The organism is Serratia sp. TSA_198.1, from assembly GCF_052686505.1.
Genome location: NZ_JBQZFP010000007.1, coordinates 1 through 56,097, shown reverse-complemented (window position 1 = coordinate 56,097; position 56,097 = coordinate 1). Strand labels below are relative to the sequence as shown.

Annotated in this window: 57 protein-coding genes; 39 read left to right on the top strand and 18 right to left on the bottom strand. The window is 57.3% G+C overall.

Annotation, left to right across the window (positions count from 1 at the left end):
- Positions 1-147 precede the first annotated feature (147 nt).
- On the top strand, positions 148-702 hold the full coding sequence (gene nudE, locus ACUTSW_RS21835; RefSeq protein ID WP_004951335.1) for an ADP compounds hydrolase NudE: 555 nt from the start codon (positions 148-150) through the stop codon (positions 700-702).
- A 58-nt stretch (positions 703-760) separates the two neighbouring features.
- Here the strand turns inward: nudE and mrcA are convergent, their stop codons facing one another.
- A complete protein-coding gene (gene mrcA / locus ACUTSW_RS21830; RefSeq protein ID WP_445585342.1) occupies positions 761-3,319 on the bottom strand; it encodes a peptidoglycan glycosyltransferase/peptidoglycan DD-transpeptidase MrcA in 2,559 nt (852 codons plus the stop codon).
- A 122-nt stretch (positions 3,320-3,441) separates the two neighbouring features.
- Here mrcA and pilM point away from each other — a divergent pair, with 122 nt between their 5' ends.
- The 12 genes from pilM to trpS all read left to right on the top strand — a co-directional run bounded on the left by pilM (position 3,442) and on the right by trpS (position 13,827).
- Positions 3,442-4,275 carry a pilus assembly protein PilM gene (gene pilM, locus ACUTSW_RS21825; RefSeq protein ID WP_445585341.1) on the top strand — a complete coding sequence of 278 codons (834 nt, stop codon included), beginning with the start codon at positions 3,442-3,444 and terminating at the stop codon, positions 4,273-4,275.
- Complete coding sequence (locus ACUTSW_RS21820) at positions 4,275-4,811, top strand: PilN domain-containing protein (protein ID WP_445585340.1); 537 nt, start codon at positions 4,275-4,277, stop codon at positions 4,809-4,811. Before pilM ends, ACUTSW_RS21820 begins: the two co-directional genes overlap by 1 nt.
- Positions 4,804-5,325 (top strand): hypothetical protein, encoded by a 522-nt coding sequence (locus ACUTSW_RS21815; protein WP_445585339.1) that lies wholly within the window; start codon positions 4,804-4,806, stop codon positions 5,323-5,325. The genes ACUTSW_RS21820 and ACUTSW_RS21815 overlap by 8 nt, the downstream gene beginning before the upstream one ends.
- Positions 5,318-5,677 carry a hypothetical protein gene (locus tag ACUTSW_RS21810; RefSeq protein WP_445585338.1) on the top strand — a complete coding sequence of 120 codons (360 nt, stop codon included), beginning with the start codon at positions 5,318-5,320 and terminating at the stop codon, positions 5,675-5,677. The genes ACUTSW_RS21815 and ACUTSW_RS21810 overlap by 8 nt, the downstream gene beginning before the upstream one ends.
- Positions 5,674-6,918 (top strand): DNA uptake porin HofQ, encoded by a 1,245-nt coding sequence (gene hofQ / locus ACUTSW_RS21805; RefSeq protein WP_445585337.1) that lies wholly within the window; start codon positions 5,674-5,676, stop codon positions 6,916-6,918. Before ACUTSW_RS21810 ends, hofQ begins: the two co-directional genes overlap by 4 nt.
- 348 nt (positions 6,919-7,266) lie before the next feature.
- Positions 7,267-7,788 (top strand): shikimate kinase AroK, encoded by a 522-nt coding sequence (gene aroK / locus ACUTSW_RS21800; protein ID WP_004391482.1) that lies wholly within the window; start codon positions 7,267-7,269, stop codon positions 7,786-7,788.
- 95 nt (positions 7,789-7,883) lie between these two features.
- Complete coding sequence (gene aroB / locus ACUTSW_RS21795) at positions 7,884-8,981, top strand: 3-dehydroquinate synthase (protein ID WP_004951314.1); 1,098 nt, start codon at positions 7,884-7,886, stop codon at positions 8,979-8,981.
- A 157-nt stretch (positions 8,982-9,138) separates the two neighbouring features.
- Positions 9,139-10,209 (top strand): SPOR domain-containing protein, encoded by a 1,071-nt coding sequence (locus tag ACUTSW_RS21790; protein WP_445585336.1) that lies wholly within the window; start codon positions 9,139-9,141, stop codon positions 10,207-10,209.
- A 317-nt stretch (positions 10,210-10,526) separates the two neighbouring features.
- Entirely contained in the window at positions 10,527-11,339 is an 813-nt protein-coding gene (dam, locus tag ACUTSW_RS21785) for an adenine-specific DNA-methyltransferase (protein ID WP_004951307.1), read from the top strand.
- A 112-nt stretch (positions 11,340-11,451) separates the two neighbouring features.
- Entirely contained in the window at positions 11,452-12,129 is a 678-nt protein-coding gene (gene rpe / locus ACUTSW_RS21780) for a ribulose-phosphate 3-epimerase (RefSeq protein WP_004951304.1), read from the top strand.
- Complete coding sequence (locus tag ACUTSW_RS21775) at positions 12,122-12,820, top strand: phosphoglycolate phosphatase (RefSeq protein WP_004951303.1); 699 nt, start codon at positions 12,122-12,124, stop codon at positions 12,818-12,820. Before rpe ends, ACUTSW_RS21775 begins: the two co-directional genes overlap by 8 nt.
- A gap of 2 nt (positions 12,821-12,822) precedes the next feature.
- On the top strand, positions 12,823-13,827 hold the full coding sequence (trpS, locus tag ACUTSW_RS21770) for a tryptophan--tRNA ligase (protein WP_445585335.1): 1,005 nt from the start codon (positions 12,823-12,825) through the stop codon (positions 13,825-13,827).
- A 51-nt stretch (positions 13,828-13,878) separates the two neighbouring features.
- Here the strand turns inward: trpS and cysG are convergent, their stop codons facing one another.
- The 4 genes from cysG to nirB are packed head-to-tail and all read right to left on the bottom strand — an operon-like array spanning position 13,879 to position 19,035.
- Positions 13,879-15,282: a siroheme synthase CysG gene (gene cysG, locus ACUTSW_RS21765; RefSeq protein WP_445585334.1), complete on the bottom strand. Its 1,404-nt coding sequence runs from the start codon at positions 15,280-15,282 to the stop codon at positions 13,879-13,881.
- Between the two features lie 49 nt (positions 15,283-15,331).
- Positions 15,332-16,132 (bottom strand): nitrite transporter NirC, encoded by an 801-nt coding sequence (nirC, locus tag ACUTSW_RS21760; RefSeq protein WP_004951298.1) that lies wholly within the window; start codon positions 16,130-16,132, stop codon positions 15,332-15,334.
- Positions 16,133-16,162: 30 nt separating this feature from the next.
- Positions 16,163-16,489: a nitrite reductase small subunit NirD gene (nirD, locus tag ACUTSW_RS21755; RefSeq protein WP_063200596.1), complete on the bottom strand. Its 327-nt coding sequence runs from the start codon at positions 16,487-16,489 to the stop codon at positions 16,163-16,165.
- On the bottom strand, positions 16,486-19,035 hold the full coding sequence (gene nirB, locus ACUTSW_RS21750) for a nitrite reductase large subunit NirB (RefSeq protein ID WP_445585333.1): 2,550 nt from the start codon (positions 19,033-19,035) through the stop codon (positions 16,486-16,488). The genes nirD and nirB overlap by 4 nt, the downstream gene beginning before the upstream one ends.
- 303 nt (positions 19,036-19,338) lie before the next feature.
- Between nirB and ACUTSW_RS21745 the strand changes: the two genes are divergently transcribed.
- Positions 19,339-20,607 (top strand): cytosine deaminase, encoded by a 1,269-nt coding sequence (locus ACUTSW_RS21745; protein ID WP_445585423.1) that lies wholly within the window; start codon positions 19,339-19,341, stop codon positions 20,605-20,607.
- Between the two features lie 63 nt (positions 20,608-20,670).
- Here ACUTSW_RS21745 and tsgA read toward each other — a convergent pair whose 3' ends face one another.
- The 4 genes from tsgA to ACUTSW_RS21725 all read right to left on the bottom strand — a co-directional run bounded on the left by tsgA (position 20,671) and on the right by ACUTSW_RS21725 (position 24,824).
- The gene (gene tsgA / locus ACUTSW_RS21740) at positions 20,671-21,855 is read right to left on the bottom strand and encodes an MFS transporter TsgA (protein WP_062868921.1); all 1,185 of its coding nucleotides are present in this window, start codon (positions 21,853-21,855) and stop codon (positions 20,671-20,673) included.
- Positions 21,856-22,103: 248 nt separating this feature from the next.
- Positions 22,104-23,084 (bottom strand): LacI family DNA-binding transcriptional regulator, encoded by a 981-nt coding sequence (locus ACUTSW_RS21735; RefSeq protein WP_445585422.1) that lies wholly within the window; start codon positions 23,082-23,084, stop codon positions 22,104-22,106.
- A 97-nt stretch (positions 23,085-23,181) separates the two neighbouring features.
- Positions 23,182-24,489, bottom strand: a complete 1,308-nt coding sequence (locus ACUTSW_RS21730; RefSeq protein ID WP_445585332.1) for a 6-phospho-beta-glucosidase — start codon at positions 24,487-24,489, stop codon at positions 23,182-23,184.
- Positions 24,486-24,824, bottom strand: coding sequence for a PTS lactose/cellobiose transporter subunit IIA (locus ACUTSW_RS21725; RefSeq protein WP_041416656.1), 339 nt, complete (start codon positions 24,822-24,824; stop codon positions 24,486-24,488). Before ACUTSW_RS21725 ends, ACUTSW_RS21730 begins: the two co-directional genes overlap by 4 nt.
- A gap of 357 nt (positions 24,825-25,181) precedes the next feature.
- On the opposite strand from ACUTSW_RS21725, the gene ppiA reads away from it, so the two are divergent.
- From ppiA to btsR, 3 genes are all read left to right on the top strand, one after another.
- Entirely contained in the window at positions 25,182-25,751 is a 570-nt protein-coding gene (gene ppiA, locus ACUTSW_RS21720; RefSeq protein WP_006328507.1) for a peptidylprolyl isomerase A, read from the top strand.
- 159 nt (positions 25,752-25,910) lie between these two features.
- Positions 25,911-27,596 carry a sensor histidine kinase gene (locus tag ACUTSW_RS21715; RefSeq protein WP_037433755.1) on the top strand — a complete coding sequence of 562 codons (1,686 nt, stop codon included), beginning with the start codon at positions 25,911-25,913 and terminating at the stop codon, positions 27,594-27,596.
- The gene (gene btsR / locus ACUTSW_RS21710) at positions 27,596-28,321 is read left to right on the top strand and encodes a two-component system response regulator BtsR (protein ID WP_063200586.1); all 726 of its coding nucleotides are present in this window, start codon (positions 27,596-27,598) and stop codon (positions 28,319-28,321) included. Before ACUTSW_RS21715 ends, btsR begins: the two co-directional genes overlap by 1 nt.
- Here the strand turns inward: btsR and ACUTSW_RS21705 are convergent, their stop codons facing one another.
- Positions 28,322-28,600, bottom strand: coding sequence for a type II toxin-antitoxin system RelE/ParE family toxin (locus tag ACUTSW_RS21705; protein WP_445585331.1), 279 nt, complete (start codon positions 28,598-28,600; stop codon positions 28,322-28,324).
- Positions 28,601-28,617: 17 nt separating this feature from the next.
- On the bottom strand, positions 28,618-28,887 hold the full coding sequence (locus tag ACUTSW_RS21700) for a hypothetical protein (protein ID WP_062868918.1): 270 nt from the start codon (positions 28,885-28,887) through the stop codon (positions 28,618-28,620).
- A gap of 229 nt (positions 28,888-29,116) precedes the next feature.
- On the opposite strand from ACUTSW_RS21700, the gene ACUTSW_RS21695 reads away from it, so the two are divergent.
- The 3 genes from ACUTSW_RS21695 (at position 29,117) to argD (ending at position 32,673) form a co-directional block, all read left to right on the top strand.
- Entirely contained in the window at positions 29,117-30,643 is a 1,527-nt protein-coding gene (locus ACUTSW_RS21695; protein WP_037433749.1) for a helicase HerA-like domain-containing protein, read from the top strand.
- A gap of 105 nt (positions 30,644-30,748) precedes the next feature.
- Positions 30,749-31,324: an aminodeoxychorismate synthase component II gene (locus ACUTSW_RS21690; RefSeq protein WP_445585330.1), complete on the top strand. Its 576-nt coding sequence runs from the start codon at positions 30,749-30,751 to the stop codon at positions 31,322-31,324.
- A gap of 131 nt (positions 31,325-31,455) precedes the next feature.
- Positions 31,456-32,673: a bifunctional acetylornithine/succinyldiaminopimelate transaminase gene (gene argD / locus ACUTSW_RS21685; protein ID WP_445585329.1), complete on the top strand. Its 1,218-nt coding sequence runs from the start codon at positions 31,456-31,458 to the stop codon at positions 32,671-32,673.
- Between the two features lie 38 nt (positions 32,674-32,711).
- Here the strand turns inward: argD and ACUTSW_RS21680 are convergent, their stop codons facing one another.
- Positions 32,712-34,787, bottom strand: coding sequence for a YccS/YhfK family putative transporter (locus ACUTSW_RS21680; protein ID WP_445585328.1), 2,076 nt, complete (start codon positions 34,785-34,787; stop codon positions 32,712-32,714).
- 54 nt (positions 34,788-34,841) lie between these two features.
- Positions 34,842-35,474 carry a cAMP-activated global transcriptional regulator CRP gene (crp, locus tag ACUTSW_RS21675; RefSeq protein ID WP_004090925.1) on the bottom strand — a complete coding sequence of 211 codons (633 nt, stop codon included), beginning with the start codon at positions 35,472-35,474 and terminating at the stop codon, positions 34,842-34,844.
- A 379-nt stretch (positions 35,475-35,853) separates the two neighbouring features.
- On the opposite strand from crp, the gene ACUTSW_RS21670 reads away from it, so the two are divergent.
- Positions 35,854-36,261, top strand: coding sequence for an OsmC family protein (locus ACUTSW_RS21670; protein WP_445585327.1), 408 nt, complete (start codon positions 35,854-35,856; stop codon positions 36,259-36,261).
- A gap of 45 nt (positions 36,262-36,306) precedes the next feature.
- Here ACUTSW_RS21670 and ACUTSW_RS21665 read toward each other — a convergent pair whose 3' ends face one another.
- The 3 genes from ACUTSW_RS21665 to ACUTSW_RS21655 all read right to left on the bottom strand — a co-directional run bounded on the left by ACUTSW_RS21665 (position 36,307) and on the right by ACUTSW_RS21655 (position 38,539).
- On the bottom strand, positions 36,307-37,176 hold the full coding sequence (locus ACUTSW_RS21665) for a phosphoribulokinase (protein WP_004951251.1): 870 nt from the start codon (positions 37,174-37,176) through the stop codon (positions 36,307-36,309).
- A gap of 152 nt (positions 37,177-37,328) precedes the next feature.
- On the bottom strand, positions 37,329-37,562 hold the full coding sequence (locus tag ACUTSW_RS21660) for a YheU family protein (RefSeq protein WP_006328487.1): 234 nt from the start codon (positions 37,560-37,562) through the stop codon (positions 37,329-37,331).
- Positions 37,559-38,539 (bottom strand): hydrolase, encoded by a 981-nt coding sequence (locus tag ACUTSW_RS21655; protein ID WP_062868914.1) that lies wholly within the window; start codon positions 38,537-38,539, stop codon positions 37,559-37,561. Before ACUTSW_RS21655 ends, ACUTSW_RS21660 begins: the two co-directional genes overlap by 4 nt.
- A 118-nt stretch (positions 38,540-38,657) precedes the next feature.
- Between ACUTSW_RS21655 and ACUTSW_RS21650 the strand changes: the two genes are divergently transcribed.
- From ACUTSW_RS21650 to tauD, 6 genes are all read left to right on the top strand, one after another.
- Positions 38,658-39,260: a LysE family translocator gene (locus ACUTSW_RS21650; protein WP_445585326.1), complete on the top strand. Its 603-nt coding sequence runs from the start codon at positions 38,658-38,660 to the stop codon at positions 39,258-39,260.
- A 10-nt stretch (positions 39,261-39,270) separates the two neighbouring features.
- Positions 39,271-40,053, top strand: coding sequence for a PhzF family phenazine biosynthesis protein (locus tag ACUTSW_RS21645; protein WP_445585325.1), 783 nt, complete (start codon positions 39,271-39,273; stop codon positions 40,051-40,053).
- Positions 40,054-40,168: 115 nt separating this feature from the next.
- Entirely contained in the window at positions 40,169-41,164 is a 996-nt protein-coding gene (gene tauA / locus ACUTSW_RS21640) for a taurine ABC transporter substrate-binding protein (RefSeq protein ID WP_004951241.1), read from the top strand.
- Positions 41,165-41,173: 9 nt separating this feature from the next.
- Positions 41,174-41,941, top strand: a complete 768-nt coding sequence (tauB, locus tag ACUTSW_RS21635; RefSeq protein ID WP_006328482.1) for a taurine ABC transporter ATP-binding subunit — start codon at positions 41,174-41,176, stop codon at positions 41,939-41,941.
- Positions 41,938-42,774: a taurine ABC transporter permease TauC gene (gene tauC / locus ACUTSW_RS21630; RefSeq protein ID WP_445585324.1), complete on the top strand. Its 837-nt coding sequence runs from the start codon at positions 41,938-41,940 to the stop codon at positions 42,772-42,774. Before tauB ends, tauC begins: the two co-directional genes overlap by 4 nt.
- Entirely contained in the window at positions 42,771-43,619 is an 849-nt protein-coding gene (gene tauD, locus ACUTSW_RS21625; RefSeq protein ID WP_445585323.1) for a taurine dioxygenase, read from the top strand. The genes tauC and tauD overlap by 4 nt, the downstream gene beginning before the upstream one ends.
- A gap of 26 nt (positions 43,620-43,645) precedes the next feature.
- On the opposite strand, the gene ACUTSW_RS21620 is transcribed toward tauD, so the two are convergent.
- Entirely contained in the window at positions 43,646-45,559 is a 1,914-nt protein-coding gene (locus ACUTSW_RS21620; RefSeq protein ID WP_445585322.1) for an ABC transporter ATP-binding protein, read from the bottom strand.
- A 133-nt stretch (positions 45,560-45,692) separates the two neighbouring features.
- Between ACUTSW_RS21620 and kefG the strand changes: the two genes are divergently transcribed.
- The 4 genes from kefG to slyD all read left to right on the top strand — a co-directional run bounded on the left by kefG (position 45,693) and on the right by slyD (position 48,995).
- Positions 45,693-46,244 carry a glutathione-regulated potassium-efflux system ancillary protein KefG gene (kefG, locus tag ACUTSW_RS21615; RefSeq protein WP_006328470.1) on the top strand — a complete coding sequence of 184 codons (552 nt, stop codon included), beginning with the start codon at positions 45,693-45,695 and terminating at the stop codon, positions 46,242-46,244.
- Between the two features lie 2 nt (positions 46,245-46,246).
- Positions 46,247-48,055, top strand: coding sequence for a glutathione-regulated potassium-efflux system protein KefB (kefB, locus tag ACUTSW_RS21610; protein ID WP_004951226.1), 1,809 nt, complete (start codon positions 46,247-46,249; stop codon positions 48,053-48,055).
- 15 nt (positions 48,056-48,070) lie between these two features.
- On the top strand, positions 48,071-48,274 hold the full coding sequence (locus ACUTSW_RS21605) for a YheV family putative zinc ribbon protein (protein WP_004951224.1): 204 nt from the start codon (positions 48,071-48,073) through the stop codon (positions 48,272-48,274).
- A 124-nt stretch (positions 48,275-48,398) separates the two neighbouring features.
- Positions 48,399-48,995, top strand: coding sequence for a peptidylprolyl isomerase (slyD, locus tag ACUTSW_RS21600; RefSeq protein ID WP_004951222.1), 597 nt, complete (start codon positions 48,399-48,401; stop codon positions 48,993-48,995).
- A gap of 58 nt (positions 48,996-49,053) precedes the next feature.
- Here the strand turns inward: slyD and ACUTSW_RS21595 are convergent, their stop codons facing one another.
- Positions 49,054-49,281: a SlyX family protein gene (locus ACUTSW_RS21595; protein ID WP_004951219.1), complete on the bottom strand. Its 228-nt coding sequence runs from the start codon at positions 49,279-49,281 to the stop codon at positions 49,054-49,056.
- A 370-nt stretch (positions 49,282-49,651) separates the two neighbouring features.
- Between ACUTSW_RS21595 and fkpA the strand changes: the two genes are divergently transcribed.
- The 8 genes from fkpA to fusA all read left to right on the top strand — a co-directional run bounded on the left by fkpA (position 49,652) and on the right by fusA (position 55,982).
- Positions 49,652-50,491 (top strand): FKBP-type peptidyl-prolyl cis-trans isomerase, encoded by an 840-nt coding sequence (gene fkpA / locus ACUTSW_RS21590; RefSeq protein ID WP_004951215.1) that lies wholly within the window; start codon positions 49,652-49,654, stop codon positions 50,489-50,491.
- 417 nt (positions 50,492-50,908) lie between these two features.
- Positions 50,909-51,631 (top strand): helix-turn-helix transcriptional regulator, encoded by a 723-nt coding sequence (locus ACUTSW_RS21585; protein ID WP_004951212.1) that lies wholly within the window; start codon positions 50,909-50,911, stop codon positions 51,629-51,631.
- The gene (gene tusD / locus ACUTSW_RS21580) at positions 51,631-52,020 is read left to right on the top strand and encodes a sulfurtransferase complex subunit TusD (RefSeq protein ID WP_445585321.1); all 390 of its coding nucleotides are present in this window, start codon (positions 51,631-51,633) and stop codon (positions 52,018-52,020) included. The genes ACUTSW_RS21585 and tusD overlap by 1 nt, the downstream gene beginning before the upstream one ends.
- Positions 52,021-52,028: 8 nt before the next feature.
- Positions 52,029-52,388 carry a sulfurtransferase complex subunit TusC gene (gene tusC / locus ACUTSW_RS21575; protein ID WP_445585320.1) on the top strand — a complete coding sequence of 120 codons (360 nt, stop codon included), beginning with the start codon at positions 52,029-52,031 and terminating at the stop codon, positions 52,386-52,388.
- Between the two features lie 9 nt (positions 52,389-52,397).
- A complete protein-coding gene (gene tusB, locus ACUTSW_RS21570; RefSeq protein ID WP_004951202.1) occupies positions 52,398-52,685 on the top strand; it encodes a sulfurtransferase complex subunit TusB in 288 nt (95 codons plus the stop codon).
- 143 nt (positions 52,686-52,828) lie between these two features.
- Complete coding sequence (gene rpsL, locus ACUTSW_RS21565; RefSeq protein ID WP_004930426.1) at positions 52,829-53,203, top strand: 30S ribosomal protein S12; 375 nt, start codon at positions 52,829-52,831, stop codon at positions 53,201-53,203.
- 96 nt (positions 53,204-53,299) lie between these two features.
- On the top strand, positions 53,300-53,770 hold the full coding sequence (gene rpsG, locus ACUTSW_RS21560; RefSeq protein ID WP_004951199.1) for a 30S ribosomal protein S7: 471 nt from the start codon (positions 53,300-53,302) through the stop codon (positions 53,768-53,770).
- A 97-nt stretch (positions 53,771-53,867) separates the two neighbouring features.
- On the top strand, positions 53,868-55,982 hold the full coding sequence (gene fusA, locus ACUTSW_RS21555; protein WP_004951196.1) for an elongation factor G: 2,115 nt from the start codon (positions 53,868-53,870) through the stop codon (positions 55,980-55,982).
- Positions 55,983-56,097: the final 115 nt, after the last annotated feature.

Sequence of the window (56,097 nt, the reverse complement as noted above, 5' to 3'; positions counted from 1 at the left end):
AAAGGTTCTCATTAACGCACAATGTGATCAAGATCGAATTTGGTCAGCGTTTGAGCGCATCTGCGCCACGCCAATCATTATTCTGGGTATCCGCGTCATCATCTCTGATGCTGTGGCGCACCGCCGGATAACTCATTTGAGGCAATCATGGATAAACACCTGCAAAAACCTAAAATTCTGAAAGTGGAAACGGTCGCACGTTCGCGTTTATTTAACGTTGAGTCGGTCGATCTGGAGTTCAGTAACGGTGTACGGCGGGTGTATGAGCGGATGCGGCCTTCGGAAAGGGAAGCCGTGATGATTGTCCCGGTGATTGGCGACGACCTGCTGCTGATCCGCGAATATGCGGTGGGCACCGAATCTTACGAGCTGGGTTTCCCCAAAGGGTTGATCGACCCGGGTGAAGGCGTGCTGGAGGCGGCCAACCGCGAACTGATGGAAGAGGTGGGGTTTGGCGCAAAACGCTTCGATTTCCTCAGCCAACTGACCATGGCGCCGTCCTATTTTTCCAGCAAAATGAATATCGTGTTGGCGAACGATCTCTATCTGCAGAGCCTGGAAGGCGACGAGCCTGAACCCTTGCCGCAGGTGCGTTGGCCGATAGCCGACATGATGTCATTGCTGGCGGAGCCGGATTTCCGCGAGGCGCGCAATGTCAGTGCACTGTTCCTCACCGAGGCATTTCTGCGCGGCTCGCGCTAGGCATCAATCCCCTATCTCCGCGATAAAAAAAGGGCCAGATTTCTCTGGCCCTTCTCTATTAGAACAGCTCGTGGCTTTCGCCGCCGGGGTCCGTCAACGTAGTGCCGGTATCCCGCGTCGGGTAGCTTGTCGGCTGAGTACCTTCGATAAAGTATTCAGAGCGACTGCCGCCGCCGCCGCCGGAAAGCTTGCCGCTGCTTTTGTCGATGGTGACGCTGATAATACCCGGCGGTGGGGTGACTTTTTGCTCCGGAATGCCTTCCAGCGCGATTTTCATAAAATCATCCCATGCCGGTTGCGCGCTCTTCGCACCGCCTTCACCGCCGGAGATTTGATCTTCGATGGCACCGGAAGCCGTTGCACGGCCGAGGTCACGGCGATGATCATCGAAACCAATCCATACCGACGTGACGGTATCGGGGCCATAGCCGGAGAACCAGGCGTCTTTTGAACTGTTGGTGGTCCCGGTTTTGCCGCCGATATCATGCCGCTTCAAATCGCGTCCGGCGCGCCAGGCGGTCCCCATCCAACCCGGTTCGCCAAAGATGTTGCTGTTCAGCGCATCGTGCATCAGGAACGCCAACTGGGTACTGATGACATGCGGCGCATATTGCTGATCGCCATCTTGCTGCACCTGAGCCGGCGTAACCTGTTCCAGTTGCGGCATAGGTACGTTACCGTTACCGCCTTCCTGCGATGTCGCGACGTTTTCGACGTTATCGTCGGAAAGCACGGCGGAACGGTGGGTATCGCCATAAATCACCGGCAGATTACAGCTGTCGCAGACCACTTTGGGTCTGGTTTCAAACACGGTATTGCCGGTTTCATCTTCGATTTTGGTGATGAAATAGGGGTCGACCAGATAACCGCCGTTCGCCAGTACCGCATAACCGCGCACCAGTTGCATCGGGGTGAACGAAGCCGAACCCAGCGCCAGCGATTCGGTGTGCACGATGTTTTGCGCCGGGAAACCGAAACGTTGCAGATATTCCGCCGCGTAGTCGACACCCATTGCACGCATGGCGCGCACCATCACTACGTTCTTCGACTGTCCCAACCCCTGACGCAGGCGAATAGGGCCGTCGTAGGTTGGCGGTGAGTTCTTCGGCCGCCAGTCAGTACCGGCACCGGCATCCCAGCGGGTGACCGGCAGATCGTTCAGGATAGTGGCCAGGGTCAGGCCTTTGTCCATCGCTGCGGTGTACAGGAACGGCTTGATGTTGGAGCCGACCTGACGCAGCGCCTGGGTAACGCGGTTGAATTTGCTCTGATTGAAGTCAAACCCGCCGACCAACGCTTTCACGGCGCCATCATTCGGGTTGATCGACACCAACGCCGAGTTGACGTCCGGCACCTGTGACAGCCACCAGCTTTCGTTCACCTTGCGTACCCACACCTGCTGGCCGGCCTGCACCACGTCGGTCACGCGTTTTGGCGTTGGGCCTTGCTGCGTATCGGACTTGAACGGCCGTGCCCAGCGCATGGTGGCCAGTGGCAAGGCAACATTGCTGCCATCGGCCAACATGGCCGTCGCTTCATCGGCGGTCGCTTTGGTAATCACCGCAGGCGCCAGCGGGCCATAATTCGGCAGGTTTTTCAGTGAATCGACGATCTGTTTTTGATCCCAGGCCGCCTCACCCACTTTCCACAGCACGTTGGACGGGCCGCGGTAGCCGTGACGCATGTCATACGCCAGCACGTTGTTACGTACCGACTCCTGTGCCGCCAACTGCAGCTTTTTGGTGACGGTGGTATAGACCTTGTAACCGTCGGTATAGGCGTTCTCACCGTAACGCTTGATCATCTCCTGACGCACCATCTCGGAGAGATAGGGTGCGGAGAAGTTGATTTCCGGCGCATGGTAGTTGGCCACCAGATCTTCGCTACGAGCCTGATCGTACTGAGCCTGGGTGATGTAATGCTCATCCAGCATGCGCGACAGCACCACATTGCGGCGAGCCACGGCGCGATCGTGCGAGTAAAGCGGGTTGAAGGTTGATGGCGCCTTAGGCAAACCGGCGATGGTCGCCATTTCGCTCAAGGTCAGTTGGCTGACGTCTTTGCCGAAGTAGACCTGCGCTGCAGCGCCCACGCCGTAAGCGCGGTAACCCAGGTAGATCTTGTTCAGATACAGCTCGAGGATTTCGTCTTTGGTCAGCATCTGTTCGATGCGTACCGCCAGGAAGGCTTCCTTGATCTTGCGCATCAGGGTGCGTTCCGGGCTTAAAAAGAAGTTTCTCGCCAACTGTTGGGTAATGGTACTCGCCCCCTGTGACGCATGGCCGGAGACCAGTGCAATAGAGGCGGCACGGAAGATACCGACCGGATCGACGCCGTGATGCTCATAGAAACGGCTGTCTTCGGTGGCGATAAACGCATGCACCATGACCGGCGGAATTTGGTTCAGCTTCAGCGGAATACGACGTTTTTCACCGTATTGGGCGATCAGTTCGCCATCGGCGCTGTAAACCTGCATCGGTATCTGCAGCCGTACGTCTTTCAGCGTTGCAACGTCAGGCAGCTGTGGCTCGACATATTTGTACAAGCCAAAAATCGAGGCTGCCCCCAACACGATGCAACACACTGCAAGGATTAGTAAATACTTTACGAACTTCACCTGAGATTTCCCATTTTCATGTCATTTGGGCAGTTTATAAACAACCGCGCGGTAGTATAAAGGCAAGCCTGCAACATGGATATGTTCTTTTATCATCTGACGATATGGAGGTCGGGCGAAATATGTTATCTCAAGCATGGCAGGTGGGGCTGGATATACAAAGTAACCGCATTTGCGCCCTGGCGGCACAGCGCCGCCGCAACGGTTGGCAACTACGTCACTGGTGGCAGCAAACGCTGCCGCAAGCGGTGCTGCGCGAGGGGTGTCTCGAACAACCCGAGGTGCTGACTCACGCACTGCGGCAATGGCGAGTCCAGTTGCCAAGACATATTTGCTTACGCATTGCTTTGCCTGCCCAGCGAGTTTTGCAGCATCTGATGCCGATGCCGGATGCCAGGCTGAAAGAGCCGGCGCGCGGTGATTATATTACCCGTCATGGCCTGAAGCAGTTCCCGCTGGATAGCCAGACATTGGCGCTGGACTACCGCCAATCTCCGCCTGACTCTGCCGCTTTGTTGCTCACCGCCGCGCGCCAGCAAGAGTTGCAGCAATGGTTGCATTGTTTGCGTCAGGCCAATTTACGGCCGCAGGTGGTCGACATCACTCCTTGTGCCTTGCACATGATGGCATTTGCCGCAGGCGTACCGGCTGAAGCCGGTTTGCTGCACCGCCTCGATCGGGAGTGGCTGTGGACCGCGCCGCGCCGCGCGGCCTTTGCCTATGGCATTTTGCCTGAGGGCGAGGCAAGCCAGGCGCTGGCGGCGATGCATGCAGCCTGCCCGTCAATCGGTGAGCAGCCGATTTATTACAGCAGCGTGGTGGACGAGCCGCCTCCTCAGGGGTGTTTGCCATGGTCACCGTTCAGCGCGTTCAACCAATTGCGGCCCCCGTTACCCCGATTGCCGGGGGCATTTGTGTTGGCAGGGGGGCTGGCGCTGCGCAGCGGGGACAGCTGATGTATCAGGTCAACCTTCTGCCCTGGCGCAGGCTGGCCCAGCGCCGCCGCTGTGCCTTCTGGTTACGAATTTTCGTCTTGCAACTGGCGTTGATGCTGGCGGCAATGGCGGTTGTTTTTGGCCTGATGAGTCATCAACAAACACAGCGGCATGAGGCTTTGTCGACGCTGTCCCGGCAACAGGCGGCGTTGGCGGAACGCTATCAGCAACTCCAGCAGGCGATGGCGCGTTTGGCTCGCTTAACCGCGCAGGCGGATCAGCAGGAGAAGAACCAGGCGCACAACCGGCGTTATCTGCAGCTGTTACAGCAGTTCGCGGTCATTCTTCCAGCGCCGATGTGGCTGACCTCGTTGGAAAGCAACGCACAACATATCACGCTGCGGGGCCTCAGCCGCCGATATGGGGCTGTCGTCCAGTTTGAGCGGCAACTGGCGGCACTGCCGCTATTGCAGAGCTGCCGGTTGGCGGACGTGGTACAGCGCCAGGATGGCCTGTTCTCATTCACTCTGATGGCGCAATGGGGGCTGAATGGATAAGCCGTTGCCACTCTGGACAAGGTACTGGCTGAACCTGCCGGGTTGGAAGCTGCTGGTTGCGCAGGGGGTGGTGTTGGGCTGCCTGGCTTTGCTGCTCGGCATGCTTTTTCTGCACGAGAAATGGCAGCAGCGGGAGCGCACATTGGCGGAGCAACAGCGTCTGATTGAGCAGATTGAGCCGTTAAGACAGCAGTTGGCCCAGATGCCAACGTTGGAGGAGATTAATCTTCGCCTGCAGCAGAACGCGCTCAAGCCCGTCGCCCAGGGTGATTTGACGCAAGTGCTGCCGTTGGCGGGCGCTGCATTGCAACGCTGGCAGCAGCAGGAGAAATCGCAGCGTCAAACCCTGAGCCTGAACATTCATTACGGCGGTTTATTGCGGCTGCTGGAGGCGTTGCCTCCCGCATTTCGCATCGATCAAATAACCCTTGAAGCACAGGCTGACGATCTGACGGTGCACTTCGTTTTACACGACGCGCCGGCAGACGCCGCTCCGGTAAATGCGGATGAATAAAGGTTATGGGGTTTGGTGGCTGTTGCTGCCGTGGGCGTTGATGGCGCAACCGCGCAATCCCTTTATGCCGCCACCCGTGTCTGACTGCCTGACGCAGAGAGAATCGCCGGCAAACTGGCTTTTGAAGGGGACCGTCGGGCAGGCAGCGTCGCGCCATGCCTGGGTGGTCACGCCCGCAGGGCAGTGGTTGCGTTTAGAGTCTCGGCAAAGCCTGCTGGGGGGGCGCTGGCGAGTGGAACAGGTGTTTGAGGGGCGGCTGGTGTTGAAAGCGGGTCCTGAAGATCCGGCTTGTCCGGCGGCTGACAATACCCTGGTGCTGACATTGGGAAATCATAAGGAAGGAAAAAAATGAAAGGAGGCATTTGGCTGGGCGCGGTGCTGTGGAGTATTGCTGCCTCCGGCATGGCGACACAGAACAAGGAACCGATATCGATGGCGTTTCAGGACGCGCCGGTAACCCTGGTATTGCAGGCGCTGGCGGATTATCAGCAACTCAATGTGGTCACCGCGACTGGCGTGGGCGGCAACCTGACGTTGCGGTTGGATAACGTGTCCTGGCAGCAAGCGCTGGCGGTGATCCTGCGTATGGGAAAACTGTCGATGACGCTGGAAGGCAACGTCATGATGGTGTTTCCCGAACCGGATGAACAGGAGAAACAACGGCAACAGTTGGCTTTGGCGCAAAAGCAGCCGCTGGAAAGCGTAACCCTGACGTTAAATCATGCCGATGCGGTTGAGATTGCCGAAAATCTGAATGCCCAGGGCAGTATTTTGCTGAGCGAGCGCGGCAGCGTGGTGGCGGATAAACGTACTAACGCGCTGCTGATCCGCGATACTGCCCCAATCGTGGCGTTATTAACCAAGCGCATTGCGGAAATGGATGCACCGTTGGCGCAGGTACAGCTGGCGGCGCATATTGTCACCATTAACAGTGAAAGTTTGCGCGAGCTCGGCGTGCGTTGGGGCTTGGCCCCGGATGAAGGTGCTGCAAAGCCATTGCGGATGGGGGATTTTAACGTGAGCTTGCCGCTGGAACGCAGCGCGGTCAACGCCGGTTTCCACCTGGCGCGCATCGGCGGACGGCTGCTGGATCTGGAGCTAATGGCACTGGAGCAGGAGAACCGGGTTGAAATCATCGCCAGCCCGCGCTTGCTGACCGCGCATCAGCAAACTGCCAGCATTAAACAGGGTACGGAAATCCCGTATGAGGTGAAGAGCGGCAGCAGCGGGGCGACATCGATGGAGTTCAAGGAGGCTGTATTGGGCATGGAGGTGACGCCGAAAATTTTGCCGAACGGTCGCATTACGCTGACGCTGCAAATCAGCCAGAACATGCCCGGGCGTTCCATCAGCCGGGCGGATGGCGAGGCGCTGGCGATCGATAAGCAGGAGATCAAAACCCAGGTGACGGTGAAAGACGGTGAAACCATTGTATTGGGCGGCGTATTTCAGCGCCAGAGCGCTCAGGGGGCGGATAAGGTGCCGGGGCTCGGGGATATTCCACTGCTGGGTTCCTTGTTTAAACAGAGCACCAAACAGCATAAACGACGCGAGCTGGTGATATTCATTACTCCGACATTGATTAAGGCATGAGCAGCAAGCTGTCAGGTTCGGTGGAAATCGCCTAAAGTTGATGAGCAGATGCACTTTTTTCTCACCTTGGGGGCATCTGCGTTTGACGCTGCGGCCGATTTAGCTTACAAGGGTTACCGAATTGAGCACCGAGGTTTTTTGTTAACGCCAAGACGCCGTTAAAAACGTATGGTTTCCCTCCTGCGGCGTGGATTGCGATTTATTCGGTTGCCAAACTACCAAGAGTGTTGAGATAATTTTCCGTCTGATCTCGCACTATCGCTCATGAGGTTTCAGTTTAGGTCCCGCCGCTGATTTGATTGGCGGGGCGGGTTAACATTAACGAATAGTCTTAGTAATACCAAAAACATGGCAGAGAAACGCAATATCTTTCTGGTTGGGCCTATGGGTGCCGGCAAAAGCACTATTGGCCGTCAGTTAGCTCAGCAACTCAATATGGAGTTCTTCGACTCCGATCAAGAAATTGAGCGACGTACCGGAGCTGACGTGGGCTGGGTATTCGACGTGGAAGGTGAAGAAGGTTTCCGCGATCGTGAAGAAAAAGTCATTAATGAACTGACGGAAAAGCAAGGGATTGTGCTGGCTACCGGCGGTGGTTCGGTTAAATCGCGTGAAACGCGTAACCGTCTGTCGGCGCGTGGTGTCGTGGTTTATTTGGAAACCACCATCGAGAAGCAGTTGGCCCGCACTCAGCGCGACAAAAAGCGTCCGTTGTTGCAGGTTGATTCTCCTCCGCGCGAAGTGCTGGAAGCGTTGGCGAAAGAGCGCAATCCGTTATACGAAGAAATTGCAGATGTCACCATCCGCACCGACGATCAAAGCGCCAAAGTGGTTGCCAACCAGATTATCAATATGCTGGAAAGCAACTGATTGCGGTTTCCGTGTTCGCCACGGCAAATGCGGAAAGACTGATTGTGTTCCCCGCAACAGCGGGGATAAACCACACATTGAGAACTGAGCGCGACATGGAGAGAATTACCGTAACGCTTGGGGAGCGCAGCTACCCGATTACCATAGCCGCCGGATTGTTTAACGATCCGGCTTCTTTTATGCCGCTAAAGGCGGGTGAACAGGTCATGCTGGTCACCAACCAAACCTTGGCGCCGCTCTATCTGGACCGGGTCCGGAAGGTGCTTGAGCAGGCGGGCGTAATGGTGGATCAGGTGATTTTGCCTGATGGCGAACAGTATAAATCCCTTGCCGTGCTTGAGCAGGTGTTCTCGGCGCTGCTGCAAAAGCCTCACGGTCGCGATACCACATTGATCGCGCTCGGTGGCGGCGTGGTGGGCGATCTTACCGGTTTTGCCGCGGCTTGCTATCAGCGCGGTGTCCGCTTTATTCAGGTTCCTACCACCTTGCTTTCGCAGGTGGACTCTTCCGTTGGCGGCAAAACCGCCGTCAATCATCCGCTCGGTAAAAACATGATCGGCGCATTCTATCAGCCTGCTTCAGTGGTGGTTGATCTGGACTGCCTGAAAACCTTACCGGCGCGTGAGCTCTCCTCTGGCCTGGCTGAAGTGATCAAGTACGGGATCATTCTCGACAGTGATTTCTTCGTCTGGCTGGAAAACAACATCGATGCGTTGGTTGCGCTGGATATGAATGCCCTGGGCTATTGTATCCGCCGTTGCTGTGAACTGAAGGCCGAGGTGGTTGCCGCTGATGAACGCGAAAGCGGTCTGCGCGCGCTGCTGAATCTGGGCCATACTTATGGCCATGCGATTGAAGCAGAAATGGGCTATGGTGTATGGCTGCACGGTGAAGCCGTTGCCGCCGGCATGATGATGGCGGCGGAAACCGCGCATCGTCTCGGCCAGTTCTCCGCCGAGGATATTGAACGCATTAAAACACTGTTGTTGCGCGCGGGTTTACCGGTGTGCGGGCCGCAGGAAATGGCGCCGGAATCTTATTTGCCGCACATGATGCGCGACAAGAAAGTGTTGGCCGGCGAACTGCGTCTGGTACTGCCGACGGCCATTGGTCAGGCGGAAGTTCGTGGCGGAGTCGGGCATGATGTGGTGCTTGCTTCTATCGCGGCTTGCTTGCCTGAACGGAACGCCTGAGTAAATCGGACGAAGTAACAGTGGCTTAGCCGCTGTTTACATCTATATTAATAATGTGCAAAGCATGACTGATGTCGCTTTGCCATCTCGGGTTAATCTGCTCGTACCACGGTAGGTCTACGGTGGTGGGCTTTTGCCTCTAGTTGGAGGGTTTCAGATGGATGAGTTTAAACCGGAAGACGATCTCAGACCTGATAGCAGCGATCGTCGTCCTGCACGTTCGCGTAAACCGGCTCCGGGACCACGCTTTGCCGTTTCGCGTCAGCACTTGATGATTGGCATCGGTATTCTGGTGCTGCTGTTGCTGATTGTCGGTATCGGCTCGGCGTTGAAGGCGCCTACCAAGCATGAAGCGGCACAGGAAGGTGCGCAAAACGGCGCGGCCAAAGACATCAACCTGTCCGGTTCTTCGTCGCTGACCACCGGCAATACCGGTGTTCCAGGCGGCACGACCGATACCAATGACAATAACGGCGTGAGCAGCACTTCCGCGCAACAGCCGCAAAACGTCAGCGTTCCACCGATCTCCAGCACTCCGACAGAAGCGCAACCGCAGCCGGTGCAGGATGGCGCGCAGCAGCGTGTCGATCTGCCGGGCAATATGTCGGATGCGTTATCCGCTCAGCAGGGCCAGGTTGATGCGGCGACGCAGGGCATGAGCGGCCCGGCTTCAACGCTGCCTACGGCTCCGGCCACCCTGATGAACGGCGCCGCCGCTACCGTGGCTAAAGAAGCAACTCGCCCGGTTCAGGGCTCTGCGCCACAGCAACATAAGACACCGGCAAAAACCGTCAGTAAACCGGCGACGACGCAGCAACATAAAGCGCCAACCACGGTGTATACCCCGGCTCCTTCCGCTAAACCGGGAGCGGCAAGCAGCAAAACAGGCACGACGAGCGCCAAAGCGGACACGACGAGTGCCAAGGTGGGCGTTGTTAGCGGCAGCGGCAGTTCGTTGCAGTCTGCCCCGGCCAGCCACTATACCCTGCAGTTGAGCAGCGCTTCGCGTTCCGATACGTTGAACGCCTACGCCAAGCAGCAGAAACTGCAGAATTATCAGGTGTACGCGACCCAGCGTGACGGTAAAGCATGGTACGTGCTGGTGAGCGGTAATTACGCTTCTGCGGCTGAAGCCAAGCGCGCAATCGCGACGCTGCCGGCGGATGTTCAGGCGAAAAAACCGTGGGCCAAGCCTGTACGTCAGGTTCAGCAGGACCTGAAAAAGTAACCCAATAGATTTCAAGCTGCAGTCAGGGCATGGATTTCATGCATTGTAGGGATGTAGATGCTGCGGCCGTAGTAAGCGGGGCGAAGATTTTTGCCCTTACGGTGATGGGGGGCAAGTGTGCCGTGAGCAGATTTGCCCGCCCCCTGCGGTGGCTCCGAGAGGGGTAGGCTCATGGACAGGCCAAATAACTGCACGCAGTCGGCATTGCTGCAGCTTGAAAGATGAAGGGTATAATCATTTAAATTTGTGCGCTGATGTGCTGTCTGAAACAGAGTACAATCCGCCGCTCTGAATTGTATAAGTAGCTAACTGACGGCATGAAGAAAAACCGCGCTTTTTTAAAATGGGCTGGTGGAAAATACCCGCTGGTTGACGAGATTCGTCGTCATCTGCCGGCGGGCGACTGCTTAATCGAACCCTTCGTGGGTGCGGGTTCAGTCTTCCTGAACACGGAGTACGACGCCTATATTCTCGCCGACATCAACAGCGATCTTATCAACCTGTATAACATCGTTAAGCTGCGTACGGATGATTTCGTGCGCGATGCCCGCCTTCTTTTCACCGATGAATTCAATCAATCGGATCGCTTTTACCTGCTGCGCGAAGAGTTTAATACCAGTGCCGATGCCTATCGCCGCGCGCTGCTGTTTCTCTATCTGAACCGCCACTGTTATAACGGCCTGTGCCGGTATAATCTGCGTGGAGAGTTCAACGTCCCGTTTGGACGTTACAAGAAACCGTACTTCCCGGAAGAAGAGCTGTACTGGTTCGCTGAAAAATCCCGCAACGCCACTTTTGTCTGCGAGCATTACCGCGATACCATGGCAAAAGCCGAGCGCGGGACGGTGATATATTGCGATCCGCCGTATGCGCCATTATCGGCGACGGCGAATTTTACCGCTTACCACACCAACAGCTTCAGCATTGCCGATCAGCAAAGCCTGGCGTTAATGGCGCATCAGCTTTCTGTGGAAAGCCAGGTGCCGGTATTGATTTCCAACCATGACACCGAGCTGACGCGTGACTGGTACCAGCATGCCGCGTTGTACGTGGTGAAAGCGCGCCGCACCATCAGCCGTAATATTCTTGGTCGCAGTAAAGTGAACGAGCTTTTGGCGCTCTATCGTTAAACCGGGGTACGCCCCGGCGTATATGCCCGGCGGATTTCAGGTGCAGCCAACCACGCTGTGGCTTGAAACGCGAAGGGTATAACAATTCGAACCCTACGTTTGGAGATTGCGGATGAAAAAGTTTTTAATTGCCCCGTCCATTCTGTCGGCAGATTTTGCCCGGTTAGGTGAAGATACCGCTAACGTGCTGGCCGCAGGCGGCGACGTGGTGCACTTCGACGTGATGGATAACCACTACGTTCCCAATCTGACCATCGGGCCGATGGTTTGCCAGGCGCTGCGCGACTATGGCATCACCGCGCCGATTGACGTGCATCTGATGGTGAAACCGGTCGATCGCATCGTCCCGGATTTCGCTGCGGCGGGCGCCAACTATATCTCTTTCCATCCGGAAGCCTCCGAACACGTCGATCGCACCATTCAACTGATTAAAGAGCACGGCTGCAAGGCCGGCCTGGTCTTCAACCCGGCGACGCCGTTGAGCTACCTGGATTACGTCATGGATAAAGTCGACGTGATCCTGCTGATGTCGGTCAACCCGGGCTTTGGCGGCCAGTCGTTTATCCACGGTACGCTGGATAAGCTGCGCCAGGTGCGCAAGCTGATTGACGACAGTGGCCGTGATATCCGTCTGGAAGTCGATGGCGGCGTGAAAGTAGACAATATCGCCGAGATTGCAGCGGCGGGCGCGGATATGTTTGTCGCCGGTTCAGCGATCTTCGGCAAGCCGGATTACCGCAAGGTGATCGACGAGATGCGCAGCGAACTGGCGAAAGTGACTCATGGCTGATTTCAGCGCGATCCGCGCTCTGGCCTTCGATCTCGACGGCACGCTGGTAGACAGCGCGCCGGGGTTGGCGGCAGCCATCGATCTGGCTCTGGCCGAAATGGGCCTGCCGCAGGCCGGCGAAGCCCGCGTGGGGACCTGGATTGGCAATGGCGCCGACGTGCTGGTGCAGCGTGCGCTGCGTTGGGCTGAAGTGGAAGCCACGCCGGAACACAACAGTCAGTTGCGTGAGCGCTTCGATCACTTCTACGCGCAAACCGTCGACAGCGGCAGCCGCCTGTTCCCACAGGTGAAAGAAACGTTGGCCCGCCTGGCCGCACAGGGTTATCCGATGGCGCTGGTGACCAACAAACCGACGCCGTTTGTTGCGCCGTTACTGACCGCGTTGGGCATTATCGATTATTTCTCGCTGATCATCGGCGGTGACGACGTGGTGGAAAAGAAACCGCATCCGGCGCCGCTGTATCTGGTGCTCGGCAAGCTTGGTCTGCGCGCCAATGAGCTGTTGTTCGTGGGCGATTCGCGCAACGATATTCAGGCGGCACAGGGGGCGGGTTGCCCAAGCGCTGCGCTGACCTACGGTTATAACTACGGCGAGGCTATTGCCCTGAGCCATCCCGACCGCGTGTTGGAGCGCTTTGCCGATTTGTTGCCCTCTCTTGGGCTGTCATCTTTAGAGAATCAGGAAATTTAAACATGAGTAAGCCCATCGTATTTAGCGGCGCGCAGCCGTCCGGTGAACTGAGCATTGGCAACTACATGGGTGCGCTGCGTCAGTGGGTTAAGCTGCAGGACGATTACGACTGCATCTACTGCATCGTCGATCTGCACGCCATCACCGTACGTCAGGACGCGGAAAAACTGCGCAAGGCTACGCTGGATACGCTGGCGCTGTATCTGGCCTGCGGCATCGATCCGCAAAAGAGCACCATCTTTGTGCAGTCGCACGTGCCGGAACACACTCAACTGAGCTGGGTGCTGAACTGCTACACCTATTTCGGCGAGCTGAGCCGCATGACCCAGTTCAAAGACAAATCCGCGCGCTATGCGGAAAACATCAATGCCGGCCTGTTCAGCTACCCGGTGCTGATGGCGGCGGACATTCTGCTGTATCAGACCAACCAGGTGCCGGTCGGCGAAGACCAGAAGCAGCATCTGGAATTGAGCCGTGACATCGGCCAGCGTTTCAACGCGCTGTATGGCGATGTGTTCAAGGTGCCTGAGCCGTTCATTCCCAAGTCTGGTGCGCGCGTGATGTCGTTGCAGGATCCGACCAAGAAGATGTCCAAGTCGGACGATAACCGCAATAACGTGATCGGCCTGTTGGAAGATCCGAAAGCGGTGGCCAAGAAAATCAAGCGCGCGATGACCGACTCCGAAGAGCCGCCGGTGATTCGTTACGACGTGGCGAACAAGCCGGGCGTATCCAACCTGCTGGATATTCTCGCGGGCGTGACCGGCAAAAGCATCGCTCAGCTGGAAGCCGAATTTGAAGGCCAGATGTACGGCCACCTGAAAGGTGCGGTTGCCGACGCAGTATCCGGTATGCTGGGTGAGTTGCAGGAGCGTTATCACAACTTCCGTAATGACGAGGCCTTGCTGCAGCAGATCATGCGTGACGGTGCGGCCAAGGCGCGTGCGCGCGCTCAGGAAACGCTGGCGAAGGTTTATCAGGCGGTAGGTTTCGTATCACAACCGTAATGTTTTGCGCTGAGAGAAAAGCGGCCATGAGCCGCTTTTTTTACGTCGGTATCAGGCCATTTGAGCCAGCTTTTGCGGCGTTTCCTGGCTGGAGAACCAGTTCAGCTTGCTGCGCAGGCTCACCACGCTGCCGACGATAATCAGGCTTGGGCTGGCGGCCTGTTGGGCCAGCGTTCCCAGTTGGTTCAGCTCGCCTTCGATCACCCGTTGACGGCATGAAGTGCCGTTTTCCACCAGCGCCACCGGCGTGGTCGCGGGCATGCCGTGGGCAATCAGCTGGCGCTGGATGTCCGCTGCCTGCGTCAGGCCCATGTAAAACACCAGCGTTTGCTGTCCGGCGGCCAGCGTCGCCCAGTCCAACCCGCCGTCGCTCTTGGCGTGGCCGGTCACCAGCCGCACGCTCTGCGCATGGTCGCGATGGGTGAGGGGAATGCCGCTGTAGGCAGAACAACCGGAAGCGGCGGTAATGCCCGGCACCACCGAGAACGGGATATTGGCATCGGCCAGCGTTTCCAGCTCTTCGCCGCCACGGCCGAAAATAAACGGGTCACCGCCTTTCAGCCGCACAACGCGTTTACCCTGTTGCGCCTGTTCCAGCAGGATGCGGTTGATCTGCTCCTGCGGCACGCAATGATGGCCCGCGCGTTTGCCGACGAAGATACGCTCGGCATCGCGGCGCACCAGCGTCATGATCTCGTCGGACACCAGCCGATCGTAAACCACCACGTCGGCTTGCTGGATCTGTTGCAAACCCTTGAGCGTCAGCAAGCCGGCGTCCCCCGGCCCTGCGCCCACCAGCACCACTTCGCCGGACTCCTCCGCAGGAGAGTCGAACAACTGTTCGATCTGCCGTTGCGCCAGCGCCTGGTCATCATTGGCCAGCGACTGCGCCAGCCGGTCATGGGCAAACAACTTCTCCCAAAAACGACGGCGGGCACCTGCACCGGTAAAGTGCCGTTTCACCCGTTGGCGCAATGAGCCGCCCAGTTGCGCCAGCTTGCCAAGATGCTGCGGCAACACGGCTTCCAGTTTTTCACGCAGCAACCGTGCCAGTACTGGCGCCTTGCCGCCGGAGGACACCGCGACCATGATCGGCGAGCGATCGATAATCGACGGCATGATAAAACTGGCGCGTTTGGGATCGTCGACAACGTTGCAGAATACCCGTTGCTGGTTGGCGCACTGATAGACCAGCGCGTTGACCTCGAGCCGATCGGTTGCGGCGATGACCAGCCATTTTTCCGCCAGCAATGCCGCGCTGAACTCCCCTTCCACCAACGTTACCCGGCCAAGGGCCGCCCACTCGTGGAACTGGGGGCTGAATGCGCAGGCGTTGACGGTCAGCAACGCGCCGGCGTCCAGCAGCAGGCGCGCCTTGCGTTCGGCGACCTCGCCGCCGCCGACCAGCAGGCAGGCTTTGTGTTGCAGTTGGCAGAAAATCGGCAGGTAATCCATCGGCAAACCTCGATCAATTGGCAACGGGGGCGCAGTGCGCCCCGAAATATTATGCAGCCTGGCGCGCTGCGGTTTTCTCGGCCTGCGGACGTTCGGCACGCGGAGTGGCGTACCAGTAACCCAGGCCCATCAGGACAGAGCCGGACAGGATATTGCCCAGCGTCACCCACAACAGGTTATGGCCGATCCCGCTCAGCGTGTAGGCTTCGCTGTGATGGCCGAACCAGGACAGGGCGAACAGCGTCATGTTGGCGACGGAGTGTTCGTAGCCGGAGGCGATAAAGGCCAGCAGGCACCACCATATGGCGATGAACTTGGCGGCGCCCTCGACGCGAATCGCCATCCAAATCGCCAGGCAAACCAGCCAGTTGCACAGTACACCTTTGAAGAACAGCACCTCGGCGGGGGCGGTGGTTTTCGCCAGCGCGGCAGTATGTATCAGGCTGGTGTCCACCGGCAGCAGGCTGCCGCCGCCGTAGTAATACATCAGCGCCACCAGCACCGACCCCAGCAAGTTGCCCAACCAGGTTTGCGGCAGGACTGCCCACATCTGGCTCTGGCGGATGGTACCGGCTTTGACGCCCAGCGTCAGGAACATGGTATGGCCGGTAAACAGCTCGGAACCGGCGATGATCACCAGCGTCAGCGCGATGCCGAAGGTGGCGCCCATCACTAATGGCCGAAGGGACGGATCGACCAGATTGCCAAGGGTGAAGATCAAAATGATGCCGAGGCCGACGTAAGCCCCGGCCATCGCCGAGCTGATCCAAAATCCCAGCGGGCTGTCTTTCGACAGCCTGACGATGCGCGCCGCGTTGGCGGCGCATTTGTTGATGGTATCGGTGAACATGCTGCTTCCCCTGAGGTTAAAGTGAAAATATCAGGCCGCGACCTGCACCATACCGTCGACTACCCGGCTGGTGAAATGCGCGACGGAGCGGCTGCCATCTTCCAGGCAGTAGCCGTCGTGCAGGCGGAAATGCTGTTTTTTCAGCGGGCTGGCGACCCACAGTTCACCCTGATGTTCGGCGATCAGGCCGCGCGACAGCACGCTGGCCTGGGCGAAGGGATCGATATTGCTGATAGCGAAGACCCGCTCATCGGCATGGGGGCGGAATACCGCCACCTGCTGTTCGCCGATCAGGGCACACACGCCGGTGCCGGGCAGGATATCAGTGACGGGGCAAAGGGTGATCCACTGGCTCATACGTTGTTCTCCTCAGTGTCCAGCAGGGTGACGGGAATGCGTTCATCCGGGCGCGCCGGCCGATGCTGTTCGCGCTCGGCGACGATCTGTACGTTAGGATCGCGCAGGCTGCTGTTGATAAAGTGGGCGAAACGGACCTGGGCCTGCGGATCTTCGACGGCTTCTTTCCACTCGCAGATAACCGCACCGCGCAGGCGGGCTATTTCGGTTTCCAACTGATCGTTGATGCCCAGTTTGTCGTCAATGATCACTTTGCGCAGATAATCGATGCCGCCTTCCAGGCTTTCCAGCCACACAGAGGTGCGTTGCAGCTTATCGGCGGTACGGATGTAGAACATCATGAAACGGTCCAGATAGCGTTCCAGCGTAGCGCTGTCGAGATCCGCCGCCAGCAGGTCGGCGTGGCGGGGCTTCATACCGCCGTTACCGCATACGTACAGGTTCCAGCCGTTCTCGGTGGCGATAATGCCGACGTCCTTGCCCTGCGCTTCAGCACATTCGCGGGTACAGCCGGAAACGCCGAACTTCATTTTGTGCGGCGTGCGGATGCCTTTGTAACGGTGTTCCAGTTTGACGCCAAACCCGACGCTGTCACCCACGCCAAAGCGGCACCAGGTGCTGCCGACACAGGTTTTCGACATGCGCAACGCCTTGGCGTAGGCATGGCCGGTTTCAAAACCGGCGGCAATCAGCTTGCTCCAGATAGCCGGCAGGTCGTCTTTCTGCGCACCGAACATGCCGATGCGCTGAGAACCGGTCATCTTGGTATACAGGTTGTATTCCTTGGCAATCTGGCCGACCGCCATCAGCCCGTCAGGCGTAATTTCACCGCCGGCGGAGCGTGGGATCACCGAATAAGTGCCGTCTTTCTGGATATTGCCGAGGAAGTTGTCGTTGGTGTCCTGCAGCGGTGTGTGCTGCGGTTTGAGCACGAATTCATTCCAGCAGGAAGCCAGGAGCGAGCCGACGGTCGGTTTACAGACTTCACAACCGTAACCTTTGCCGTATTTGGCCAGCAGTGCGTCGAAGGACTTAATGCCTTCAACGCGGATCAGGTGGTACAACTCCTGGCGTGAATAGGCGAAGTGTTCGCACAGATGGTGGTTAACCTCGATACCTTGTTTGCTCAGCTCGGCGTTCAGCACCTGGGTGATCAGCGGAATACAGCCGCCGCAGCCGGTACCGGCCTTGGTTTCTGATTTTATCGCCGCGACGGTGTGGCAGCCCATGCCGACCGCCTTGACGATGTCGCCCTTGGTGACGTCGAAGCAGGAACAGATTTGCGCGGTGTCCGGCAGGGAATCCACGCCGATGGCCGGTTTGCTGCCCGCGTGTGCCGGCAGGATCAGGCCGTCCGGGTTTTCCGGCAGTTCAATGGCGTTCAGCGCCAGTTGCAACAGATTGCCGTAGTCGCTGGTATCGCCCACCAGCACTGCGCCGAGCAGGGTTTTATTGTCGGCGCTGACGATGATGCGCTTATAGACTTCTTTGCTTTCATCCAGATAAACGTAGCTGCGCGCGCCTTCAGTGCGACCGTGGGCATCGCCAATGCCGCCAACGTCCACGCCCAGCAGCTTCAGCTTGGCGCTCATGTCGGCGCCCTGGAAGGCATTTTCACGGCCCAGCAGATGATCGGCCGTGACCTGCGCCATTTTATAGCCCGGCGCCACCAGGCCGAAGGTGCGCTCACGCCAGGAGGCGCACTCGCCAATAGCGTAAACGTCCGGATCGGAGGTTTGGCAATTGTCGTTAATCACGATGCCGCCACGGCGGGCGGTAGCCAGACCACACTGGTGAGCCAGCTTGTCCTGAGCGCGGATGCCGGTGGAAAATACGATAAAGTCCACTTCCAGCTCGGTGCCGTCGGCAAACTGCATGGTTTTGCGCGCCTGTTCCCCACCGTTGACGATCTCTTTCGTGTTTTTACCGGTATGCACTTTGACGCCCATGCGTTCGATCTTGCGGCGCAACTGATCGCCGCCCATAGGATCGAGCTGTTCGGCCATCAGCATTGGGGCGAATTCAATGACGTGGGTTTCGACGCCCAGGCTTTTCAGCGCCCCGGCGGCTTCCAGCCCCAGCAGGCCGCCGCCAACCACCGCACCGCGTTTGCTGCGGCGTGCGCAGGCTTCGATGGCGTTCAGATCTTCAATGGTGCGGTAGACGAAGCAATCCTGGCTTTCCGAGCCTTTAATCGGCGGGATCCACGGGTAGGAGCCGGTGGCCATAATCAGCTTGTCGTAGTAAAGGGTGCGGCCGGTATTGGAGTGAATGACCTTCTCACTGCGGTTGACGGTAATGGCACGCTCGCCAACCAATACCTTCACCCCCTGTTTTTCGTAAAAGCCTTCGCGTACCAGCGAAAGTTCTTCGGCAGTATGGTGGGCGAAATAAGAAGACAGGTGCACGCGGTCATAGGCGATGCGCGGTTCTTCACAAAACACGGTGATCTCAAACTGGTCTTTGTCCGCTTTTTCCAGCAGATCTTCGATAAACCGGTGGCCGACCATGCCATTCCCGATGACAGCAAGTTTGACTCTGCTCATTATTGCCTCAAAATTCTGATTTCCTAGGCTTACCTTATGCCTCCCCACAGGCAATTTATTGATGCAAATCAAGTGCACCTTCATATACCTCTAATGTGGTATATGGATGATTTTTCTAGATATTTGATAAGTTGCGGTTTTTATTCACCTTTAGCTGAAACGAGCCAGTTGCTGCGAACCTTACCCCTTCGGGAGTAGCGGAGGGAGTAATAAACTTTTTGCGGCTTTGTCAGCCGGATCCTCTGCCAGTATGATGAATAAAACGAGCCGTAACAGCAGAGGTGAAGGGTGGCCCAGAGTCCATTGAAGTTTATCGACAACCTGCGTTTGAGCGGGCATGAAGGGTTGTGGCAACTGGCCATTGAACAGGGGCGCATTGCCCATCTGGTGCCGCAGCCTGAGGGGCAGGAATGGCGCAGCGACGTGCTTGATGCGCAAGGTGGGCTGGCGCTGCCGGCGTTTGTCGAGCCGCATATCCATTTGGACACCACTCAGACCGCCGGACAGCCGGCCTGGAACCAGTCCGGCACCCTGTTTGAAGGCATTGAGCGCTGGGCGGAGCGCAAGGCATTGCTGACCCACGAGGACGTCAAACAACGCGCCTGGCAGACGCTGAAATGGCAGATCGCCAACGGCGTGCAGTACGTGCGTACCCATGTTGACGTCTCCGATCCGACCCTGACCGCACTGCGCGCCATGCTGGAGGTGAAGCAGGAGGTTGCGCCCTGGGTGACGCTGCAAATCGTCGCTTTCCCGCAGGAAGGCATTATGTCCTATCCCAACGGCGAGGCATTGCTGGAAGAGGCGCTGCGGCTGGGGGCCGACGTGGTGGGGGCCATTCCGCACTTCGAGTTCACGCGCGAATACGGCGTAGAATCGCTGCACAAGGCCTTTGCGCTGGCGCAAAAATACGATCGGCTGGTGGACGTACACTGCGATGAGATTGACGATGAGCAGTCGCGCTTTGTCGAAACCGTGGCGGCGCTGGCGCTGAAGCTGAATATGGGCGCCAGGGTGACCGCCAGCCATACCACCGCGATGCACTCCTATAACGGCGCTTACACGTCGCGGCTGTTCCGCCTGTTGAAAATGTCCGGCATCAACTTTGTCGCTAACCCGCTGGTCAATATTCACCTGCAGGGGCGCTTCGACAGCTACCCGAAACGGCGCGGCATCACGCGGGTGAAAGAAATGCTGGAAGCGGAGATTAACGTCTGCTTTGGCCACGACGATGTCTTCGATCCCTGGTATCCGCTGGGGACCGCCAATATGCTGCAAGTCCTGCACATGGGGCTGCACGTCTGCCAACTGATGGGATACGGCCAGATTGACGACGGGCTGAAACTGATCACCAGCCACAGCGCGCGCACCCTGCACCTGACCGATTATGGCCTGGCGGCGGGCAACAGCGCCAACCTGGTGATCCTGCCGGCGGAAAGCGGCTTTGACGCGGTGCGCCGTCAGACTCCGGTGCGCTATTCGATTCGTCAGGGGACGGTGATTGCCGAGACCCGGCCGGCGGAAACCACGCTGTATCTGGCACAGGATGAGAAGGTGGATTTCCGGCGCTAAGGCGTGGGCGACAACCATAAAAAAAGGCGCCTGAGGCGCCTTTTTGATGTCACTGACGGCAGATTAGTGCGTCACGTGACCGTGGCTGCGGTGCTTGGTAACGAAACCGAGCAGCAGACACATGACGAACACCGCCAGGTACAGGCCGTTGGCGGTGGTCAGCGCAGCGTGTGCGCCGCCTTTAGCCACGATCGGGCCGGTGACCACGAAGGTCAGCATGGTGCCGATGGTGCCGCAGGTCAGGATGAAGTTAACCAGTTTCGGTGAGGATACCTTGGTTTGCAGCGAGCCCAGGGTGATCAGCGTGGTGTAGATCGCGCTGGAAACGAAGCCCAAAGCCATAATGTAGTAGCCCAGGTGTTCCGGATTGTCGGTGCTGACGAACAGGTACATTGCGCCGGTCGCCAGAGCGGCCAGAACGGTGACGATACGTTGCAAGTCAAAGAAGCGCAGGATAAAGCTGAACACCCACATGCCAACCATGTACGAGGTCCAGAAATCGCTTACCAGCTTACCGGCCTGGCCGATGTCCATCCCGAAGGACTTGGTGGCGTATTCCGGCACCCATTGGATAAAGCCCAACTGACCGAGGATATAGCACAGAGCGGCGATCGACAGGAACAGCACGCCGACACCCCATTTCTCTTTCGCTACCGGCTGGCCGGCATTGGCGCCTTTGTTGCCCAGCACCGGGAACTCGGAGAACAGGGTCAGCACAAAGATGCCCACGTACAGCAGGCCGATGCAGGCATACACCCAGTACCAGCCGATATGACGCGCCAGCAGCATCGCGGCGACAATCGGGAAGATCATCCCGGCCATGCTGAAGAACGAGTCAGTGAACAGCAGGCGCGAACCGCGCTGGCGGCCGGCGTACATATGGGTGATCAGGAAGGTGCCTATCGACATGGTGATGCCGCTGACCACGCCAAGGATAAACATGCACAGGGAGAACATCGTCAGGCTCTTGGTCACCATCAGCCCGGCGACAGCCAGTACCATCAGGATAAAGCCAAACATCAGTTGACGCTTCAGCGGAATGATTTCCATCAACCAGGCGTTGAGGAAGATCGAAATCAAGATGCCGGCATTAAGGAAAGTAAAGGTGTTGCTCATGCTGGAAACCGGCAGATTAAAGTACTCTGCAATGTTCCCCATCACCATCCCTGTGACGATAACTAAAGCGCCGGTCAGCGCGTAAGAAAAATAGCTGATCCAGGTAAGCCGTAGACGGTTGCTGTCATTCATTATATAGGCCTGATTATGTCTGTTAGGATTATATCCGTCGCCTTTCAAACCGCAGTTGGGTGCCCAGCTGCAATTTGAAATTCATGGGGTATAACACTGGGTTAAGGCCGCTGGCTTTTCCTTGTAAAAGCAGAAAAGTCCCGATCAGGCCACCAGGGAGCGGATCCTAGCACAGACAACGGGAGTTTTTGTGATGGTTGTCGATTTTTTGATGCAATCAATGAAAGGTCGTGAAATTTTTTTGTGATCTATTTGCTTATCGTCACAATCGAGTCGCGGCTGACGATCGTCGGCGCGAAGCTGATGTGCGGGGTGGTCGGATCAATCAGCAGCCGCGTGGCGTATTGCGCCATCTCGGTAATCGGGAAATGTACGCTGGTCAGCGCCGGTCGCACGAAGGGCGCGCGTTCGCCGCTGTCGTAGCAGATCAACGAGATATCCTGCGGTACTCGCAAGCGGTGCTCGTTGAGCGCCAGCAGCGCGCCGATGGCCATTTCTTCGTTACAGCAGTAAATGGCGGTGGGCAGGGTTTCCAGTTGCAGCAGTCGGTCGGCACAACGGTAGCCGCTTTCCAGGTCGTAAACCCCTTCCACGCAGGCCAGCGGCTTGATATGCGCAGCCTGCATCGCCTGTTCGAAACCCTGCAGCCGCAGCCGGCTGGAAATCCGCTCGCTTGGGCCGCTGATGCAGGCGATACGCCGGTGACCGGCCTCGATCAACTGTTGCGTTGCCATGCGGCTGGCGAGCGGGTGATCAAAGGTGACGCAGCGGTCTTCCAGACCGGGCACCAGGCGATCGAGCAGCACAAAGCTGCGTTGCTCCGCCGCCAGTTGGCGCAGTTGGTCGTCGCTGAGGAAACGCACGTGCAGGATCACCCCGTCACAGCGCAGGTTGAACAGCCGCTGGATTGCCCGCCATTCGTTTTCCGCACTGCTGCGGCCTTGGGTCACCAGCAGCTGTTTACCCTGGGATTCGGCTTCGGTTTGCACAAAATCCATCAGCGCGCCGAAGAAACCGCCGCGATACGAGGTGGTGACCAGGCCCAGCGTATTGCTGTGGCTGGAGGCCAGCGCGCGGGCGGCGGGGTTGGGGGTATAACCGAGCTGGGCTACCGCCCGTTCAACCTTCTCGCGGGTCGGGGCTTTAACGTTGGTATCGCCATTCACTACGCGTGACACGGTGGCGCGAGACACGCCCGCCAATGCTGCGACATCTTCCAGTGTCACCATCATCCGACTCCTGATTACGGCTAAAACCGGGTTCGGCGAACCGAACCCCTGCATAGTAGGTATAACAATGTATCAGCAACCACGTCCCGCCAGGCGGTTATTTAAACTGCGGCAGATAAGGCGCATTCACCGCCAGCACTTCTTCCAGCAGCGGCTGCGCCACGTTGGCATTGGCCACCAGCGGATTGGTGACCAGCGCCAGCAGCCCGCTGCGACGATCGCCATGCACTGCGGCTTCGATGGTCAGACGCTCGTAGGCCTTCACCTGCTGGGTCAGCGCGTGCATGGAATCCGGCAGCGTGCCGAAGGTCAGCGGGTGCGCGCCCTGCGCATCGACGATGCAGTTGGTTTCTATCACGGCATCGTCCGGTAGGCCGCGAATGGCGCCCCGGTTTGCGGTATTGACGACTAATTGCGTACCGAGATTATTATGGATCGCACGAATTAGCTCCAGCGCCACTTCCGAATAGTATGATCCACCGCGAAAACTCAGCTGTTCAGGCTTGCTGTCGAGCTGAGGATCGGCATACAGCTCAAACAGTTCTTTCTCCACCTTCATCACTTGCTCGGCACGGGTGCCGCGCTTGGCTGCCGCAGCCACTTCTTCGGCCAGCATCTCTTTGGTCTGGTAGAAATAACGATGATACGGGCAGGGGATGGCACCTACGGCGCGCAGGAAGTCCGGCTGCCACGGCTCTTCCTTGATGTTGTTCATGGTCAGCGCCGCGCCGTCGCACAGCATGTCGATCACCTTGTCGGTCACGTCATGGCCGTTTTGCAGCACCTGATGCACCCACACCATGTGGTTCAACCCGGCGAACTGCAACTGCACGTCTTCATAGGCGCTTTTTAACATAGTGGCGATCATGTGGTGCATACTGATCGGCACGTTGCACAGGCCGATGATTTTCGCTTTGGTGTAGCGAGAGACCGCTTCGGTGACGATGCCGGCCGGGTTGGTGAAGTTAATGATCCAGGCGTCCGGCGCCAGCTTTTCCACTCTGCGCGCAATATCCAGCATGACCGGGATGGTGCGCAGCGCTTTGGCGAAGCCGCCCACGCCGGTCGTTTCCTGGCCGATCAAATCGTATTTCAGGCCGAGACGCTCGTCGGCGGCGCGTGCCGGCAACTGGCCGACGCGGAACTGGGTCAGGACGAAGTGGGCACCGCGAATGGCGTCATCCAGCTCGAAATGCACGCTGACTTTCACCTGCTCCAGCCCATTGCGCGCCAGCATGCGCCGGGTCAGCGCGGCGATGATCTCTACCTTTTCGCGGCCCGGTTCAACGTCCACCAGCGCCAATTCGGTCACCGGCAGTTCTTCGATGCGCTGGATTAGTCCATCGACCAACTCTGGCGTGTAGCTGCTGCCGCCGCCGATAACGGCGATTTTCAACGAATTCATGCGCGAGTCTCCAACAGTGCCTGACGGCGGTAAAGTTCAATCATGTCGTCTGCCAGATCCTGGATCACCATGGCGTTCATCAGGTGGTCCTGCGCATGAACGGTAATCAGGTTGATGGTCAGTTTGCCGCAGCCTTCATCCAGGCCGATCAACTGGGTCTGGATAAGGTGCGCCTTTTTCACCGACTGTTTCGATTCGGCCATGTGTTTGGCTGACGCAGTAAAGTCCCCGGCACGCGCCTGTTGCAGCGCCATCAGGGCACTGCTGCGGGCACCACCGGAGAACACCAGCAGTTCCATGATGGTGCTTTCAAAATCGGGGCTGATTTCAGTCATCAATTCACTCACGTTATTTCTCCTGTTATCGCGCGACAGCGGTGCCGGCGGGCATGCGTTAATCTCGGTCTCTCAAAAAAATGAGAGCGCTCTCATTTGTGTAGAGTAACGGGAATCGAGAACTAAACCGGGAGTTGCGTCGCAAAAAGCGACGAAGGTGTGAAAAGGGCAAAAAATGCGTGATGCAGTTGGCAAAAGGGGCCGCGGCGATCATACTTTCGGCAGTAAAAACGGCGACCGGCCAAGATATGCCCCTTCAATTGCGTAAATATAGGTAAATGGCTGGCACTCGCAGGTACAGCTCTTTAGAATCAAAGCGCTTTTCCGTTGTTTGTCTCTCAGAGAAAGGACCCGTTAATGTTCAAACGTACTTTAGTGACCTTCGTTGCGCTGTGTTCCCTGACAGCAATGACACCCGCAGCGTTTGCCGCCGGTGAAACTCATGTCATGCTGACCACCTCGGCAGGGAATATCGAATTGGCGCTCGACAGTCAGAAGGCTCCGGTTTCCGCCAAGAACTTCGTCGACTACGTGAACAGCGGCTATTACAACAACACCATTTTCCACCGCGTGATCCCGGGCTTTATGGTTCAGGGCGGCGGTTTTACTGCGGATATGCAGCAAAAAACCACTAACGCGCCAATCAAGAACGAAGCCGATAACGGTCTGCGCAACCTGCGCGGCACCATCTCGATGGCGCGTACCGCCGATAAAGACAGCGCCACCAGCCAGTTCTTCCTGAACGTGGCGGATAACGCCTTCCTGGATCACGGCCAGCGCGACTTCGGTTACGCGGTGTTCGGCAAAGTGGTGAAAGGCATGGACGTGGTGGACAAAATTTCCCAGGCGCCGACCGGCAATGTTGGCCCGTACCAGAATGTCCCGAGCAAGCCTATCGTCATTTTGTCAGCCAAAGTGCTGCCATAAATTTTCTGTGCCGATCCCGTAGGGGTCGGCCGTTCCTTCCTTCCGAAGCTTTGCCTGCATCACTGTTTTCTTCCCCGCCGCATGTTTTAATAGCCCGCTTATAATCAGACCGGAAACCCGGCGTTGTGCCTTTGTTTTCTCTCGGAATGAGCGGCTGCCATGTTTGAATTTAACCAGGTTCTGCTGTTGTTGCAGCAGATGTGCGTTTATCTTGTCATTGCTTATTTACTGAGCAAAACTCCGCTATTCATTCCTCTGACGCAGGTGACCATCCGGTTGCCGCATAAGCTGTTGTGCTACCTCATCTTCTCGGTGTTCTGCATCATGGGCACCTATTTCGGCTTGCACGTCGAAGGCTCGATAGCCAATACCCGCGCCATCGGCGCCGTACTGGGGGGCCTGCTGGGCGGGCCTTCGGTCGGTTTTCTGGTGGGGCTGACCGGTGGCCTGCACCGTTACACGCTGGGCGGCATGACCGACATCGCTTGTGCGGTATCCACGGTGGCGGAAGGGCTGGTAGGCGGGCTGGTGCACAGCATCGCCATGCGCCGCAGGCGTATCGACCTGCTGTTTAATCCCTTGTTTGTCGCCGGCGTGGCGTTGGTCACCGAAGTGCTGCAGATGGCGATCATTTTGGCGATTGCACGGCCGTTCGACGAGGCGCTGCGGCTGGTCGAACACATTGCCTTGCCGATGTTGATCGCCAATACCCTGGGAGCGGCGATGTTCATGCAAATCCTGCTGGATCGGCGGGCGATGTTCGAGAAATACACCAGCGCGTTTTCCGCCAAGGCGCTGAAGATCGCCGAACGTACCGAGGGCATCTTGCGGCAGGGGTTCGATCAGGAAAACAGCATGAAGGTGGCGCGGGTGATCTATCAGGAGTTGGGCATCGGCGCGGTGGCGATAACCGATCGCGAGAAGCTGCTGGCGTTTATCGGCATTGGCGATGACCACCATCTGCCGGGCACGCCAATCTCATCGGGGCATTCGCACCGCGCTATCGACAACAACGAAGTGGTGTACGCCGACGGTAACGAGCTTTCCTACTGCTGCTCGATCAACCCCAACTGCAAGCTGGGCTCGACGCTGGTGATCCCGCTGCGCGGCGAGAATCAGCGGGTGATCGGCACCATCAAGCTGTACGAACCGAAAAGCCGGTTGTTCAGCACCATCAATCGCACGCTGGGCGAGGGTATCGCCAGTCTGTTGTCCGCGCAGATTATGGCCGGGCAGTATGAGCGTCATAAACAGCTGCTGGCGCAGTCCGAAATCAAACTGCTGCATGCGCAGGTTAACCCGCACTTCCTGTTTAACGCCCTGAATACGCTGGTGGCGGTGATCCGCCGTGATGGCGACCGGGCCTGTGAGCTGGTGCAGTACCTTTCGACCTTTTTCCGCAAAAACCTGAAACGTTCGGATGACGAGGTCAGCCTGGCTGACGAGCTGGAACATGTGAACGCCTACCTGCAAATTGAGCAGGCGCGTTTTGCCGATCGGCTGGAGATCGCGGTTTCGCTGCCGGCAGAACTGTTGGCGGTGCGGTTGCCGGCCTTTTCGCTGCAACCGATCGTCGAGAACGCCATCAAGCACGGTACTTCGCAACTGTTGGGCGTGGGGCGGATTGATATCGGTGCACGGCTTGAGGGCGAGTGTCTGTTGCTGCAAGTGACCGATAACGCCGGCTTGTTCCAGCCGCAGCCGAACAACAGCGGGCTGGGGATGAACCTGGTGGATAAGCGCATTCGCGTACGCTACGGCGAGGGCTATGGCGTGCAGGTGGCCTGCGAACCGCAAACATTTACCCGCATTACGCTCAACGTGCCGCTGGCGAGGGCTGCCTGATGTTAAACGTACTGATTGTCGATGATGAACCTTCCGCACGCGATAACCTGCGGCATTTACTGGAGGCGGAAGAGGGTATCTGCATTGTCGGCGAATGCGCCAACGCGATAGAAGCCATCAGCGGGATCCACCGCCTGCAGCCGGACGTGGTGTTCCTGGATATTCAGATGCCGCGCATTACCGGGCTGGAGATGGTGGGTATGCTCGATCCCAACCGCATGCCGCATATCGTGTTCCTGACCGCCTACGACGAGTACGCGGTGCGGGCCTTTGAAGAACACGCGTTTGATTATCTGCTGAAACCGGCGGAGCCGAAGCGGTTGAGCAAAACGCTGCAGCGCCTGCAGCAGCACCGTGGGCAGCAGAATATCGCCGCACTGGATGAGAGCGCCGGCTATCTGAAATACATCCCCTGCACCGGCCACAGCCGCATTTACCTGCTGCGTTTTGACGAGGTGGTGGCTGTCCGTTCGCGGTTGAGCGGGGTGTTCGTGGTGCGTAATGACGGCATGGAGTGTTTCACCGAACTGACGTTGCGGACGCTGGAGCTTCGCACGCCGCTGGTACGCTGCCACCGCCAGTATTTGGTCAACCTGGAGCAAGTGCGCGAAATTCGCTTCGAGGACAGCGGCGCGGCGGAGATGATCATGCCGGCCGGTGAACCGGTGCCTGTCAGCCGCCGCTACCTGAAAGCACTGAAGGAAGAGCTGGGACTGCGGGGATGATTAATTGGCGGGCCACTGACGGCGGGCATGCACTACGGCCAGCATAATGATTAACCCGTTGATTAATTCATAAACCAGGAAATAGGAATGATGAATAACCATTTCACGTGTACCGGGTACTCGGCCTGGTTTTCCACTGGACGGGTTTTGTGAGAGTCGTGTCGCAGCTGCTGAAATCAAGCTATCAATTTCTATCGATGCGGCCGGATTCTTTGTTTCCAGGTAGTCATAAATTGCCATACGATCGGCAATCGCGGGTTCCGTCCACTTGAGCGTCACGATATTTCCTTATCGCATTACCTTGTCAGTTTTGACCTGCGCTCAGCGAAGTAGGCCTCAACGGCTTCATTATCAGTGATTTTTCCTTCATTAAGCGCTTTACGGCTTAAGTCCACTTTTTCCTGTAGCCACTGCTCATACTCTTTCTGATGAGTTTGCCGACTGACAAAATCACGCATGAAATCGCGCAACAACTGAGATGCGGTGCGATCGGCTGCTTTGGCAGCGCTGGCAAAGGCGATTTTTAATTCCTCATCCACTCGGATAACCACGGTAGATTCAGACATGATAATGACCTCGTATATACAACGTAAACCTTACTATATCACCGGTGGCTTATTGTTCAAGCAGGCAGAAACTGCTAGTACGAGGATCGGCGGAATCTGAAATTATTGGCTTTGCGGGCGTCTTGATGACGCCCTTTTTGTTTGTCCTTGACGGGGTTACGCCGCGCTTATAGCTTTATTGACATCAACAGGCGCTTTTCGCGCCGGGCCAGCGTCAAAGGAAAAGAAAATGAGTGAAGCACGGATTATCGCCAAAGCGATGAAAGACGGGAAACCGGTGCAGGATCTGGCGATCCTGCCCGCTTTGGCGAACCGCCATGGCCTGATTACCGGCGCGACCGGGACAGGTAAAACCGTGACGCTGCAAAGAATGGCCGAGCAGTTTTCGCGCATCGGCGTCCCGGTGTTCTTGTCGGACGTGAAGGGCGATCTGTCGGGGATTGGCGCGGAAGGCGTGCCCTCCGAGAAGCTGCAAGCGCGCCTGTCGGCGATTGGGGTTAGCGACTGGCAGCCGCAGGCCTGCACCCTCATTCCCTGGGACATCTACGGCGAGAAGGGCCACCCGATCCGCGCTACCGTTTCCGATCTGGGGCCGCTGCTGTTAGGGCGCTTGCTGGATCTGAACGATGTGCAAAGCGGCGTGCTGCAACTGGTATTCAAAATCGCCGACGACAATGCGCTGTTGTTGCTGGACATGAAAGACCTGCGTGCCATGGTGCAATACGTGGGCGACAACGCCAAACAGTTCCAGACCCAGTACGGCAATATCTCTTCCGCCTCGGTCGGCGCTATCCAGCGCGGCCTGCTGACGCTGGAGGAGCAGGGCGCCAATCAGTTCTTCGGCGAGCCGATGCTGGACATCAACGACCTGATGAAAACCGACGCCAACGGCCACGGCATCATTAACCTGTTGGCGGCGGACAAGCTGATCAATCAGCCGAAGCTGTATTCGGTGTTCCTGCTGTGGTTACTGGCCGAATTGTTCGAACACCTGCCTGAAGTGGGCGACCCGGAACAGCCGAAACTGGTGTTCTTCTTCGACGAAGCGCACCTGCTGTTCAATGACGCGCCGGCGGCGCTGCTGACCAAAATCGAGCAGGTGGTGCGCCTGATCCGCTCCAAAGGCGTCGGCATCTATTTTGTCACCCAAAACCCGTTGGATATCCCGGACAGCGTGCTTGGTCAGTTGGGCAACCGCGTGCAACATGCCCTGCGCGCCTTTACTCCTCGCGATCAGAAGGCGGTGAAAGCCGCAGCGCAAACCCTACGCGCCAACCCGGCTTTCGATGCGGAAACGGCGATCACCGAACTGGGCGTGGGCGAGGCGCTGGTGTCATTCCTCGACGAGAAAGGGCGCCCTAACGTGGTGGAGCGTGCGATGGTGATCGCGCCGGAGTCCAAAATGGGCATGCTGGGGGCTGAAGGGTTAAACAGCGCAATTAACAAGTCACCGCTGTATGGCCGCTACGAGGATATGGTCGATCGTGAATCGGCTTATGAGAAACTGTCGTCGGAAGGGTTCGCCACCGTCGGCAGCCCACAGCCGGGCCAGCCGGCGCAACAACCGCAGGCGCAGCAGCAGGCGGGCGGCGGCCTGATGGGCGGCCTGAACGAAATTCTGTTCGGATCCACCGGCCCACGCGGCGGCAAGCGCGACGGTATCGTCCAGACCGCCGCCAAGAGCATGGCGCGCGATCTCGGCCGCCAGATCCTGCGCGGCGTGCTGGGCTCGATCATGGGCGGCCGGAAAAAGTAAGCGGAAATTATCGATAGCGGCAGTATTGCAGGGGCGTTGTATACTGCGCCCGTGTAAATCGGGGCGAGATATTTGCCCCCTACGATGATGTCCGTTGGAAACACTATGCTGCTGTTGATCGATAACTACGACTCTTTTACCTATAACCTTTACCAGTACTTCTGCGAATTAGGCGCCGAGGTGCTGGTAAAGCGCAACGACGAGCTGCAACTGGCCGATATCGAACGGCTGGCGCCGCAGCATTTGGTGATCTCCCCTGGCCCCTGTACCCCGAACGAAGCCGGCATCTCGCTGGCCGCGATCCGTCATTTTGCCGGTAAATTGCCGATCCTCGGCGTTTGCCTGGGGCATCAGGCGCTGGGCCAGGCGTTTGGTGCAAAGGTGGTGCGCGCCCGTGAGGTGATGCACGGTAAAACCTCAGCGATCCGCCACCTCGACAGCGGCGTATTTCGCGGGCTGAACAACCCGTTGACCGTTACCCGCTACCACTCGCTGGTGCTGGAGGCCGCCACGCTGCCGGCCTGCTTTGAAGTCACCGCCTGGAGCGAGCGCGACGGCGTTCGTGATGAAATCATGGGTATCCGCCACCATCAGTTGGCGCTGGAAGGGGTGCAGTTCCATCCGGAGAGCATCCTCAGCGAGCAGGGTCACCAACTGCTGGATAATTTCCTTAAAAGTTAATCAGTTAGTTTTTTTTTGCCGCCGAAGACGATTTGCGTTTGCCCTTTATTGGTTTTTTATGCATATTTTGTGATTATATTTTCACTTAATGGCAGTGGAAATACCGAATCACTTTTAGGGCGGACCCCATAATGACCGAAAAATACCCAGTAAGCCGCAGCACTTTTGATCAGGTTATCTTGCCTGTTTATGCACCTGCCCAGTTTGTCCCGGTGAAGGGCAAAGGCAGCCGCGTGTGGGACCAGCAGGGGAAAGAGTACATCGATTTCTCCGGCGGCATTGCGGTCACGGCGTTAGGGCACTGCCATCCAGCCTTGGTTGAGGCGCTGAAGCAGCAGGGCGAAACCTTGTGGCATACCAGCAACGTCTTCACCAACGAACCGGCGCTGCGGCTGGCCGGCAAACTGATTGATGCCACCTTCGCCGATCGGGTGTTTTTCGCCAACTCAGGCGCGGAAGCCAATGAAGCGGCCTTCAAGCTGGCGCGTCACTACGCCATTAGCCGCCACAGTCCGTATAAAACCAAAATCATCGCATTTTATAACGCCTTTCACGGTCGTACGCTGTTCACCGTTTCGGTGGGCGGGCAGGCCAAATATTCTGATGGTTTTGGCCCAAAACCGGCGGATATCGTGCACGTGCCGTTCAACGATCTGGCGGCGGTAAAAGCGGTGATGGACGATCACACCTGTGCGGTGGTGATGGAGCCGATCCAGGGCGAAGGCGGGATCACCCCGGTGGACGCCGAATTCCTCAAAGGCGTGCGCGAATTGTGCGATAAACACCAGGCGCTGCTGGTGTTCGATGAAGTGCAAAGCGGCATGGGGCGCAGCGGCAAACTGTTCGCCTATATGCATTATGGCGTGACACCGGATATTCTCACCACCGCCAAAGCGCTGGGCGGCGGTTTCCCGGTCAGCGCCATGTTGACCACCGAAGAGATTGCCTCGGTGATGCAGGTGGGTACCCATGGCACCACTTACGGCGGTAATCCGCTGGCCTGTGCGGTGGCGGAAGCGGCGCTGGACGTGATCAATACCCCGGAAGTGCTGAATGGTATCGAACAACGTCATCATCTGTACGTGCAGGCACTGCGGAAAATTGGCGAGAAATACGGTATTTTCAGCGACATTCGCGGCATGGGCTTGCTGATTGGCGCAGAGCTGACTCCGCCGTATCACGGCAAGGCGCGCGATTTCCTCACCGCCGCCGCTGCGCGCGGGCTGATGATCCTCAACGCCGGCCCTAATGTGATCCGCTTTGCGCCTTCTCTGGTTGTGGATCTGAAAGACATCGACGATGGCATGGCATTGTTTGAGCTGGCGGTGCAGGACGTGATTAACGCGTAATCTTATCTCGGAATGACAAGGGGCGCCGCAGGGCGCCCTTATTGATCGCGCAGTTTACGTTTCAGCCAGATGCCGTGATGCGGGCGCTGGCGCCAGGCCAGCGACGAAATGGTGTGCATGACGCTCAGGTGGGAGAGAATGCGGCGCAGGTGGCGCTCCATTTCGGTAACCGGCATTTCCGGGTGCAAATCCGGTGGCTGCATGATGCTGTTGCCGCTGCTCGGCCCGTCGTACTCCAGCCGCTGCTGGCAGCTTTGCAGCGCTATCTCGCAGGTTTGCAGATACTCCTGCGCCAGCTTGGGCGTCAGCATATAGTGCTCGCGTGCCAGAATGGTCATCGCGTTCAGGTGTTCGACAATAAACTGACTGTGCGTTACCCACAGGCGCATATCCGCCAGATAGCTGGATTCAAACCCCGGCTCCTGCATTGCCTGATTCAATGAGGTGAACAGCGCGTTGTGCGCCTGGTTCACCTGCATGCGAGCATAGGCCAGCGCGCTGGGATCGGGTTCCTGCTCTTCCAGCAGCAGGCGCAGTGCCTGTTGATCTTTCTCCAGCGCCTGATGGGCGTTCTTGCGCAGCAGGCCGCTTTGCCACTGTGGCCACAGCCAGATGGTGCCGCCGAACACCAACACGCAGCCGATCAGGGTGTCGATAAGGCGGGGGATCAGGAAATGTGTGCCGTTCAGCGCCAGCAGTTGCAGGGTATAGACCGCCGTCACCGTAAAGCCAATCACCGCCAGCCCGTAGTTTTTACGCGAAACCAGATAGGCCGCCAGCGTAATGACCAGCATCACGCTCAGGGTCGCGCCCTCGGGCATTTGCAACTGTAGCAGCCCGGCAGCGATCACCAGCCCGGCCAACGTGCCGAGCGCACGGTGCTGGATGCGAACCCGGGTGGCATTGTAGCCGTTCTGGCTCACCAGCATGACGGTCAGCAGGATCCAGTAAGGTTTTGGCAGATTGAAAACCATCCCCAGGCTGCTGCCCGCCGCCAGCATTACCCCCAGCCGTGCCGCATTGCGCAGGGCGTTGGATTTAAACGACAGGTAGCTGAACAGCGCCGGCCAGAACGGCAGGCGGTTTTGATTGGCCATCAGGTCGCGACGGTATAACGGATGCTGGGTGCGCAGCAGGCGAGCGATGCGGCTGAAGTGGTAGTAACAGAACTGACCCACCGGATTGTCGGGGTGCTGTGCGGCCACTTTTTCCAATGCTGCCAGCTCGTTGGTCATACTGAAGCGCTGGGAGTATTGATGATAGAGAATATCGTGCGCCACCGTGCGCAGCCGGCCGGCAATCACCTGCGCATTGCGGCGGATAATCGCCTCGGCCTGGCTCTGCTCCACCAGTTTTTGCACTTCTTCCGGCAGGTGCAGGCTGACGGTAATGTGTTCTTGTAAATCCAGCGCGACCTGAAAGGTTCGCTGCAGGCGTTTTTGCTCGAGATTATTGGCGTGCGGCAAAAAGTTGAGCTGCTGATACAGCAGGCTGATCAGGTCCATCACTTTTTGCTGGCGCACCAGCAGTGGCGGTAACGCGGTTTGCGGATCGGTATGTTGGGTTAACAGGGAATACTTGGCTTCGAAGTAGTCCGCCAGTTCCAGATAAAGCTGGCTCAACGATTCGCGCATCGGCTGTTCTTTCCACAGCTTGAACCAGAACCAGGTGAACAGGCCGTACCAGGCGGTACCCACCACATACAGTAAGGGGGCGTACCACAGCGGCACCGTGCCGGCCATGCTGAGAGAAAAGATGGCGGCGATCAACGCGGCGGGGAGCAGGCGGGCATGTAACGGGCTGATCTCGCCGCTGACGCCGAGCAGCAGAGCCAGGCCGAGCATCAACGCCGGCAGCGGCAATTGCCACAGCAACGCCTGCTGCAGCAACAGGCTGCTGAGTGCAAACAGTGAGCCGCCGACGATCAGGCGTTTGAAAAAACGTTTGTGGGGCGTGTCCAGCCCGGCGATGTTACAGCAGGCGGGAACCAGGGAAAACAGCAGGCCGAGTTGCAGGTGGCCGATCAGCAGGCCAAAGAGCACCGGCAGACACAGCACCAGCGTTTGCCGCAGTGCGTAATTGACTTCCGGGTGGTAAATCAGTCGACGCCACATGATCGGTCGGGGCATAAAAAAACGGCGCGAATCATCGCGCCGTTTTTTCAGTGATTAACGTGTGCCGTAAACGACAATGGTTTTGCCGTGGGCGGAGATCAGGTTTTGATCCTCCAGCATTTTCAGAATGCGGCCGACGGTTTCACGTGAACAACCGACGATCTGACCAATTTCCTGGCGGGTGATTTTGATCTGCATGCCGTCTGGGTGGGTCATGGCATCGGGTTGTTTCGCCAGGTTCAGCAGCGTTTGCGCGATGCGACCGGTAACGTCCAGGAAGGCGAGGTTACCCACTTTCTCTGAGGTCACTTGCAGGCGGCTTGCCATCTGCGCTGACAGGCGCATCAGGATGTCCGGGTTGACCTGAATCAGTTGGCGGAATTTCTTGTAAGAAATCTCAGCCACTTCACAGGCGGTTTTCGCCCTGACCCAGGCGCTACGCTCCTGGCCTTCTTCAAATAATCCAAGCTCGCCGATGAAATCCCCCTGGTTAAGGTAGGACAAGATCATCTCTTTACCTTCTTCATCTTTAATCAGCACCGCGACGGAGCCTTTTACGATGTAGTAAAGCGTTTCGGCTTTTTCACCTTGGTGAATCAGCGTACTTTTGGATGGATATTTGTGGATATGGCAATGAGACAGGAACCATTCGAGTGTAGGGTCTGTTTGCGGTTTGCCGAGAACCATTCGCTGTTATCCTCTGTTGTTATCGCTGCCTTGTGTCACAGGGGTCAGAGTTCCCTGTAAAACGTGCTGTCGCCGTTGTTTTAAGGGTGGCTGGCAGCAGGTTTTGAGGCGTGTCATAAATATACGCTGTCGCTCTAGCATATTAACTTGCCGGGAGAGCTGCAAGCTACATTCTATTAACATACCGGTAAAGGAGCCTTTCTCTGGGAGTTTCCCTGAAATCAGTGTCCCGGAAAGATTTATTGCGGCTCTGTTTGTAGCACAGAGTGAGGCGGGTGTCTCGTGTTGTCTTGCTTGCGCATGACCAGCATCAGGTTCCGTTGCCAGTTTCTATGCGAAAGCGTACTCTGATTTTAAGAAATTAATCGGAGTGACCAATATGCAGGCAAGAGTTAAGTGGGTGGAAGGGTTGACGTTTCTGGGGGAATCCGCGTCTGGCCATCAGGTGTTGATGGACGGCAACGCCGGCGATAAAGCCCCCAGCCCGATGGAAATGGTGCTGATGTCGGTGGGGGGATGCAGCGCTATCGACGTGGTGTCGATCCTGAAAAAAGGGCGTAATGACGTGCGTGATTGCGAGGTGAAATTGACCTCCGAACGGCGTGAAGAAGTGCCGCGCGTCTTTACCCATATCAACCTGCATTTTATCGTGACCGGCAAAGGTCTGACCGACAATATCGTTGAACGTGCGGTGAACCTCTCCGCCGAGAAATACTGCTCGGTGTCGTTGATGCTGAACAAGGCTGCCAGCGTGACTCACAGCTTTGAAATCCGCGACGTAGCGTAACGCGCAAGAATAAAGGGGCGCGGCCAACTGCCGCGCTCCGACCTATTACCCGATTTTTTTGCCTTCCAGCAGTTGCTGCACCAGCGGCGCCATGATCAGTTCCATCGCCAGCCCCATTTTGCCGCCCGGCACCACCAGCGTATTGATGTGCGAGATAAAAGAGCCTTGCAGCATCGCCAGCAGGTAAGGGAAATCGATCTGATCCAGCCCGCGGAAGTGAATCACCACGAAACTTTCATCCAGTGAAGGGATGGCTTTGGCGGCGAACGGGTTGGAGGTATCCACCGTCGGCACGCGCTGGAAGTTGATGTGGGTGCGCGAGAACTGCGGCGTGATGTAGTTGATATAATCCTCCATCGAACGCACCACCGAATCCATCACCGCTTCACGTGAATGCCCGCGCTCGCCGGTATCGCGGATCAGTTTTTGGATCCACTCCAGGTTAACGATCGGTACCACGCCGACCAGCAGATCGACATGTTTGGCCACGTCGGTATGTTCGGTAACCACGCCGCCATGCAACCCTTCATAGAACAGCACGTCGGTCGGCGCCGGCAGCGCTTCCCAAGGTGTAAAGGTGCCGGGGACCTGGTTATAAGGCACCGCTTCGTCGTAGGTATGAAGATACTTGCGCGACCGTCCGGTGCCGTTCTTGCCGTACTCGATAAAGCTCTGTTGCAGCAGACCGAAGTCGTTGGCCTCAGGCCCGAAATAGCTGATATGACGACCCAGATCGCGCGCTTTGCGGATCGCCGCGTCCATTTCCGGCCGGGTATAGCGGTGGAAGCTGTCGCCTTCCAGCTCCGCCGCGCGGATGTTCAACTGCTGGAATATCTTGCGGAACGCCACGCTGGTGGTGGTGGTGCCGGCGCCGCTGGAGCCGGTCACTGCGATAACGGGATGTTTGGCGGACATGGTGGTTGTCACTCCGTGTTAAATGCGCCGGCGTCAGAGTAGGGTTATTGGTCTGTTTGACGCCCTTTTCGCCAAGGGCAAAATTCCGCGCGCGGGTTTGCAATGGTTCATTGTTACCTGATTTTTTCCGTCAGTCATAGAACCGGCAGCCACTAATTTTCTTCCTGCCCGGCACGGAACTGCCCGCGCGGCATGATGTTGACGGTTTCATGCAGTTCTGACCATACCAGCAGGACCTCGCCGTTTTTCAACTGGCGGCGAACGTCTTCCACTTTTTGCTCCAGCGAACGTTCGTGTTCACCGTAGTCGGTGCCTTCGCGCAGCACAAAGGATTCGATCAGGCTGTTCAGGGTCTCGGTTTCCAGTTCTTTCCAGGGGATAATCACGGTGCGGGTTCCAGATAAGGGGAAAGCCAGGATGGAATGCGGTATTCCAGCCACATGTGGGGTTTGTTCAAACTGCCGCCGACAAAGCCGACGTGGCCGCCAAACTCGGTCAGCTGGTATTCAATGTTGCGCGGCAGGCCGGCGATGTCGGGGATCACTTCGTCGGTCATGAAGGGATCGTCTTTGGCATGGATGATCAGCAGCGGCGTCTGAATGGCCGGTAACAGCGGCAGCGCGCTGCAACGGCGGTAGTAATCGGTGGCGTCGCTAAAGCCGTGGACGCGTGAGGTGATGACATCGTCAAAGTCGCGGATACGGCGCAGCGCCCGGAGTTGCGGCAGCTTGAGCGGCAGGGTGTCGGGGTAGTGCAGCAGCTTGCGGGTGGCGTTTTGTTTCAACTGCCCGAGCAGATAGTGCTGATAAACGCGCGAGAACCCTTGATCCATTCGCAATGAGCAGGGCTCCAGCATCAAGGGTGCGGACACGATCACCGCCGCCTGCAACAGGCTGTCTGCCCCTTGCTGCGCCAGGTAGCAGGCCAGCATGTTGCCGCCGAGCGAGACGCCAACCGCCGCCGTCGGCACTTCGCCGTGAGTGGCGCGCAGCCACCGCAGAAAAAAGCGTGCATCCTCCGTTTCGCCGGAGTGATAGATGCGCTGTTTGCGGTTCGGTACGCCGCTGCAACCGCGAAAATGCATAACCACCCCGAGCCAGCCTTTTTCACGCCAGGCGTTGAGCAGGCCATGGGCATAGGGGCTGTAGAAGTTGCCTTCCAGCCCATGGAACAGTACCACGCGCGGCTTGCCGGCGGCCTGCGCCGGATCTTCGCTCCAGGCGAGATCGACAAAATCGCCGTCGGGCAATTCCAGCCGCTGCCAGTGCGGTTTCAACCGCACGCGGCGGCGCACCAGCCGTGGCAGCAGCGTTTGCAAATGTGGGTTACTGGCGCCGGTCAAAGGGCGAAAGGATTCATGCATAACCTGAGTAAAAATCTTATTGGCGGCTATTGTCTGATCAATAGCGCACTGTTAGCTTCAATACCATGAGTTAACAATAATACTGCAAAAAACGCCCCGGGTGAGGAGCACCCGCTTCATGGAACCGAGTTTATTTCTTTCGCTGTTAGGCTTCCTGTGGGTTGCCGCGATCACGCCTGGTCCCAACAATATGTTACTGACCACCTCCGGGGCCAATTTTGGCTTTATGCGCTCACTGCTGTTGATGATGGGCATTATGCTCGGCATGCAAAGCATTTTGCTGCTGGTGGCATTCGGCGTCGGTAGCCTGATTTTGGTTTACCCTGCGCTGCACCTGATCCTGAAAGTCCTCGGTAGCCTGTACCTGTTATGGTTGGCGTGGAAAGTCGCTACCGCCGCCTATGAAAAGCTGGAAACCGACGTGGCGCCGCCGCAGCCTATACGGTTGTATCAGGGCTGGCTGTTGCAGTTCCTCAACCCCAAGGCCTGGCTGATGGCATTGGGTGCGGTGGCGAGCTTCAGTCTGGCGGGCGATAAATATAACGCTTCTATTATGGCTATTTCACTGGGTATTTTTGTGGTGAATGCCGTCGCCGGGGTGATTTGGCTGGGGTTTGGCACGGTGATTGGCCGCTTGCTGCGCAGCAAAAAGGCCTGGATCCTCTTTAACCTTTCCATGGGGCTGTTAACCGCGGACTGTGTGTTACTTATCTGGCATTAAGGAATTGCGGATGACGGAAAATTACTTCCACGTAGTGGCGTTTACCGGCGAAGGCTTACGCGGCAATCCGGCGGGCGTATGCCTGCTGAAGCAACCCTTGTCGACTGCCGAGATGCAGGCCATTGCCAATGAGCTGTGCCTGCCGGAAACCAGCTTTGTCTGGGACGATGGCGACATGTCGGCTATTCGCTGGTTCACCCCGCAGCGTGAGGTGGATCTCTGCGGCCACGGCACGCTGGCGGCGGCGCATGTGATGTTCAGCGCGGTGAATCCGGCGCTACAGGATATCCGGTTTCGCTCGGCCGGCGGTGAGCTGTACGTTAAGCGTGATGCCGCCGACGGCGAACGGTTGATCCTGGATTTCCCTTCACGACTGCCGCAAAAGGTGGCAGAGCCGGCCGGGCTGGCGGCGCTGCTCGGCGTGAAACCGCAGGACGTGTGGCAGGCCACCGCGTTGTTGGTGCTGCTGGAAAATGAAGCCCAGGTGCGGGCGTTGCAGCCGGACATCCCGGCGTTAATCGCGCTGGCCGGCCGCGGGGTCATCGTCAGCGCACCGGGGGAAAAGGTAGATTTTGTCTCGCGTTATTTTACCCTCGACGGCGGCGAAGACCCGGTGACCGGCTCCGCGCACTGCACGCTGGCGCCATATTGGGCTGCACGCCTGGGGCGCCATAAGCTGCATGCCCGGCAGATTTCCGCCCGCGGCGGTGAGCTGTTTTGCGAATGGAAAGGCGATCGCACCTTGATTGGCGGCTATGCACGGTCGTTTTTACGGGGCGAGTTATCGTTCTGAATGTCATGGCATATTCCTCAAGGTAATAACGAGGTTTTTTTTATTCTTTTATCGCTTGTCGCCGCTCGGATAAAACTGTCAGCAACTGAACAGACTTTTATCAACGGAGCGGATCATGGCGAGCAAACTCTTTTCATTACGCGGTGTAACGCTGCTGGTGTTATCGCTCGGCGCGGCCAGTGCGCAGGCGGTCGACGTTACCGTGGCGTATCAAACCTCGGCGGAACCGGCCAAAGTGGCGCAGGCGGAAAACAGCTTTGCCAAACAGTCCGGTGCCACCGTTGACTGGCGCAAATTCGACAGCGGCTCCAGCGTGTTGCGCGCACTGGCTTCCGGCGATGTGCAGATCGGCAATATCGGCTCCAGCCCGCTGGCGGTGGCCGCCAGCCAGAAACTCCCTATCGAAGTGTTCCTGATCGCCTCGCAGCTCGGCAGTTCCGAAGCCCTGGTGGTGAAGAAGGACATTAAAGGCCCGCAGGATCTGATCGGTAAACGCATTGCGGTGCCGTTTATCTCCACTACCCACTACAGCCTGCTGGCTTCTCTCAAGCATTGGGGCATCAAGCCTGAACAGGTCAAAATCCTCAACCTGCAGCCGCCGGCCATCGCCGCCGCCTGGCAGCGCGGTGATATCGACGGCGCCTACGTCTGGGCGCCGGTGGTCAACGAGCTGGCCAAACAGGGCAAGGTCCTGACCGATTCCGCACAGGTTGGGGAGTGGGGGGCGCCGACGCTCGACGTCTGGGTGGTGCGCAAGGACTTCGCCGAAAAACACCCGGAGGTGGTGACCGCCTTTGCCGCCAGCGCGTTGAATGCCCAGAAAGCCTATCTGGCACAGCCGGAGCAGTGGCTGAAGGACAAAAGCAATCTCGGTACGCTTTCCCGTCTGAGTGGCGTGCCCGAGGATCAGGTGCCGGTGCTGGTGAAGGGCAACACCTATCTGCCGGTGGCTGAGCAGATTACCCAACTTGGTCAGCCGGTGGACAAGGCGATTCGCGATACCGCCGAGTTCCTCAAACAGCAGGGCAAAATCCCGCAGGTCGACAGCGATTACAGCGCCTATGTGACCGACCGCTTTGTGAAACAGGTGCAGGCTGCGCCGCAGTCGTAGGGGAGCCGCATGCTAAACGTTAACCATCTTTCAGCAGACTACCAGGGTCGCCCCGCACTGCGCGACGTCTCGTTCCAGATTGCCGCCGGGCAACTGGTGGTGGTGCTCGGCCCGTCGGGCTGCGGCAAAACCACGCTGCTGAATTTGATCGCCGGGTTTATCGAGCCTTCAGCTGGCAGCATCACGCTGGATGGAACGTCCGTTAACGGCCCAGGAGCCGAGCGGGGCGTGGTGTTCCAGCATGAGGGTTTACTTCCGTGGCGCAACGTGGTGGATAACGTCGAGTTTGGTCTGCAGTTGGCGGGTATCGGCAAGCAGCAGCGCCGCGAGGTGGCGCAGCAGATGTTGCAACGCGTGGGGTTGGCGGGTTACGAACAGCACTTTATCTGGCAACTTTCCGGCGGCATGCGCCAGCGAGTGGGCATTGCCCGTGCGCTGGCCGCCGATCCGCGCTTGCTGCTGCTGGACGAGCCGTTTGGCGCGCTGGATGCTTTCACCCGCGAGCAGATGCAGGAACTGTTGCTGACCATTTGGCGTGATACCGGCAAGCAGGTATTGCTGATCACCCACGATATTGAAGAGGCAGTTTTCCTCGCCAGCGAACTGTTGCTGTTGTCGCCAGGGCCGGGGCAGGTGGTGGAGCGCCTTTCGCTGAACTTCGGCCAGCGCTACGCCAACGGCGAGGCATGTCGGTCGATCAAATCCGATCCTGAATTTATCGCGCAGCGCGAATATGTGCTGGGCAAAGTGTTCCAACAGCGCGAGGCATTGCTATGAGCCTGCATTCCGCCCTCAAAGGCGTTGCCCAACCGCAGGTTGCGGCGCCGCGTCGTTTCCGCATACCGCGCAACCTGTTGCTGAGCGGCGTCACCTTGCTGGTGGTATTGGCTGTCTGGTGGGGCGTGACCGCACTGAACCTGATCAGCCCGCTATTTCTACCGGCGCCGCAGCAGGTGTTGCACCAGTTGCTGGTCATCGCCAGCCCGCAGGGCTTTATGGACGCTACGCTGTGGCAGCATTTGGCGGCCAGCCTGGGACGCATCCTGGTGGCGCTGCTGGCGGCGGTGATTATCGGCGTTCCGGTGGGTATCGCCATGGGGCTGAACGACACGGTGCGTAGCATTCTCGACCCGCTGATTGAGATTTACCGCCCGGTGCCGCCGCTGGCCTATCTGCCGCTGATGGTGATTTGGTTCGGCATCGGCGAAACCTCGAAAATTCTGCTTATTTACCTGGCGATCTTCGCCCCGGTTGCGCTGTCTGCCGTCGCCGGCGTGCGCAGCGTGGCACAGGTACGGGTGCGCGCCGCTCGCGCTTTAGGCGCCAACCGTTGGCAGGTGCTGCGTTTTGTGGTGTTGCCGAGCGCGCTGCCGGAGATTTTGACCGGCATCCGCATTGGGCTGGGCGTCGGTTGGTCGACGCTGGTGGCTGCCGAACTGATCGCCGCTACGCGTGGTCTGGGATTTATGGTGCAATCCGCCGGTGAGTTTCTGGCCACCGACGTGGTGTTGGCCGGGATCGGCGTGATTGCGATTATTGCATTTGGGCTGGAGCTGGGGCTGCGCGCCTTGCAGCGCCGATTGACCCCGTGGCATGGAGTACAGCAATGAACGAACGTCTGAAGATTACCCCGCTGGGGCCCTACATCGGCGCGTTGGTGGAAAACGTCGTACTGGCGCGGCCGTTGGGCGACGGCCAGTTTGAGCAGCTTTACCATGCATTGCTCAAACACCAGGTGCTGTTCTTCCGCAATCAGCCGATCACACCGCTGCAGCAGCGTGATTTGGCCGGGCGTTTCGGCGATCTGCACATCCATCCGGTTTACCCGCACGCCACCGACGTGGAAGAGATCATCGTGCTGGATACTCATGACGATAACCCGCCGGACAACGACAACTGGCATACCGACGTCACCTTTATCGAAAACCCGCCGCAAGGGGCGATACTGGCGGCGAAGACGTTGCCGTCTTTCGGTGGCGATACCTTGTGGGCCAGCGGCATCGCGGCCTATGAAGCCTTGTCTGAACCCTTCCGGCAACTGCTGGCCGGGTTGAAGGCGGAACATGACTTCACCAAGTCATTCCCGGAGCATAAGCATTTGTCGAGCGAAGAGGAGCACCAGCGCTGGCAGGTGGCGAAGCAGAAAAACCCGCCGCTGCTGCACCCGGTGGTGCGCACCCATCCGGTAAGCGGGCGGCAGGCACTGTTCGTCAATGAAGGTTTCACTACGCGGATTGTGGATCTGGCGCCGAAGGAGAGCGAGGCATTGCTGAAATTCCTGTTCGCCCACGTCACCAAGCCGGAATTCCAGGTGCGCTGGCGCTGGCAGGAGGATGACATCGCGATCTGGGATAACCGCGTGACGCAGCATTACGCCAACGCGGATTACCTGCCGCAGCGGCGCATCATGCACCGTGCGACCATTTTAGGAGATAAACCTTTTTACAAGGCGTGAAGCCGTGGGCGCAGCGTGCTGCGCTCCTACAATTCAAACTCGTTTGTCAGCCGTTCCAACTGCTCCTGCGCATCCAGCCAGGTCATTTCCGTCTCTTCCAGAGCGGATTTGGTCTGGCTTTGTTTTTGCAGGCACTCGGTCAGATCGGCCTTGCGGCTGATGTCATACAGCGCAGAGTCCGCCAGTTTCTCTTCTACCGCCGCCAGTTCGGCGCCCAGTTTTTCCATCTGCTGTTCCAGCTTGGCGATTTGCTTGCGCAGCGGCTGAGTCTGGGTGCGGAATTCGGCTTCGCGACGTTTCTGATCTTTACGCGCCTGTGCGCTGTTGCCGTTGTTTTCTTTCTCCGGCGCATCCTGCTGGTTTTCCTGCCGTTGCAGATCGCTCAGCCATTGCTGGTAGTCGTCCAGATCGCCTTCGAAAACTTCGACCTGGCCATCGTGCACCAGATAGAGATCGTCGGTGGTGGAGCGCAGCAGATGGCGGTCGTGCGAGACCACCACCAGTGCGCCTTCGAAATCGATCAGCGCTTCGGTCAACGCCTGGCGCATGTCCAGATCCAGGTGGTTGGTCGGTTCGTCGAGCAGCAGCAGGTTAGGGCGCTGCCAGACGATCAGCGCCAGCACCAGCCGCGCCTTTTCGCCGCCGGAGAAACGTTCGGTGGCCTCGGTGACCTTGTCGCCCTGGAAGCCGAAACCGCCCAGGTAGTCGCGCAGTTGCTGTTCCAGCACCCGGGGAGCGATGCGGCTCAGGTGTTGCAGCGGCGATTCGTCGGCGCGCAAGAACTCCAACTGATGCTGGGCGAAGTAGCCCAGTTTGATGCCCTTCGCCAGGCCAATCTCACCGCTCAGCGGTTCCAGCGAGCCGGCCAGCATTTTGATCAAGGTCGATTTACCGGCGCCATTACGGCCCAGCAGGCCAATGCGCGAACCGGGCACCAGGTTGAGCTTGATCGATTTCAGGATCACTTTTTCGCCGTAGCCGGCGCTGACCTTCTCCATGCGCAGCAACGGGTTCGGCAAGCTTTCCGGCTGGCGGAAGCTGAAGCTGAACGGGTTATCGACGTGGGCCGGGGCGATAAGCTCCATGCGTTCGAGCATTTTAATGCGGCTCTGCGCCTGTTTGGCTTTGGTGGCCTGCGCACGGAAGCGATCGATATAGCTTTGCAGGTGCGCTACTTTCTCCTGCTGGTGCTGATACAGCGACTGCTGCTGCGCCAGTTTGGTCGAGCGTTGACGCTCGAACGAGGAGTAGTTGCCGGTATATTCGTTGATGGTCTCTTGTTCGATATGCAGGATTTTATCGACGATCGGATCCAGGAAGTCGCGGTCGTGGGAAATCAGCACCAGCGTGCCCGGATAGCCCTTCAGCCAGCGTTCCAGCCAAATCACCGCGTCCAGATCCAGGTGGTTGGTCGGTTCGTCGAGCAGCAGCAGATCGGAACGGCAGACCAGCGCCTGCGCCAGGTTCAAACGCATGCGCCAGCCGCCCGAGAAAGCGCGCACCGGGCTTTGCAGCTGTTCGTTGGAGAAGCCGAGACCGTGCAGCAGGCTGGCGGCGCGGGAGCGGATGGTCCAGGCGTCGATGGCGTCCAGTTTGCCGTGCAGCGTGGCGATGGTGTGGCCGTCGTTTTTCTCGTTCGCCAATTGCAATTCGGCTTCAAGCTGGCGGAATTCGCGGTCGCCGTCGATAACATACTCAATGGCCGGCACGTCCAGCGCCGGCGTTTCCTGGTTGACCCAGGCCAGCGCCCAGTTAGTGGGGAAGGTGTGAGTACCACCGTCCGCGGCGATTTCGCCTTTCAGCAACGCCAGCAGCGTGGATTTGCCGCAGCCGTTTTTACCCACCAGGCCGACTTTCTGACCTGGATTAACCGTCGCCGTGGCGTTGTCCAACAGGACGCGGGTGCCGCGTCGGATTTGTAGCGAGGAGAATACAATCATAAAGCGCCGTATGTTCAGAGTATGTTAAATTGAGAGGATTCTAAGTTAACAGGACACAGACTGTCCTATTATTAGTCTTTGCGAAGCATGGTAACGGAAAACCGCTATCCTGACGACGCTTTGGAGGGGAATGATGTCGCAGCCGCCCAAGGTCTTGCTGCTGTATGCCCATCCGGAATCCCATGACTCGGTCGCGAATCGGGTTTTGCTTCGACCGGCGCAGCAGTTGGAACATGTCACCGTGCACGATTTATACGCGCACTATCCTGACTTTTTTATTGATATTCACCACGAACAACAACTGCTGCGTGAACATCAGGTCATTGTTTTTCAACATCCACTCTATACCTACAGTTGCCCTGCATTGCTGAAAGAATGGCTGGATCGCGTGCTGTCGCGCGGTTTTGCCAGCGGTATGGGCGGCAATGCGTTGGCGGGCAAATACTGGCGTTCGGTGATCACCACCGGAGAACCTGAAGGCGCCTACCGCACCGGCGGTTATAACCGTTATCCGATGGAAGATATCCTGCGCCCGTTCGAACTGACCGCCGCCATGTGCCATATGCACTGGCTGACGCCGATGCTGGTGTATTGGGCGCGTCGGCAGAAGCCGGAAGTGCTGGAAAGCCACGCTACGGCCTATGGCGACTGGTTGCGTAACCCGTTGCCGCAGGGAGGAAGGTGATCATGGAAGGCTCGACGTTACTGACCGCAATTTTGCTGTTCCTGTTCGCCGCCGTGGTCACGGTGCCCATCGCCCGCCGTCTGGGGATTGGTGCGGTGCTGGGCTATCTGATCGCCGGTATTGCCATCGGCCCCTGGGGATTGGGCTTCATCCGCGACGTGGATGAGATCCTGCACTTTTCCGAATTGGGCGTGGTGTTCCTGATGTTTATCATCGGGCTGGAACTGAACCCGACCAAACTTTGGGAACTGCGGCGTTCTATCTTCGGCGTTGGCGCCGGGCAGGTGTTGATCACCGCCGCGGTGTTGGGGGCGCTGCTTTATCTGACCCATTTCGCCTGGCAGGCCGCCGTTATCGGCGGGATCGGGCTGGCGATGTCATCGACGGCGATGGCGTTGCAGCTGATGCGCGAGAAGGGAATGAACCGCAATGAAGGCGGCCAGTTAGGGTTCTCGGTGCTGCTGTTCCAGGATATGGCGGTGATCCCGGCGCTGGCCCTGATCCCTATCCTGGCCGGCGCCGGTGGCACCAGCGACGACTGGGCGGAAATCGCGATCAAGGTCGCGGCGTTCGGCGGCATGCTGATCGGCGGGCGTTTCCTGCTGCGGCCGTTGTTCCGCTATATCGCCTCTTCCGGGGTGCGCGAAATTTTCACCGCCGCCGCCCTGTTGGTGGTATTGGGGGCGGCGTTGTTTATGGATACGCTCGGCCTGTCGATGGCGCTTGGCACCTTTATCGCCGGTGTGCTGTTGGCGGAGAGCGAATATCGCCATGAGCTGGAGATTGCCATCGAGCCGTTCAAAGGGCTGCTGCTGGGGCTGTTCTTTATCTCGGTGGGGATGGCGCTGAATATCGGCGTGCTCTATACCCATTTGGTCGAAGTGCTGCTCGGCGTGGTGCTGCTGGTGGCGATCAAGTCAGGGGTGCTGTACTCGCTGTCGCGCATCTTTGGCTTGCGCAGTTCGGTGCGTTTGCAGTTCGCCGGCGTGCTCAGCCAGGGCGGAGAGTTTGCCTTCGTGCTGTTTTCCGCTGCGGGGGCGCAGAAGGTGTTGCAGTCTGACCAACTCGCCTTGCTGTTGGTGGTGGTGACCCTGTCGATGATGACCACTCCCCTGCTGATGCAGATTATCGATCGCATCCTGGCCCGCCGTTACAACGCCCGGGATGAAGACGAAGAAACGCCGTATGTGGAGGACGACGATCCGCAGGTGATCATTGTCGGTTTCGGCCGGTTCGGCCAGGTGATCGGCCGCCTGTTGATGGCCAACAAGATGCGTATTACCGTATTGGAGCGCGATGTCAGCGCGGTCGGCGTGCTGCGTCGCTACGGCTACAAAGTGTATTACGGCGATGCCACCGAACTCGAGCTGCTGCGTGCGGCCGGCGCGGCGAAGGCCAAGTCGATTGTAATCACCTGCAATGAGCCGGAAGACACCATGGAAATCGTGCGTTTGTGCCAACAGCACTTCCCGGAGTTGAGCATCCTGGCGCGCGCACGCGGCCGCGTGGAGGCGCACGAACTGCTGCAGGCCGGGGTCAAGCAGTTCAGCCGCGAAACCTTCTCCAGCGCACTGGAACTGGGACGCAAGGCGCTGATGGAATTGGGTATGCATCCTCATCAGGCCTATCGCGCGCAGCAGCACTTTCGCCGGCTGGACATGCGCATGCTGCGTGAACTGATGCCGCCGCATCATGGCGATGTGGCGCAGATTTCCCGCGTGAAAGAGGCGCGGCGCGAGCTTGAAGAACTTTTTCATCGCGAAATGCAAAAAGAGAGTCGCCAGTTCGACGGCTGGGATGAATACGAATAATTTGGAGCACAGAAGATGTCCGCAACACGTAAAAGATTTATCGCCGGGGCGGTCTGTCCGAGCTGTAAGGCTATGGATACGCTGGCAGTTTGGCGCGAAGACCAGGTCGAAGTGGTGGAGTGCGTCAAGTGCGGCCATCACCAGCGGCAGACCGAACAACAGGTGGAAAAGCACGTCCGACCGCAGGAGCAGGTCATCGGTATTTTCCATCCGGAGTAGCGTTATCGGGCGCGTTTTTTTATGCTGAAGGGTACAGCGGGGCAGATTTCCGATACAATCTGTCCGGTAAAGGCGCGGCACCCGATGATGGGCTGCGTCCAAGTGTCCAACGGTAGGAGATATCATGAAAGTAGCAAAAGACTTGGTGGTCAGCCTGGCTTACCAAGTACGTACAGAAGACGGTGTTTTGGTTGATGAGTCTCCGGTGAGCGCGCCGCTGGACTATCTGCACGGGCATGGTTCTCTGATTGCAGGTCTGGAAAAAGCACTCGAAGGCCACGAAGCAGGCGATCGTTTTGACGTTAATGTCGGCGCCAACGATGCGTACGGCAACTACGACGAAAACCTGGTGCAGCGCGTGCCGAAAGACGTCTTTATGGGCGTTGACGAGTTGGAAGTTGGCATGCGTTTCCTGGCTGACACCGATCAGGGCCCGGTTCCGGTCGAAATCACCGAAGTGGACGGCGATCACGTAGTGGTTGACGGTAACCACATGCTGGCGGGTCAGAACCTGAACTTCAACGTGGAAGTTGTCGCGATCCGCGAAGCTACCGCTGAAGAACTGGCACACGGTCACGTACACGGCGAGCACGATCACCACCACGAGCACGGTGACGGTTGCTGCGGCGGTCATGGCCACGATCACGATCATGACCATGCGCATGACCATGATCAGGCTAAGAAAGGCGGTTGCGGTAACGGCGGTTGCGGCTGCCACTAATCGCGGCGCAGCAATAGCAAGAAAGGGCAGCCCTGGGGCTGCCCTTTTTTATGGGTTATCAATAATGCGGCGGTGGCGTCTCTTCCGACTGCGAGGCAATCATCGACGTTTGGGTCGAGCGCAGTTTATCGGTCAGCACGCGCAGGTGTTCCTGCAATTTCAGCATTTCAAGCTGGTGCTGCACCACGGTTTGGTTGAGCTCTTCAATGGTGACTTCCTGGAAGGCCTGGCGGCTTTCCAATTCCTCAAGCCGCAGTAACAGGCTTTGGGTATCGGCGTTGTGCATGATGCTACCTCTGACGCGGTTTAATCCTGAATCTGGCACTATGTTAACAGCTGCCGCCGGCTTTGCGCTGCGCTATTTCGCCTCCCACAGAGCGAGGGATAACCGCAGGCGGCTGCGCCCTGTGTAAAGTGCTGAAAAATAGAGCGCTTATCGCGACTGTTTTTGTTACCGTTATCGTGTCGGGTGGGAGAATAATCTGATTTATCATGCGGGTAGCACATTAAAGGAAACTTCTCCTTAAACCTGGAGTCACACTTTGACTCGATTGGTTACCTGTGTGACTGTTTTGTTTTCTTTCAGGCAGCTATAGTAGCCCGGTTATCTTACTTAATGACTGTTTGGGGCACAGCTTCAGACACTGGAGAAATGGATGAAATCTTTGTTTAAAGTCACGCTTCTGGCAACCACCATGGCTTTTGCTCTGAATGCGACTCAGGTTATGGCTGCTGATGCGGCTAAACCGGCCGAAGCCGCTAAACCAGCGGACGCTGCAGCAGCACCAAGCACCGGCAAGTTCAAGAACGATGACGAGCAAGCGGCTTACGCACTGGGTGCATCCCTGGGCCGTTACATGGACAACTCGCTGAAAGAGCAAGAAAAGCTGGGTATCAAACTGGACAAAGATCAGTTGATCTCAGGCGTTCAGGATGCTTTCGCCAACAAGAGCAAGTTGAACGATGCGGACATCGAAAAAACGCTGCAGAGCTTTGAAGCGCGCGTGAAGGCTTCTGCTCAGGCGAAGATGGAACAAGACGCTAAAGACAACGAAACGAAAGGCGCCAAGTACCGTGAGACCTTCGCCAAAGAAAAAGGCGTGAAGAAAACCGAATCTGGCCTGCTGTACAAGGTAGAGAAACCGGGTGCGGGTGAAGCACCTAAAGACAGCGATACCGTTGTAGTGAACTACAAAGGCACCCTGACCGACGGCACCGAGTTTGACAACTCCTATACCCGTGGTGAGCCGCTGTCATTCCGTCTGGACGGCGTGATCCCAGGCTGGACTGAAGGCCTGAAACACCTCAAGAAAGGCGGCAAAATCAAGCTGGTAATTCCACCGGCACTGGCCTACGGTAAAACCGGCGTTCCGGGCATTCCGGCTAACTCCACTCTGGTATTCGACGTTGAGCTGCTGGATGTGAAAGCTGCGCCGAAAGCAGACGCCAAGGCTGAAAAACCGGCTGACGCAGCGGCGGATGCCAAAGCGCAATAAGCCTGTCTGATTGCCATCACCGCCGCGAATCTTCTTCGCGGCGGTGTTCATTTCAGCGTCTCTGATTAATGCCGGATGAGGCGTAACTTTTACTTTCCCTCCCACTGATTGCTTGACGCCTGCCGGGCATCGGGCTTAACGTCAATACCACGCGCAAACGCAAGGACTTTACTCTGGCAGTTTTGCTAGACTAATAATCCGGACTTATGAGTCATGCGCCTGCCCCTTAGGGCGTGTACCTAAAACTGTTCCCGGCCGCGTGTTGGTCTGCGGACGCCCGTCGTGCTGTTTCATGCTGATACCAGCCTGCCTGCCCTGTGGATACTCAAGGGTATGCCGCCTGTGGAAGAGGGAGCCTGCACGAGCCGTTTTAGCTGCGCCCCCTGGCACAGGCGATCTTTGAGGGTGGTATTTTCGATGTCAAATTCGCTTTTATCCAGCGAAGTCAGCGAACTTGATTTGCTGAATGAACGTCCGTTTAGCCAGACGGATCATGAAATCCTGAAGTCTTATGAAGCCGTGGTCGATGGGCTAGCTATGCTGATCGGCGGTCACTGCGAGATCGTGCTGCACGCGCTGGAAGATTTGAAATGCTCGGCGGTGCGCATTGCCAACGGCGAGCATACCGGGCGGCAGATCGGTTCGCCGATCACCGACCTGGCGCTGCGGATGCTGCATGATATGGCCGGCGATGACAGCAGTGTGTCGAAGGCCTATTTCACCCGCGCCAAGAGCGGCGTGTTGATGAAGTCGGTCACTATCGCCATCCGTAATCGCGAGCAGCGGGTGATCGGCCTGTTGTGCATCAACATGAACCTCGATGTGCCGTTCTCCCAGGTAATGCAGACGTTCATGCCGCCGGAAACCCAGGAAGTGGCTCCCTCAGTCAACTTTGCCTCTTCCGTGGACGATCTGGTGGCGCAGACGCTGGAGTTCACCATTGAGGAGGTCAATGCCGATCGCAATGTCTCCAACAATGCCAAAAATCGCCAGGTGGTGTTGAATCTTTATGAAAAAGGCATTTTTGATATCAAAGATGCGATTAATCAGGTGGCGGATCGCCTGAATATTTCCAAGCACACCGTGTATCTGTATATCCGCCAGTTCAAAAGCGGTGACCTGCTGGGAACCGAGCGCTGATGCTGGATTACTGCCTTTTGGTCACCGGCCCGGCGTATGGCACCCAGCAGGCCAGCAGCGCCTATCAGTTCGCACAAGCCCTGCTGGCGAAAGGGCATCGGCTCTCCAGCGTGTTTTTCTACCGTGAAGGGGTGCTGAATGCCAACCAACTGACATCCCCTGCCAGCGATGAGTTCGATCTGGTGCGCGGCTGGGCGCAACTGGCGCAGCAGCACGGTATTACGCTCAACGTTTGTGTGGCCGCGGCGTTGCGGCGCGGCGTGACCGATGAACAGGAAGCTGCGCAGCAGGGGCTGGAAACGGCTAATCTGCAACCTGGCTTTACCCTTAGCGGGTTGGGTTCGTTGGCTGAGGCGGCGCTAAGTTGTGACCGTCTGGTGCAGTTCTGAGAGAATTTATGAAACGAGTCGCTTTTGTTTTTACCCAAGGCCCGCACGGCGACACCGGCGGCAGGGAAGGGCTGGATGCGCTGTTGGCGACTTCGGCGCTGAGCGAAGATCTGGGCGTGTTTTTTATCGGCGATGGCGTATTGCAGCTATTGCCGGGGCAGCAGCCGGAAAAAATTCTGGCGCGCAACTATATCGCCACCTTTGGCGTGCTGCCGCTGTATGACGTCGAGCAGTGTTATCTGTGCCAGGCATCTTTGCAAGAGCGCGGTCTGAGTCAGGTGACCGACTGGGTGCTGGAGGCCGAGGTGCTGGCACCGGATGCGCTGCGTCAACAGTTGGCCGGTTATGACGCGGTAATGACTTTTTAGGACATTCGGATGCTGTATACCCTTAGCCACTCTCCCACTCAATGCGATTTGCCGGCATTGTTGCGTTTGACCACACAAGGCGACGATCTGCTGCTGATACAGGATGGCGTACTGGCCGGGTTGGCCGGCAGCGCGCACCTTGAATTACTGCTCAATGCCCCCATATCACTTTATGCGCTGCAGGACGACCTGGAAGCCAGAGGCTTAACTGGTCATTTTTCACACAAAATCACTGTCATCGGCTATAATCACTTCGTTGAATTAACCGAAAAACATCGAAGCCAAATGGCTTGGTGATGAGAGTGATGTTGTATATTTCTTGACACCTCTACCGCTCAGCCATAAAATTCTGCGGCCTCGTACTTTGCCAGTAGTGCATACGAGGGGATTTATCACATGTTTACGAAGCAACAAACGAAGCAAAACCAGGAGCTTTTTTAATGGCAACAATTAATCAGCTGGTTCGCAAACCACGCTCTGTGAAGGCTGCTAAAAGCAACGTTCCAGCGCTGGAAGCTTGCCCGCAGAAACGTGGTGTATGTACCCGCGTATATACCACCACCCCGAAAAAACCAAACTCCGCGCTGCGTAAAGTATGCCGTGTGCGTTTGACTAACGGTTTCGAAGTGACTTCCTACATCGGTGGTGAAGGTCACAACCTGCAGGAACACTCCGTGATCCTGATCCGTGGCGGTCGTGTTAAAGACTTGCCAGGTGTGCGTTACCACACCGTCCGTGGTGCACTTGACTGCTCCGGTGTTAAAGACCGTAAGCAAGCTCGTTCCAAGTACGGCGTGAAGAAGCCAAAGGCTTAATGGTTCTCCGTTAAGTAAGGCCAAACATTTTCACTTTAATGTCAAAATAAACTCGTAGAGTTTTGGACAATCCTGAATTAACAACGGAGTATTTCCATGCCACGTCGTCGCGTAATAGGCCAACGTAAAATCCTGCCAGATCCTAAGTTCGGATCCGAGCTGTTGGCCAAATTTGTAAATATCCTGATGGTAGACGGTAAAAAATCTACTGCAGAAGCTATCGTGTATACCGCGCTGGAGACCCTGGCTCAGCGTTCTGGTAAAAATCACCTGGAAGCTTTCGAAGTAGCTCTCGACAACGTTCGCCCGACTGTAGAAGTTAAGTCGCGCCGCGTTGGTGGTTCTACTTATCAGGTACCAGTTGAAGTCCGCCCGGTCCGTCGTAATGCTCTGGCAATGCGTTGGATCGTTGATGCTGCTCGTAAACGCGGTGATAAATCCATGGCTCTGCGCTTGGCGAACGAACTTTCTGATGCAGTTGAGAACAAAGGTTCTGCTGTTAAGAAACGTGAAGACGTTCACCGTATGGCAGAAGCCAACAAGGCGTTCGCCCACTACCGCTGGTAATTGCCACGCAGTAGTTATGCTAACCAAGCGGGCGCTTCAAGAAGCCAACCCGCTTGGGTTAACCGAACTTGAACGCCTAAGGCAATAGAGGAATCAAATGGCTCGTACAACACCCATTGAGCGCTATCGTAACATCGGTATCAGCGCTCACATCGACGCCGGTAAGACGACCACTACCGAACGTATTCTGTTCTACACCGGTGTAAACCACAAAATCGGTGAAGTTCATGACGGCGCTGCCACCATGGACTGGATGGAGCAGGAGCAGGAGCGTGGTATTACCATCACTTCTGCAGCGACTACCGCTTTCTGGTCTGGTATGGCCAAGCAGTTTGAGCCGCACCGCGTAAACATCATCGACACCCCGGGACACGTTGACTTCACCATCGAAGTAGAACGTTCCATGCGTGTTCTTGATGGCGCTGTAATGGTTTACTGTGCTGTTGGTGGTGTTCAGCCACAGTCTGAAACTGTATGGCGTCAGGCTAACAAATATAAAGTTCCACGCATCGCGTTCGTTAACAAAATGGACCGCATGGGTGCTAACTTCCTGAAAGTTGTTGGTCAGATCAAATCCCGTCTGGGCGCGAATCCGGTTCCATTGCAACTGGCCATCGGCGCAGAAGAGAAATTCACCGGTATCGTTGACCTGGTGAAAATGAAAGCAGTCAACTGGAACGATGCTGACCAGGGCGTGACCTTCGAATACGAAGAGATCCCTGCGGACATGCAAGCGCTGGCCGAAGAATGGCACCAGAACCTGGTTGAATCTGCAGCTGAAGCTTCAGACGAGCTGATGGAAAAATACCTGGGCGGCGAAGAGCTGACCGAGGAAGAAATCAAGAAAGCTCTGCGTCAGCGCGTGCTGAACAACGAGATTATTCTGGTTACCTGTGGTTCTGCCTTTAAAAACAAAGGCGTGCAGGCAATGCTGGATGCGGTTATCGAATACCTGCCGGCACCAACTGACGTACCTGCAATCAACGGTATCCTCGACGACGGTAAAGATACGCCGGCTGAGCGTCATGCTAATGACGATGAGCCATTTGCTGCACTGGCGTTCAAAATTGCTACCGACCCATTCGTGGGTAACCTGACATTCTTCCGCGTGTACTCCGGTATCGTTAACTCCGGTGACACCGTGTTGAACTCAGTGAAGGCTGCACGTGAGCGTCTGGGCCGTATCGTTCAGATGCACGCTAACAAGCGTGAAGAGATCAAAGAAGTTCGTGCAGGCGACATCGCTGCAGCGATCGGTCTGAAAGACGTGACTACCGGTGACACTCTGTGTGATCCAAACCACGTGATCATTCTGGAGCGTATGGAGTTCCCTGAGCCGGTAATCTCCGTTGCAGTTGAACCAAAAACCAAAGCTGACCAGGAAAAAATGGGTCTGGCTCTGGGCCGTCTGGCGAAGGAAGATCCATCATTCCGCGTGTGGACTGACGAAGAATCAGGTCAGACTATCATCGCAGGTATGGGTGAACTTCACCTGGACATCCTGGTTGACCGTATGCGTCGTGAATTTAACGTTGAAGCGAACGTGGGTAAACCACAAGTTGCTTACCGTGAAGCCATTCGCGCGAAAGTTACCGACATCGAAGGTAAACACGCCAAGCAGTCTGGTGGTCGTGGTCAGTATGGTCATGTTGTTATCGACATGTACCCACTGGAGCCGGGCTCAAATCCGAAAGGCTACGAGTTCATCAATGACATTAAAGGTGGTGTGATCCCAACGGAATACATCCCTGCCATTGATAAAGGCCTCCAGGAGCAGCTTAAGTCTGGTCCACTGGCCGGTTACCCGGTTGTTGACCTTGGTGTGCGTCTGCATTTCGGTTCTTTCCACGATGTTGACTCCTCCGAATTGGCGTTTAAACTGGCTGCGTCTATCGCCTTTAAAGATGGCTTTAAGAAAGCGAAACCTGTTTTGCTTGAGCCGATTATGAAGGTTGAAGTTGAAACGCCGGAAGAGAACACCGGTGACGTTATCGGTGACCTTAGCCGTCGCCGTGGTCAACTGAAAGGTCAGGAATCCAACGCTACTGGCGTTCAGATTCACGCTGAAGTTCCGTTGTCCGAGATGTTCGGATACGCAACTCAACTGCGTTCTCTGACCAAAGGCCGTGCTTCTTACTCCATGGAGTTCTTGAAGTACGATGATGCGCCGAACAACGTCGCTCAGGCCGTTATCGAAGCCCGTGGTAAATAAGCTTTCGGGTTTAACACATTGATCAGTGCTCTCTCCATGAGGGGAGAGCATAAGAGTAAGGAATATAGCCGTGTCTAAAGAAAAATTTGAACGTTCCAAACCGCACGTTAACGTT

Bases quoted from the DNA above. Each gene is read 5' to 3' on its own strand.
- kefG (WP_006328470.1), top strand. From the start codon at position 45,693: ATGTCGCAGCCGCCCAAGGTCTTGCTGCTGTATGCCCATCCGGAATCC.
- ACUTSW_RS21810 (WP_445585338.1), top strand. From the start codon at position 5,318: ATGAATAAAGGTTATGGGGTTTGGTGGCTGTTGCTGCCGTGGGCGTTG.
- rpe (WP_004951304.1), top strand. From the start codon at position 11,452: ATGAAAAAGTTTTTAATTGCCCCGTCCATTCTGTCGGCAGATTTTGCC.
- pilM (WP_445585341.1), top strand. From the start codon at position 3,442: ATGTTATCTCAAGCATGGCAGGTGGGGCTGGATATACAAAGTAACCGC.
- argD (WP_445585329.1), top strand. From the start codon at position 31,456: ATGACCGAAAAATACCCAGTAAGCCGCAGCACTTTTGATCAGGTTATC.
- kefB (WP_004951226.1), top strand. From the start codon at position 46,247: ATGGAAGGCTCGACGTTACTGACCGCAATTTTGCTGTTCCTGTTCGCC.
- ACUTSW_RS21790 (WP_445585336.1), top strand. From the start codon at position 9,139: ATGGATGAGTTTAAACCGGAAGACGATCTCAGACCTGATAGCAGCGAT.
- tsgA (WP_062868921.1), bottom strand. From the start codon at position 21,855: ATGAATGACAGCAACCGTCTACGGCTTACCTGGATCAGCTATTTTTCT.
- tusC (WP_445585320.1), top strand. From the start codon at position 52,029: ATGAAACGAGTCGCTTTTGTTTTTACCCAAGGCCCGCACGGCGACACC.
- slyD (WP_004951222.1), top strand. From the start codon at position 48,399: ATGAAAGTAGCAAAAGACTTGGTGGTCAGCCTGGCTTACCAAGTACGT.
- tusB (WP_004951202.1), top strand. From the start codon at position 52,398: ATGCTGTATACCCTTAGCCACTCTCCCACTCAATGCGATTTGCCGGCA.
- crp (WP_004090925.1), bottom strand. From the start codon at position 35,474: ATGGTTCTCGGCAAACCGCAAACAGACCCTACACTCGAATGGTTCCTG.
- tusD (WP_445585321.1), top strand. From the start codon at position 51,631: ATGCTGGATTACTGCCTTTTGGTCACCGGCCCGGCGTATGGCACCCAG.
- nirC (WP_004951298.1), bottom strand. From the start codon at position 16,132: ATGTTCACCGATACCATCAACAAATGCGCCGCCAACGCGGCGCGCATC.
- ACUTSW_RS21735 (WP_445585422.1), bottom strand. From the start codon at position 23,084: ATGGTGACACTGGAAGATGTCGCAGCATTGGCGGGCGTGTCTCGCGCC.
- ACUTSW_RS21665 (WP_004951251.1), bottom strand. From the start codon at position 37,176: ATGTCCGCCAAACATCCCGTTATCGCAGTGACCGGCTCCAGCGGCGCC.
- rpsG (WP_004951199.1), top strand. From the start codon at position 53,300: ATGCCACGTCGTCGCGTAATAGGCCAACGTAAAATCCTGCCAGATCCT.
- ACUTSW_RS21815 (WP_445585339.1), top strand. From the start codon at position 4,804: ATGGATAAGCCGTTGCCACTCTGGACAAGGTACTGGCTGAACCTGCCG.
- ACUTSW_RS21620 (WP_445585322.1), bottom strand. From the start codon at position 45,559: ATGATTGTATTCTCCTCGCTACAAATCCGACGCGGCACCCGCGTCCTG.
- ACUTSW_RS21595 (WP_004951219.1), bottom strand. From the start codon at position 49,281: ATGCACAACGCCGATACCCAAAGCCTGTTACTGCGGCTTGAGGAATTG.
- tauD (WP_445585323.1), top strand. From the start codon at position 42,771: ATGAACGAACGTCTGAAGATTACCCCGCTGGGGCCCTACATCGGCGCG.
- ACUTSW_RS21775 (WP_004951303.1), top strand. From the start codon at position 12,122: ATGGCTGATTTCAGCGCGATCCGCGCTCTGGCCTTCGATCTCGACGGC.
- ACUTSW_RS21730 (WP_445585332.1), bottom strand. From the start codon at position 24,489: ATGAATTCGTTGAAAATCGCCGTTATCGGCGGCGGCAGCAGCTACACG.
- nudE (WP_004951335.1), top strand. From the start codon at position 148: ATGGATAAACACCTGCAAAAACCTAAAATTCTGAAAGTGGAAACGGTC.
- hofQ (WP_445585337.1), top strand. From the start codon at position 5,674: ATGAAAGGAGGCATTTGGCTGGGCGCGGTGCTGTGGAGTATTGCTGCC.
- aroK (WP_004391482.1), top strand. From the start codon at position 7,267: ATGGCAGAGAAACGCAATATCTTTCTGGTTGGGCCTATGGGTGCCGGC.
- ACUTSW_RS21690 (WP_445585330.1), top strand. From the start codon at position 30,749: ATGCTGCTGTTGATCGATAACTACGACTCTTTTACCTATAACCTTTAC.
- ACUTSW_RS21670 (WP_445585327.1), top strand. From the start codon at position 35,854: ATGCAGGCAAGAGTTAAGTGGGTGGAAGGGTTGACGTTTCTGGGGGAA.
- cysG (WP_445585334.1), bottom strand. From the start codon at position 15,282: ATGGATTACCTGCCGATTTTCTGCCAACTGCAACACAAAGCCTGCCTG.
- trpS (WP_445585335.1), top strand. From the start codon at position 12,823: ATGAGTAAGCCCATCGTATTTAGCGGCGCGCAGCCGTCCGGTGAACTG.
- ACUTSW_RS21585 (WP_004951212.1), top strand. From the start codon at position 50,909: ATGTCAAATTCGCTTTTATCCAGCGAAGTCAGCGAACTTGATTTGCTG.
- ACUTSW_RS21680 (WP_445585328.1), bottom strand. From the start codon at position 34,787: ATGTGGCGTCGACTGATTTACCACCCGGAAGTCAATTACGCACTGCGG.
- tauC (WP_445585324.1), top strand. From the start codon at position 41,938: ATGAGCCTGCATTCCGCCCTCAAAGGCGTTGCCCAACCGCAGGTTGCG.
- btsR (WP_063200586.1), top strand. From the start codon at position 27,596: ATGTTAAACGTACTGATTGTCGATGATGAACCTTCCGCACGCGATAAC.
- tauA (WP_004951241.1), top strand. From the start codon at position 40,169: ATGGCGAGCAAACTCTTTTCATTACGCGGTGTAACGCTGCTGGTGTTA.
- nirD (WP_063200596.1), bottom strand. From the start codon at position 16,489: ATGAGCCAGTGGATCACCCTTTGCCCCGTCACTGATATCCTGCCCGGC.
- rpsL (WP_004930426.1), top strand. From the start codon at position 52,829: ATGGCAACAATTAATCAGCTGGTTCGCAAACCACGCTCTGTGAAGGCT.
- ACUTSW_RS21820 (WP_445585340.1), top strand. From the start codon at position 4,275: ATGTATCAGGTCAACCTTCTGCCCTGGCGCAGGCTGGCCCAGCGCCGC.
- ACUTSW_RS21645 (WP_445585325.1), top strand. From the start codon at position 39,271: ATGACGGAAAATTACTTCCACGTAGTGGCGTTTACCGGCGAAGGCTTA.
- ACUTSW_RS21700 (WP_062868918.1), bottom strand. From the start codon at position 28,887: ATGTCTGAATCTACCGTGGTTATCCGAGTGGATGAGGAATTAAAAATC.
- ACUTSW_RS21695 (WP_037433749.1), top strand. From the start codon at position 29,117: ATGAGTGAAGCACGGATTATCGCCAAAGCGATGAAAGACGGGAAACCG.
- tauB (WP_006328482.1), top strand. From the start codon at position 41,174: ATGCTAAACGTTAACCATCTTTCAGCAGACTACCAGGGTCGCCCCGCA.
- fkpA (WP_004951215.1), top strand. From the start codon at position 49,652: ATGAAATCTTTGTTTAAAGTCACGCTTCTGGCAACCACCATGGCTTTT.
- aroB (WP_004951314.1), top strand. From the start codon at position 7,884: ATGGAGAGAATTACCGTAACGCTTGGGGAGCGCAGCTACCCGATTACC.
- ppiA (WP_006328507.1), top strand. From the start codon at position 25,182: ATGTTCAAACGTACTTTAGTGACCTTCGTTGCGCTGTGTTCCCTGACA.
- ACUTSW_RS21725 (WP_041416656.1), bottom strand. From the start codon at position 24,824: ATGACTGAAATCAGCCCCGATTTTGAAAGCACCATCATGGAACTGCTG.
- dam (WP_004951307.1), top strand. From the start codon at position 10,527: ATGAAGAAAAACCGCGCTTTTTTAAAATGGGCTGGTGGAAAATACCCG.
- ACUTSW_RS21655 (WP_062868914.1), bottom strand. From the start codon at position 38,539: ATGCATGAATCCTTTCGCCCTTTGACCGGCGCCAGTAACCCACATTTG.
- fusA (WP_004951196.1), top strand. From the start codon at position 53,868: ATGGCTCGTACAACACCCATTGAGCGCTATCGTAACATCGGTATCAGC.
- ACUTSW_RS21605 (WP_004951224.1), top strand. From the start codon at position 48,071: ATGTCCGCAACACGTAAAAGATTTATCGCCGGGGCGGTCTGTCCGAGC.
- ACUTSW_RS21715 (WP_037433755.1), top strand. From the start codon at position 25,911: ATGTTTGAATTTAACCAGGTTCTGCTGTTGTTGCAGCAGATGTGCGTT.
- nirB (WP_445585333.1), bottom strand. From the start codon at position 19,035: ATGAGCAGAGTCAAACTTGCTGTCATCGGGAATGGCATGGTCGGCCAC.
- ACUTSW_RS21650 (WP_445585326.1), top strand. From the start codon at position 38,658: ATGGAACCGAGTTTATTTCTTTCGCTGTTAGGCTTCCTGTGGGTTGCC.